Below are 57,334 nucleotides of genomic sequence, written 5' to 3'. Positions count from 1 at the left end.
GAAGGCGTGGAAACCCCTGAGCAACTTGAACTTTTGCGCTTGTTTGGGTGCGATCAGGTCCAGGGTTACCTGATCAGCAAGCCGTTGCCGTTGCCGGAGCTGGTGGAATACCTGCTGTTTGGTCAAAGCCAGCAGGCGCTGTTGGGCTAAGCCTTCAAAGTGGTTCAAATGTGGGAGCAGGCAAGCCAGCTCCCACATGGACCGCGTGCACTTGCTAGTCAGGCAGTGCCGCTTGGAAACCAACAGGAGCATCTGGCTCCTGCCGAATCATCCGCTTCATCTTCGCCTCAAACGCCCAGGTCAGGCTCACCGCCGCACACGCCAGGCCCAGTGCCAGGCCCCACCAGACGCCGGTGGGCCCCCAGCCCAGGGTGAACGCCATCAACCAGGCCGACGGTGCGCCAATCAGCCAATAGCAACCCAGCCCCACCAGGAAGGTGGTCTTGGCGTCCTTCAAACCCCGGATACAACCCATGGCGATGGTCTGCACACCGTCGAATAATTCGAACCAGGCGGCGACGGCCAGCAGGCTCACCGCCAGGACGATGACGTCATGGAACGCCGGGTCGTCATGGTCGAGGAACAGCCCGATCAGTGGGTCGGAAAACAGCCACAGCACTGCTGCGAATCCCAACATCACCATGGCCCCGAATCCTATGCCGACTCGCCCGGCCAGGCGTGCCATCAGCAACTGCCCGGCGCCGTAATGCTGGCCGATGCGCATGGTCACCGCGTAGGACATCCCCGCCGGCACCATGAAGGCCACCGAGACAATCTGCAGGGCGATCTGGTGCGCCGCCAACTGCGTGCTGCCCATGGTGCCCATGCACAACGCCGCAAAGGCAAACAACCCGACCTCTACCGCATAGGTGCCGCCAATCGGCAGGCCCAGGCGCCACAGCTCGCGCAGGTAATGGGTATTCAGGCGCAGCAGGCCGGTGCCCAGCGGGTAAGCGGCGTAGGCCCGGTTGCTGCGGATGTACCACATCAATGCCAGCGCCATGCCGTTGGCGACGATGGCAGTCACCAGGCCGATGCCCATCAGGCCCAGTTTCGGCAGGCCGAACATGCCTTCGATCAAGGCATGGTTGAGCAGGTAGTTGACCACGGTGCCGCACAGGCTGATCACCATCACCGGAGTGGCCTTGCCGATGGCGCTGGTAAAGCCGCGCAGAGCCATGAAGCTCAGGTAGCCGGGCAGGGCAAAGGGCAGGATCGTCAGAAATTGCCCGGCTGCTTGCACGTTGGTTTCGGTCTGGCCAAACATCAGCAGCACCGGCTTCAAGTTCCATAACAGCAACGCCGCCGCCAGCGCCATCAACCACGCCAGCCACAGCCCGGCCTGGGTCAGGCGGGTGGCGCCGTCGATATCGCCCGCGCCATGGCGAATGGCGACCAGGGTACCCACGGCTGCGATCACGCCGATGCAGAAGATCGCCACGAACGAATAGCTCGCCGCGCCCAGGCCGCCGCCTGCCAAGGCCTCGGGGCTCAGGCGCGCCATCATCAGGGTGTCGGTCAGCACCATCAGCATGTGCGCCAACTGTGAGGCAATCAACGGCCCCGACAGCCGCAGAATGGCCCAGAGTTCGGTACGTGCCGGATGTTGCATGATCATCACACTCGAATAATCAAGAAGGTGGGGAAGGGTTGATTCTCGGCGCATTCAGCGCATTGCACAAAAGGATAAAAGCGATCGTTGGCATGATTAAAACTCATGCTTGAGCGATTCTGGTAGGGTTTCCAGATTGCGCAGTCGGAGCTTTCAGAATGTCCCGTCGTCTTCCTCCTCTTTATGCCTTGCGGGCATTTGAAGCCGCCTCCCGGCACCACTCCTTTACCCGCGCGGCTGAGGAGTTGTCGATTACCCAAAGTGCGATCAGCCGGCATATCCGTACGCTCGAAGATTATTTCGCCTGCCGATTGTTCCAGCGCAGCGGTCGCACATTGCAGCTCACGGAAGCGGCGCGGTTGTTGCTGCCTGGCGTACGGGAAGGCTTCGCTGCCCTGGAGCGTGCTTGCCATACCTTGAATGCCGAAGATGACATCCTGCGTATGAAGGCGCCGTCCACCTTGACCATGCGCTGGCTGCTGGCGCGGTTGAGTCGCTTCCGCGCATTGCAGCCAGGCAATGAGGTACAGCTCACCAGTGCGTGGATGAGCATCGATGAAGTGGACTTTAACCAAGAGCCGTTCGACTGTGCAGTGTTGCTCAGCAACGGGCACTTTCCGGCGGACTGGGAGGCCAGTTATCTGTTTGCGGAAATGCTGATCCCGGTGGGAGCGCCGAATCTGTTGGACGACGGTCCCTGGGACGTGACGCGGCTGGCAACCGCCGAACTGCTGCACCCGACCCCAGACCGCCGCGACTGGCGTTACTGGCTGCAGCGCATGGGGTTGTCATCTCACGTTTCACTCAAGGGTGGGCAGGTGTTCGACACGCTCGAGCTGGGCATGATCGCTGCCGCCCGTGGCTATGGCGTCTCCATGGGTGACTTGCTGATGGTGGCCGAAGACGTGGCGCAGGGACGCTTGAGCCTGCCGTGGCCCACGGCGGTCGCCAGTGGGGAAAGCTACTACCTGGTGTGGCCGAAAACTCGCCCGGGCGGGGAGCGTTTGCGACGGCTGGCGGAATTTCTTCAGGGCGAAGTCAAGGCGATGGAATTGCCCCAGGTTGAACGCCTCGATTGAGTAGGGCCGGACCGGGTGTGCAATCGTTTGCGGGATACCCCTGTGATTCGCTCAAGTATTGCCAAATGCCGCCGAAGAAGGAGGTTGGAACCATCGTGCATCAACGTTTCCCACTAGATAATTTGCCGAGCAGCGCTATGAGATCAGGATGATCCTGGCCTCGGCCAGGAGCTGTCATGTCTCAACCTCGTGCCCGGATTGCCTCCCAGTTAGGCCTTGCACTCGCCGTGATTCTCGCTGTCGTCATCAGCGGCAGTACGGTCTTTGCCTTGCGTACCCTCGACTCCGCCAACCTCGCCACCCGCGAGGAACACCTGGCCAGCGAGGCGCGTCTGCTCGCCGACCAACTCAACACCTTCCACAGCACCTTGCGCGAAAGCACCCAGCGTTTGAGCGGGCTGTTTGAAAAGCGCTTCGGCGCCGGCTTGAGTGTACGTGCGGACCAGCCCGTGGCCGTGGCCGGCGTGCAGACGCCAAGCCTCTACCTGGGCAACGAGGTATTGAATAACAACTTCGAAGAGGTGGATGAGTTCAAGCAGATGTCCGGCGGCGTGGCCACGGTATTCGTGCGCAGCGGCGACGACTTTATCCGCGTCAGCACCTCCCTGACCAAGCAGGATGGCAATCGCGCCATTGGCACCGTGCTCGACCGTCAGGGCGCGGCCTACCAGCGCGTTGTGGGCGGCCAGACCTACATCGGCCGTGCCGTGTTGTTCGACCGCTCCTACATGACCCAATACAGCCCCGTGCGTGACAGCAGTGGCCAGGTCATCGCCGTGCTGTTCATCGGTTTCGATTACACCGATGCTCAGAACGCCCAGTTTGAAAACCTCAAGCGCTTCCGTATCGGTCAGACCGGCTCCCTCGCGCTGCTCGATGAGCAAAAGCACTGGCTGGTGCCGCCGGCTGGCGTGCAAGCGCCGGATCAGGCGATTGCCGTGATGCTCGACCTGGCGAAAAAGCCGGGCGCAGGCCGTTTCTGGAGCGACAAGAACGAAGATTTCTATAGCGTATCGGTGCCGTTCGAAGGCGGCCCTTGGGCGGTGGTAGCGAGCATGCCCAAGGCTGAGATTCGCGCAGTGACCTGGGAAGTCGGCATCCGCCTGGTGATCGGCAGTGTGTTGGCGATGTTGCTGGCAGTGGGCGCCACGGTGTGGCTGTTGCGCAGCAAGCTGGCGCCATTGAGCGAGCTGGTGCGCCAGGCCCAGGCGCTGGGCGCGGGCGATTTGAGTGCGCGCCTCAACGTTTCCAGCCATGACGAAATCGGCCAGTTGGCGCGCAGTTTCAACCAGATGGGTGAAGCGCTGTCGACCATGGTGTCGCATATCCGTACCGCGGCCGAACAGGTCAACAGCCGCGCACAGGCGTTGTCGGGCCTATCCGGTGGTGCCTACGAAGGCATGGAGCAGCAGTCCGGCGAGATCACCAGCATGGCCGGTGCGGTGGAAGAGTTCAGTGCTACCTCGCTGAACATTGCCGACAACATGGGCAGCACCGAGCGCCTGGCCCAAGAGAATGCCCAGCAAACCCGTATCGGCCGCACCTCGATGCAAGAAGCGTCATCGTCCCTGGAACATATCGCCACTGCGCTGAACAGCACCGCTGCAGTGATCAACACCCTGGGCCAGCGTTCCCAGGAAATCGGCGGGATCGTCGGCGTGATTACCGCCATCGCCGAACAGACCAACCTGCTGGCGCTCAACGCCGCCATCGAAGCCGCCCGCGCCGGTGAGCAAGGCCGTGGTTTTGCCGTGGTCGCCGACGAAGTGCGCAATTTGGCTTCGCGCACCCGCCAGGCCACCGATGAAATCTCCGGCATGATCCAGAGCATCCAGCAGGAAACCGGCAACGCCATCAGCACCATGGAACACGGCAATGCGCTGATGCAGGAAGGCTTGTCGCGCAACGCTGACGTGGCCTCGGCCCTGGCGCGTATCGACGAGCAAAGCCGCTCGGCCGGCCAGCAGTTCGCGGCGATCACCACCGCCACCCAGGAACAGAGCAGCACCGCGACCTTGCTCAGCAGCAACCTGCAGAGCATTGCGCTGGCCAACAGCGAGCAGCGTGAAGTGGTGTCCAACCTGGCGGTTACCGCCAAGGAGCTGGAGACCTTGGCGGCAGGCTTGCGTCATGAGGTGGATCGGTTTCGTTGAGGCACCGCCAATCAAATTGTGGGAGGCTCAACTGAGAGATGCTGGGCGGTATTGCAAGGCCTCCTTCAGATGATCACGGGTGATGGCGTCCATCTGGTCCAGGTCCGCCAGGGTGCGCGCCACCTTCAGCAGCCGATGGGCCGCCCGCAGTGACAGTGTCAGTCGCTCGCAGGCGGTCTCCAGCCAGCCCTCGTCGACCTTTGGCAGCTTGCAGTGCTGGCGCAGCCCCGGCAGGTCGAGAAAAGCATTGGCACACCCCTGGCGTTGCTGTTGACGCTCGCGTGCTTCGGCTACCCGCACCGAGGCATCGGCCGTTGTATCGCCCGCCGGTTGAGTGGGGCTCAGCGCAGTGGCCTCCCGCGCGACGGTCAGGTGCAAATCAATCCGGTCCAGCAAAGGGCCGGATAGCTTGTTGCGATAACGCTGGATCTGCTCCGGCGTACACCGGCAACGCCCGCTGGGTTCGCCCATGTAGCCGCAAGGGCAGGGATTCATCGCCGCGACCAGTTGAAAGCGAGCCGGGAAACGCACTCGGTCACGGGCGCGGGATATCACGATATGCCCCGACTCCAATGGCTCGCGCAGCACCTCCAGTACCTTGCGATCGAACTCTGGCAGCTCATCCAGGAACAGCACCCCGTGATGGGCCAGGGTGATTTCCCCCGGTTGGGGCTTCGAGCCGCCACCCACCAGCGCCGGCCCGGATGCCGAGTGGTGCGGCTGGCGAAACGGGCGGTTTGGCCAATGGCTCAGCGGTGCCAGGCTGACCACGGATTGGATCGCGGCCACTTCCAGTGCTTCCTGCTCGCTCAACGGCGGCAGCAAGCCCGGTAGCCGGCTGGCCAATAACGTCTTGCCGGTGCCCGGTGGCCCGCTGAAAAGCAGGTTATGCGCGCCCGCCGCCGCGATCAGCAATGCTCGCTTGGCCGCGAGTTGGCCCTGCACTTCACGCAGGTCTGGGTAAGGCTTGTTCACGTACAGCAAGCCGTCGGACCTGTAGGGCTCAATCGGCACGTGCCCATTCAGGTGCGCCACCACTTGCAGCAGGTGGTCCACCGCAATCACCTTCAACCCCGATGCCAGGCACGCCTCTTCGGCGTTGGCGCGCGGCACTATCACGGTGCGCCCGGCCTTGCGCGCCGCCAGCGCGGCCGGCAATACCCCCTTCACCGCGCGCACCTCGCCGGACAGCGCCAATTCCCCAAGGCACTCCACGTCATCGAGCATCAAGGCCGGCACTTGCACACTGGCCGCCAGGATGCCGAGGGCAATCGCCAGATCAAAACGCCCACGTACAGATTAGTAGACACGCATGGACATATCTCTGAAGGCCACATCTTTAAGCGGTTGCGGGGTGGCTCATCGATGTCCATAGACGTCAGTAAAAAAGTCGTGGGGAAATTGGAATTTGTCCATGGGAGCGCTGCACCTCGTTACGGAACTCGTGACAATTATGCTGATAAAGCAAGTATCCGAGCCCCCTCAAAGCACGCAGCGAAGCTGAGCATTTATGTTAAAAAACCGTTCAGTGTTTGAGCAGCTTTTAAAAACAATGCGGGCGCTTTGAGTGAGCTTTTTGAAGCCCCCTTGGAGCTGGTGACTGAAAATACGTAACGACATTTAAAGTGCGCTTGGTCATTAGGTAAGATTGGAACTGGAGACGCTAAGGTCCAGCGTGGGGGCGGGTAGTATTTGACAAATTTCTAAGGTGTGAACGGCGTTGGCCTGTGTTCAATAGCTCATTGCTTTAGCCAGTAACGGTCGACCGTGGAGCGACTGATACCTAGTTTACGAACCACCTCCGTTTTCGCCAACCCTGCGACCTGAAGAGCCTGAATTGCCGAACGATTATCGTCCGCTCTTTTCCCGCGTACCCCGCGGATTGCCCGATGATTGGCAACATTGCGAAGCAAGCCAGCTTCAATCAATCGGGCTAACTCATGTTCCTGTTGGTGACGATATGCTTTCAGGTCGATGCCAACCAGTCGTGCCTCCACAGCCATAAGCAGCAAGCTTTGAGAGATGCCGAGGCACTTGCATAAAGAATTGAACTTGAGAACAGAAATGGCCTGGCGCCCTTGCTCGACCTTGGCAAGATGATCTCGATTAAGGACATGCGCACAGCCCTCTCGACTGAGGCCGGCCGCAACTCTAACCTCCCTTATGACCTGACCCAAAGCCTCCAAATAAGCCATCTCTCTTCCGTGTACTCACAAAAGAAAGCATAAAGCCACGCTTTGACGCCTCACATCGTGGGGGTATACCATCCATTCGTGGCGTATGCCCTAGGACCCTTCGTCATTCCACGAGCATTGTTCAAATCCTTAAATACTCGCAACGCAATCAAGAAGCGTCCTGCCGACACCCGACGCTTTTCCAATGCGGGTATAGAGTGGCACCGACTGAATCGGGATGGTTTAGCAATTGATATACGTACTTGATCCAGCAGATCGGACAGTATTCACCAGGACTCATTTTGAGTTAGAAGGTATGAGCTTTCTCATCACCATTACCTCCGTCCTAACTGGGATGTGCGATCGCGCCGCAATGGTTGGCTGCGCGTATGAACTTCAGCTCTACATGAATACCGCTTCTGATGTAGAGATCAGCCGTGTGCAAGTGCTGTGTCCACCTAATCTAACGCGCTCTGGTAAATGGAGCCTGGAAGACCTGGACCAAATCATTTGCTTCCAAGGCATAGCGACTCAAGAAAGCGCTGTTGTGTATCGTACCTCCGGGGGGACCTACAAAATGGGAGAGCTGGACCTCCGCAAGAGGAAGACATCACAGGTGTGGTTCTCGAAAAAGCGTCTAGAAAACCATCGGCCGAGAGTCTCAGAGTCGATCCCCAAATCTGCCGGTCATCAGATGTACGCCCCCCTCTACCTAAGGCGCAAGTCGCCAGTAAGACCCCGATTCGCTTGACCTCTCATAGCTCATTCCGCGAGACCTTACAGATGTCGAATTTTGAACGCGCCGTCGAAGCTCTATCGAATGCTCGCGAGGCCGTCGTCTTTACGGGGGCAGGTATCTCAGTTGAAAGCGGAATTCCCACTTACAGCGATCCATTGACTGGGATCTGGGCCCGGCAGGACCCGGAGACATTGGAAACGGCAAGGGCCTTTCGCGAAAATCCTCGACTAATATGGGGATGGTACTTGTGGCGACGCTACCAAGCCTCGATAGCGAGTCCCAATGCTGCGCATCTAGCGTTGAGTCAATTAAGCGGCTCCGGGCGTAAAATCTCCGTAATCACTCAAAACGTTGACGATCTTCATGAGCGAGCCGGTTCCGTGGGCGTACTGCACCTGCACGGCAAACTATCTACGCCGAAGTGCTTTGCGTGCCATCGACCAGCAGAGATACCTCCGCCACCAGCTATTTTTCCAGCCGATGGAGCACTAATCGAACCACCTCGATGTGGCAGATGCAACGGAAAGCTTCGCCCCGGGGTGGTTTGGTATGGCGAGGACTTGCCGTTGGGTATTTGGAAATCGGCGATTGCACTAGTGAAAAACTGTGACGTGCTGATATCTGTGGGTACATCTGGAATCGTTACCCCTGCGGCTGAAATTCCCAAGCTTGCGCTGTCGTCCGGCGCAACAGTGATTCAGATCAATACGGCCGACGTCAGCACCGGCATGCAGAATGAGGTGATGCTGATCGGGAAAGCGACCGACGTCCTCCCGAAGCTTTGTGCACTAATACCTCGTAAGGTATCGAACTAGGACCTCGTCAGTCTTCAATTATAATCTTGGTCTTGGTCATCTATCGGTTGACCAAAAAAGCACAAAGAGGGATGGGCTGAAATGACTATGCCGAGTGAACGCACCCGATGTGTTATCCAAACAGAAGCATTTTTGCGAGAGTTATCAAAAAGCCTGCTCATCCCTGAGGAGTACCGTAATGAAGCGAGGCGGCTCCTGCGGCATTACCCCGAGTCGTCCTTTGTCTTATACGCGGGCAAGATGGATGACATTATTCAAGGCGCAGAACCTGGAGATCCTAGGCGGGAATTAGCCGTCAGCGGTTATCACCCTATGTTCACTGCGGACATACAGCCCTAGGCCAATTCTTTGGTCTGGTCTGCCCTTTGTAATGCAGACGCAGAATTCAATTGTCGAATCCCCATCGCTCTGACTGGGGCCGCCCGTCATAGTGCGCCCATTACCGTGCGCAATGCCGAAAGCAACCTGGCGTCAAACTCACTGGCTTTCGGCCCGTCGACTCAGAGAATCACCGAGACCGACGTTAAGTGCTTCAGACGCTGCCTTTGCCTGGGCCGGATCACCGATAATGCAAAATAGACCGATTGGTTTAGTCGCACGCGCTCCTGGTTCACTGTCTTTTGCATTAGATGCAGTGCTACCAGGTCCACCCAATGCGTTCGAGCCATGCCTTGTGGGTGACCTATAAAGTGAATCGCCCCGGGTTTCGTAGACACCTCCATGCCTTAAACTGAGGCCAATCAGGAGGTGCCATGAGCAACCCACGTTATCCCGAAGAATTCAAAATCCAAGCGGTCAATCAAGTGACCGAAAAGAAGCTTCCCGTCACTGACGTAGCGGCGCGTCTTGGCGTGTCGACGCATAGCCTCTATGCCTGGATAAAGCGCTACAGCAAACCTCAGGCAGAACGGCAGCAAGACGATGATCAGCACGCTGAACTGCGTCGTCTGCGAGCGGAACTCAAGCGGGTCACTGAAGAGCGAGACATCTTAAAAAAGGCCGCCGCGTACTTTGCCAAGGAGTGCGGCTGAAGTACGCCTTTATCAAGCAGCGCGCGGGCGACTATTCCATTCGACGGCTTTGCCTGACGCTGAAAGTCCATCCCAGTGGTTATTACGCTTGGTTGTCTGAGCCGCAATCTGCACGCGCTAAAGACGACCAGCGATTGCTGGGTTTGATCAAGCACTCGTGGCTGGAGAGCGGCGGAGTTTATGGCTATCGCAAAATCCATGACGACCTGCGCGAGGTCGGTGAAGATTGTGGTCGGCATCGTGTGGCGAGGTTGATGCGTCTTGAAGGTCTACGCTCTCAGACAGGGTATCGACGTCGCCCTGGAAAGTACGGCGGTAAGCCAGCGGTCGCCTCACCCAATTTGCTGAAGCGCCAGTTCGATGTCGGGGAACCCAACAAGGTTTGGGTCACCGACATCACCTATATTCGTACGTATGAAGGCTGGCTGTATTTGGCGGTGGTGCTGGATCTGTTTTCCCGTCAGGTCGTTGGCTGGTCAATGAAGTCGCAGATGACCAGTGATTTGGCCATTGATGAGTTATTGATGGCGGTTTGGAGGCGAAAACCGAAACAGGAGGTGATGGTTCACTCTGACCAGGGCAGCCAGTACATCAGCTCCGATTGGCGCAGCTTTTTGAAGGCAAACAATTTGGTCGCCAGCATGAGCCGCCGAGGCAATTGTCATGACAACGCCGTGGCCGAGAGCTTTTTCCAGCTTCTGAAACGGGAACGGATCAAGCGAAAAATCTACATCACGCGGGAAGATGCTCGGAGTGATGTGTTCGATTACATCGAGATGTTCTACAACGCAAAACGCCGCCATGGTTTCAACAATCAGCTGTCACCGGTAGAGTTTGAAAAACGTTACGCAATGAGTTTGCAAGGTGTCTAAAGAATCCGGGGCGATTCAATGTACATATTTTGCTATATTCAGCATCCGCAAGGAAATCTGTTTCATAGGGATCAACCGTCGTATTGCGTCAGGCGGGTATCTCACCAGATTGTAAAGCGTTTTCAGAGACAGCCTAGGATATTACTCACTTATGTCACATACGCTAAAGTTGCAGGGCGGTGCTTTCAGCGGAGAGAAGACTCGCCCTTACTTAGTAAGTCATGTGTCACGATCTATGACAAAATAATCCTGAATTCAGAAAATTCGTGTACAAAGCAAATTAAATAAGACCATTTCTTTTGGCCAGATCGGCCAGGTCTAAAATGTTGCTTACCTGAAGTTTATGCTGAAGCCTACTTCTATATGTACTGACAGTTTTTCGACTTATATGTAGGCTATTTGCTATGTCAATGTTAGATTCACCTCTGGTTAAGGCCCTTAGTACGCTTAATTCTCTAGAAGAAAGTTGGCCTATCATTTCGCGCTCAGTTGATGCGAAATCTTGCTTGCGAACAGAGTTCATGATTTCTTTCGAAAACCAAGTGTTATTGTGTTTTAGCGCCATACAGGCAGCTAACAGTTCTGTCATATCACTGTCCTTGCGAAGGTAGCCACTGGCACCTGCATGAATGCATCGAACTGCAATCTCGTTGCTCTGCACACCAGTCAGTACGAGGGAGCGATAATCTCTGGATTGCAACTTGAGTTTATTGAGTACCCCTAGCCCGTCGAGTTTGGGGAGGTCGATGTCGAGTATTATAATGTCAGGACAAAGCTCTTGAGTCATTTTGAGTGCACTTAAACCGTCACTAGCTTCTCCCACAATTTCAAAGCCGTTCTGTATCAGAAATGAACGCAGGGCGGAACGTATCACTGGGTGATCATCGACCAATAAAACTTTCATGATTTTTCCTTGTTATCTAGATTTGATATCTTCTTTCGGGCATTGAGTGTTGTGTAAAGATGCAGTTCTAATATTTGAAGCGCATCTATGATGTTAGAGACCTCTACTTTCAGAGCCGCGGTATCTTTTGTTTTCGCACTGGCTTCGAGCGTTACACAGGCCTCTACAACCTCACGCGCATGGACATATTCTGCGGCGCCTTTAATACGATGAGCGAGGCTGACCAGCCTCGGCAGATTTTGCTCTTTGAAATAATGCCGAAGTTCCTCTGCATCGACTCTGTTAGTGGTTATAATCTCCTCAAGAAAAGCATCCTCCTGGACGAAGTATTTTTCTTGAGAGTCCGCGTTAGAAGAAAGCGCTACATTCGCAGGCGGTATATTAGAGCCTGCCTTTGCATCTTCCACGACGCGGACGACGTGGTGATTTATCTCTTCGAGTGTGATCGGCTTGAATAGACAATCTGTCATACCAGCCTGCTTGCAGGCTAGGACCATTTCCGGTTGAGCATTCGCAGTAAGCCCCAGAATAGGAATGCGAGAGTCACCAAGCTCACCCTCTACTTTGCGTAGCATCCGGGTGAACGCCAGACCATCGATTTTTGGCATGTTACAGTCTGTAATAACAAGGTCGTAAGGCGTTTTAGAGTTGTGCCATAACGTGAAAGCCATCTCACCGTTCTCTGCAGTATCGACTATATGGCCTGAAAACTCTAGCTGCTTAGCGAGCAGTAAGCGGTTTGCGGAGTGATCATCAGCAATGAGAATATGTAGGGCTTTTCGCTCTTGTTCATTCTGCATCGTAGGAGCGTAAAACTCGGATGCATCGCAAAGCTGTGCTTTAAGTTGTAAACCGAATGTTGAGCCTATACCGAGCTCGCTTTCAACTTGTATGGTACTGGACATCAGTTCAGCTAAGCGTCGTGAAATACTCAGGCCGAGACCGGTACCTCTATCCGTCATGCTTTGATCACCCACTTGGATAAATGGCTCGAAAATGGCTTTCTGTTGTGCGGCGTTCATACCAGGTCCCGTATCAGTTACCTCGATGGTGTAAGACCTAAATTCGGAATCTGAAACATCTAGTTCTTCAAATAGAGCCAGCTCAATATTCCCAAACTCGGTAAATTTTATGGCATTACTAAGAAGGTTAGATGTGATCTGCTTGAGCATTAAAGAATCTATAAGGACGTGAGGATTTTGCACTTCTATAATCAATGTTGTCTCAAGGCCTTTTCGCCGCGCGCTTTGTTCAAATAAGGTAAATACGGACTCTACCAGTTCCACAATATTGGTTGCTCGAAGAGACGATGTCATTGCACCTGATTCAATCTTTGATAGGTCAAGTATATCTCCAACCAAAGCTAAAAGTGATTTCGCCGATTCATAGGCCGCGTGTAAATACACCTTCGCTTGCTCTTTGTCGTCATCGAGTTGTTGTAGTAGCTCGAGGAGGCCAATAATCGCATTCATTGGTGTCCTGATTTCATGACTCATGCTTGCTAGGAAAGTCGATTTTGATCTGTTAGCCGCGTCTGCCATCTCTCTGGCATCGATCACATCCAGAAGTAAGCGCTCTCGTTCGGTAATATCGAGCCAGCCACCGATAATCCCAATGCGTTCACCCGCAGCATTTCGAAATGGTAATGTCCAATGATAAACTCTGTAAGGTTGTCCTTGTATGAAAAGTTCAAGATTTGCAAAAATCGGGTTCCCGTCAATGAGTGTCTGCTGATAAAGAGAGTGGTAAGACTCTTTGATTTCAGATGTCATGATAGGGCTTTCACTCAATGTTTTGCCTATTACCTTCTCACGATCTGTTTTCAGGAAATCGAGATAAGCGTCATTGCACTGCATTAGACACCCATTTTTGTCACGTACATATTGGGGAACAGGAGATCCATTTACCAAGGTTCGGGCAAATTCGAGTTGATCACTTAGTGCTAGCTCCGCCATTCTTCGTTGATTGATCTGTTTGCGAAGATAGATGTTCCAAGCAATAAAAAGAAGAATAATTACAATTGCAATTCCAATTGAACTATATACGAAATTTCGATAATTACTCCAAGAGCTGGCGAGTGCCGGATTGGAGCGAGTACGCCAGCGTTCGACCATACTGGAAAGCTCTTCCGGAGGAATATCCAACATTGCTTTGTTAATAATACTCAGCAACAATGGTTCATCCTTGCGAGTAGCCATCGCGATATGAGCTGTACGAGGCCCGATATTAGAGTTTATTCGTATTCTGTCTTTAAAGAATTTATCAATGAAGTACTCGGTACTTATTTGTGTATTTACAGCTCCGTCCACGTGGCCTGAGGATAATAGTTCAAGACCGTTAGCAGCGTCATCAGTAGTAACAACTTTGATTCCAGGAAATTTCTCATTCAGCCAAGGAATGAGAGAATTTCCCTCAGCAATCGCCAAAGTTTTTCCATTTAAATCAGAGAGTGATAGGAGCGGCGCATCATCTACTTTCGATGAAATTACGAAAGGGGTTGCTAGATACGGCCTGCTAAATATTAATTTTTCCATACGACTTTCGCTTACAGTTAAAGCGCCGATCATATCCGCTTGGTGATTATTGAGCATGTCTACAGCCTGCACCACACTATCCGCCGGCACCACAGTAAACACCAGGCCTGAGCGTTTTTGGATGTGATTGAGTACATCCGAGGTTAAACCATGCAGCCTCTGCTTGTTATCAAAAAAAGTGATAGGTGCGTAAGTACCATTAACTACAACTCGCACATGCTTGTTTGCATTTAGCCAGATTCGCTCTGCATTGTTAAGCGCCAAAGGGTTTGCTTTCTCAACATATCGAGGTCCCAATCGCCACCTTGTAGCGATACGCATACGCTGTGCCAGTGGTAACGCAACTAACACTTCGTTGATACCGTCCAGCAACGCTAGGTTATCTGTGCTTACCGCAAAGCTGGCATTGAACGAAGGGTTTCGGGATAGAGAACCGACAATAGCCTTATTCAGATACGCTCGACGGATCAAATAGTCGGCAGAAGCCAGATCGCTCCACAGCACGTCAACTTGACCATATACCAATGCCGCCACCGCATTTTGTGGCGTGTTGTATTGTACTATTTGCGAATTTGGATACTGCAATTTAACTCGAGCGATAATTTGAGAGCCCGCAGCCACCCCTAGCCGTCGTCCAGCTAGGTCACCCGAGGTGTCTAAAGATTCATTTGGACGCTTTAAAATTACGCTGTGATTAAGAACGTAAGGTACGGAGTTAAGGATGTCCGGTCTTGTGTGCGCATCAACTGTATAGAGTGCAAGCATATCGACCTGACCTTGCAGCAAGGCCTGTTCAGCTTCTTCCTGGCTAGCAAAGCGATATATAGCTAGTGGGATGTGGAGGCTTTGTGAAAGTACACCTAGATAGTCAGCAGAAATTCCTTCGAATCCATCTGCCTGGTACTGGAGATCAAATGGAGGATAGGGATCTGCGCCCCATACCGCAACTCTGATGAGTCTATGATCATCAAGCCAGTCCTGGGTGGCTGGCGAAAGTTCGGCTACTACCGGTGTGACAGACGTGCGAACGATCAACTGAAGTGCGGTAGGGGCTGCGAGGACGTCAGCGTCTGGAAGCAGAGTGAGGATGAAACACAAAATTCTTAAAAAATAGATGGCCATATCTTCACTTCTATTGGTTGTCCGGTTCGCGCCAGATTGGTGTGTTGAAGATTGAGCGCGATGCCGCAGTCGATATCGGTGTTGAGAGTCAACTGATCCCGTCCCGCACAGTAGAGCTGATGGAGAGCGCTTAATCCAGCTATCTGTGCAGTGTAGTGACTGGCGTACCCAGCAAAATATCGAGCGTAAAACGCCTCTCGCGCCACCTCTCTGAGCCCTAGAGCTCCAGTTTACCTAGGTTTCCCAATTCATTGCGGCTGATAGAAGGTCAAGTGCCATCTACCAACAATCTCGGTTTGTAGTCCTCGTCCTACAAGCGCTGTGGTCGAATCTGCGCGCGAGCTGTCCAGGGGCCGACATATGAGCGGAGGAGTTAGCTTTATCTTTGTTCCACCTGCAGATCGCAGGAATATCCAGCCTCGGCTGGGCATATAAATCAGCTATTTCTTAGAAATAGTGCTGTCTACCACGCCGCCGTACAAAGGTGTGTCTTGGTTGAGTAGCCGCCCTGAGCATTTTTGTATCGGGCACTTGAATGACACTTACTTGAGTTGGAATCTGTAGATGAATACCAAAATGAAAACCGTGTTGTTGTCTATCGGCCTGTTGGCGAGCTCGATCTCCGTCGCGAATGCGGCAGATGGAACTGTTACTTTCGTTGGTTCGGTTCACTCGGGTGCTTGCTCCATTAAGCCTGAGTCCGTCGACCAAACCATTAACTTGGGGGCGATTGCGAAGCACCAACTCGAGTCTGGGGGCAAGTCCGAAGCCCGGACCGTGAGAATTGAACTGGAAGGTTGCGATCTGACCAGCCTTGCCGACAACACAGTCACCACGACCTTCACTGGCGCACCCTCGACCGATGTTCCAGGTGCTCTCGGCACTGTTGGCAGCGCGGGCGGTGTGGGTATCCATATGACACATGGCAGTGATTTGGTTGAGTTGGGTGTTCCTACTGCGCCGCAAATCATTACCGCCGGCGATAACACACTGGAATTTGGTGCTTATGTACAGGGTGCTGCCGCCAACCCAGTCGTTCCAGGTGAGTTCAGCGCTGTCACCAATTTCACTTTGGCTTATCAGTGAGTTTTCCCCCCGGCACAAAATGTGTCGGGGGAAAGCTGGCGGGAGATATATATGAAAGCATTCATACGTCTCGCTGTTGCCTCTTCAATGACCTTGCTTATCAGCCCCTGCGCATTTGCGCAGGGGTCATCGCTAGGCGATGGGCTCGTGACGCTGGCCGGACAAGTCGTTGATTCAGCCTGCGGTCTGGAGTTGGCCAGTATCGATCAAACCATCGAGATGCCTTCGGAGCCGGTTGGCCGTATTTTGCGAAACGCGAGGGGGTACGACCACCCCTTCCAGTTGCGTCTAGTCAACTGCTCGTTGAGCCGCCCGAGCCCAATGCGGCCAGATGCAAGCTTGCCTAATTGGCAGCATCTGCGGGTTACGTTTGACGGGCCTTCCGACAGAGCAGGGCGCTCCTTCGCTGTGTTTGGTGAATCACAAGGTGTTGCACTGAATATCGTTGATGCTGTCGGGCAGGAAAGTATTCCGGGGGAGCGCATGGCTCCGGTCCAGTTGGTGGAAGGTGATATGACGCTCAACTACCGGCTTTTTCTAGTTGGCAACGGTCTGCCGTTGGTGGCTGGGGCTCACAGGGCTGCAGTGCGGTTCAAGTTGGAATACTTTTGAACAGTGATGGACATGCTTTCATGTTGAATACGTCGAATATTAAAGAGTCACTTTGCCCAATTTTTTTTGGGGGGATGATGTTACTGGCAGGCGCTGCACAGGGCGCCGGGGATATCGAGTTCAATACCGACGTGCTCGATCTAAGTGATCGCACTAACATTGACCTGTCTCAATTTGCACGTAGCGGATTTATTCTGCCTGGCACGTACTCAATGGTTGTGCAAATCAATGCCCAGCCTCTTCCTGAGCAGCCGGTTGCTTTTTATTCACCCGATAATGACCCCAAAGGCAGCCAAGCGTGCGTATCGCGCAGCCTTGTTGAGCAACTGGGCTTAAAAGTTGCCGATCCCGAAAAACTTGAATGGTGGAGGGGGGGGGAGTGTCTGGACATAAAAAGCTTGCCCGGCACGGAGGTTAGTGGTGATCTGGCTACCTCTACCCTAACCATAAACCTGCCACAAGCTTACCTAGAGTATAACGCGACTAACTGGGATCCGCCCTCTCGATGGGATGAGGGGGTGCCAGGTCTACTAGTTGACTACAGCCTGACTGCGCAATCTAGCTATCAGAAAAGAAACGACAACCGCAAACACCTCAGCGGAAACGGCACCGTCGGAGCGAATGCTGGTGCATGGCGATTAAGGGCTGATTGGCAGGGGCGCGTTGAAAGCGGCCGGGAAGAGGCAGCCGGGCCTCAAAAACTAGAGTGGAGCAGGTACTATGCGTATCGCTCGCTCCCTGCGCTGAAGGCGCGCTTGGTGGTGGGTGAGAATTATCTGTACTCGGATTTGTTTGACAGTTTTCGTTACACCGGAGCCGCACTCAATTCAGATGAAAGCCAGCTGCCGCCTAACTTGCGTGGATATGCCCCGGAAGTAGTGGGAGTGGCCAAAACGAATGCAAAGGTTATTATCAGCCAACAAGGTCGCGTACTTTATGAAACTTTGGTAGCAGCTGGGCCTTTTCGCATTCAGGACCTTCAAGACGCGGTAACCGGCAAGTTGGATGTGAGGGTTGAAGAGCAAGACGGGTCGGTACATAGCTTTCAGCTTGATACGGCCGGTGTTCCCTACCTGACGCGCCCTGGGCAAGTTCGTTACAAGCTGGCCAGTGGGCGACCATCCAATCTTCAATACGGCTCAGATGGTGACTTCTTCGGTACAGGGGAGTTTTCCTGGGGCGTAAGCAATGGTTGGTCGTTGTTTGGTGGGGGTATCGCCGACAACAACTATAGGGCGCTAACCGTAGGGGCCGGGCGGGACTTGCTGGCGTTTGGTGCTGTATCCTTGGATGTAACACAGTCACACGCTAACGTATGGAATGAAACGCTCTCGGGTAAATCCTACCGTCTCCAATATTCAAAGAACTTTGAGCAATACGACAGCCAAGTTACGTTCGCTGGATACCGTTTTTCCGAGAAGAACTTCCTTAGCATGAGTGAGTACCTGGATGCGCGGCATTACGGGTTGAACGGCGAGTTAGGCGGGCGTGGCGACTATCGGGTTCTGGATGAGAGGTGGAAACCTATTGGCGGCAACAAGGCGCTTTATACGGTAACCGTCAACAAGCAGTTTCGTGACCTGGGCGCCACCGTCTATGCCAGTTATAATAAGCAAACCTATTGGGATCGGCCGGACGTTCAGCGTTGGAATCTAACGATGTCGCGCTACTTTAATGTAGGCACTGTCAAGAATATGAGCCTTTCACTTAATATGTACCGTACGCAGGAATATTCACATAAGGATAATGGGATGTCGCTGACGGTCAGTCTGCCTTTGGGCAGTACTGGCACTCTCTCTCTGGATGCCAGTCGGGCCGGTGAGAAAAACAGCTTTGCATCTCGCTACAGCGACCGTCTGAATGAGCGTAACAGCTACCAGCTCGGTTTGAGCGATACATCTGCCAGTGGTTATCTGAATCATACGGGTGACCAAGCCGACATCGATGTTAGCGTCAGCAAGCAGCAGGGCGGTTACAGCAGTCTCAGTGTATCCGCACGCGGCGGTGCCACGCTCACGCCCTATGGGGCGGCACTCCATAGAACTACTAGTACCGGTGGTACGCGCCTGATGATAGATACTGCGGGTGTGGCTGATGTACCGGTGCGCGGATATGGGACGCCGACACGCAGTAATTTCTTCGGAAAGGCTGTCATTTCTGATATCAGCAGCTACCAGCGAACGGCGGCTAGTGTTGATCTGGACAACCTTCCGAGCAATGTCGAAGCCACCCAGTCGGTCACGCAATTAACGCTCACCGAAGGCGCCATTGGTTATCGCTCGCTTGACGTAATTGCAGGTGAAAAAGCCATGGCCATTATTCAACTGCAGGATGGCAGTTTGCCGCCCTTCGGAGCGACGGTTAAGAACCATAAGCAACAGGAAACCGGTATTGTAAATGACGGCGGCAATGTCTACCTGAGCGGTATTCGTGTCGGCGAAAAGATGACTGTCAGTTGGGGTGGGAGTGAGCGATGCGTTTTCACGTTGCCTTCCAAGTTGCCCGCTGGTGGTTTGATCGACACATTGCAATTGCGCTGCCATGCAGTAGCAGCTAGTTAGACGTTGCGCTAATCAGCGGTGCTGAAAGGCAAGCCTACATATACGGAGAGTACAACCTCATGATATTTAACATACGTCTCACATCCCACGCCCTCGCGCTCTTGGCGCTTGGATTGAGCCAGAGCGGAAATGCTGCTGTTGGCCTAGATCGTACCCGAATTATTTTCGATGGCGGAAAAGATGCCACCAGCGTGAACATCACAAACAATAATACTCAGCTACCCTATTTGGCTCAGGGTTGGATTGAGGATGAGTCGGGTAAAAAAATTACTAGCCCTTTGATCGTACTTCCTCCGGTTCAACGATTGGAGCCTGGCAAACAAAGCCAAATGAAAGTCCAGGCGATGCCTGCGGCCAAGACGTTACCGCAGGACAGAGAGACGGTCTATTACTTTAATTTGAGGGAAATTCCGCCGCGCAGCGATAAGTCCAATACCCTGCAAATTGCGCTGCAAACCCGTATCAAGTTGTTCTATCGACCGAAAGCGATTGCTCCAAGCCAACAGGATTTGTCGACCCCCTGGCAGGAGAGGCTAACGCTGACTCGTGAAGGGGATCATTACCGGGTTAATAATCCTACGCCCTACTATATAACGTTGGTGGATGCGCGAAGCAGCAAGGACGGGAAGACGGTATCGGGATTTGTGCCCCTGATGGTTCCCCCCAAGGGTGCAATGACTCTCGGTTCAACTGTCAAGGAACTGGGTACAACCCCTTACCTGGCGTATGTGAATGATTACGGCGGCCGCCCGCTGTTGGCCCTTACCTGCAATGGCGACACTTGCAATGTCTACGCGAAGGCCTCGCCGGCGAGTCAGTAGTGCTGCTGGAGAACATTATGAAGTCGCAAAAAATGAGGGTTTTGGGCGGATTGTTACTAGTTTTGGCGGAGGGAGTACATGCTCAGGATGAGGAGTATATCGAAGGCATGAGCGGGACGCTCAATATCCACGGCGCGTTGCATGAGTCTGCCTGCAGCCTGGAGATGGCCTCACTGCATCAAACGATTGATTTGGAGGCCGTTTCGACCAGTCAATTGCAACGGCCCGGTGACCAGGCGAATCCCAAGGCCTTTCAACTGCGATTTACCGATTGTCATCGCACCGCGGGCCGTATGCGCAATGAGCGCACGGGTAACCTGACTTGGAGTGCTTATCAACCGGTTTTGTCGGTAGCATTTGCTGCGCCCGCCGACGCTGATGATCCTCGCCTGGTTAAAGTGCAAGGCATCACCGGGATGGGCCTGCATTTGAGCGACTCCGTCGGCCGCGACGTGCAGTTGGGCTCAAGAGGTCAGCCCTTGTTTTTGCCCGTTGGCCAAAACACACAGATTTGGAACGTTCGGCCCACACGCACCTCTGCCCCCCTGACCAGTGGCGCGTTCAGAGCCGTGGTGGAATTTAGGCTCAATTATGAGTAAAGGCAGAACAATGGCTAAGTTAAACGGCCCATTGGCCATATGTATCGGGAGCAGCCTGCTGTGGGCCATAAGCCTGGGTGTGCAGGCCGCGACCAACCTTTCGATTCGCGCGGTCATCATTGCGCCTCCGCCGTGTGTCATTAACAGCGGCAATACGCTTGATGTGCCTTTTGGCAATGACTTGCTGACATCGCGGATTGACGGGGTTAACTACCGTAGAGATGTTCCTTACACCGTCACATGTGATACCCCTTACAGCAATGCGTTGACCCTGGAACTAAAAGGTACGGGGGCTGCGTTTGACAGCCGCGTGCTATCGACTCGCAAGACGGACCTAGGGGTGAAGCTTTTCGTTAATGGCGCAGATTGGCCGCTGAATACGGCGGTGAATTTTTCGTACCCCAACTTTCCTGAAGTTCAGGCGGTTCCTGTGAAGCGCGTGGGCAGCAAGCTGACGGGTGGTGCATTTGATGCGACCGCCACCCTTGTAGTCGACTATCAATGAAAAGGAATGAGCAATGACATTTTTGCAGCAGCGAACGTTGCTCTTCTTGTGCACTATCGGCCTCTGCAGTGGTGCATCGGCAAATTTGACATTTAGTGGCACGCTAAATGAGCCGCCCCCTTGCACGATTGATGCTGGAGACACGATTGAAGTCGATTTTGGCGATGTAGGGGTAAAACGTGTCGACGGTGAGAAATACCGCAGAGGGGTCGGTTACATCATCAGTTGTGGCACCGACACTCTCCCGTGGTTGCTGAAGCTGAGTGTTAACGGCACATCCACTGGATTTGACGGCGCAGCGTTACAAACCAGTGCGCCGGACTTGGGCATTCGGATTTTTCAGAACAACCTGCCGTTTCTACTCAATACACCTATGGACATAACTCTGTCGTCACCGCCGATATTGGAAGTTGTGCCCGTCAAACGGCCAGGTGCAATTCTGGCTCCAGCAAGATTTACGGCGGTCGCAACGCTGCTGGCCGAGTACGAGTAGGAGTTGAAACCATGCACCATCAAAGTATCTCTAAGGATTGGTACTATCGCGTGTTCGCACTGGTACTAATCCTGGGATTTATCGCCGAGGGAAAAGCGGCGGATAACTTGAGCTTCAAGGGTAACCTGGTTGAACAGGCCTGCACTATCCGGCCAGGTGACGAGGCAATCGTGCTGGAACTCTGGGACGTAACCAGCAAGCACCTCTATATCAACACGCGCACACAGGGCAAGGGTTTCAAACTGCACTTGGAGGACTGTGACACCACGATCGGCAAGACCGTGACCATTACGCTCAGCGGCCGGGAAAACCTGGCTCTGCCCGGACTGTTCGCACTGGACGGTGGCAGTACTGCTTCGGGGGTTGGGATCGGCATTGAGACCCCAGGCAACAAGCAATTGCCTGTGAATGCGGTAAGCGATGAGCACGTGCTGAGCATTGGCAACAATGTTATTGAACTTAAAGCCTATCTGCAGGGTGAGCCAGATGCGTTACAGGATCAAACCATTGGCCACGGCCTATACACGGTGACCTCCACTTTTACGCTGGACTACCCGTAAAAGCCTAAAAACCTTACATCTCCCCTGGACGGTTCGCTGGGCAATGTCCGGAAGATGAGTCATTAGAGATCAACATGAAACGACTATATGTAGCCGTTGTGCTTCTTTCCTTGACAGGCGTTGCTACCACCGCACGGGCTGTCGACTGTCGGATTAATGGAGGGCCTTGGGAGAATGGCAATCCTAACCTGGTAGTTCCCGTTAGCGTCACCCTGAACGCAGACCGCAGCCGTATCATGCTGGAAGGGGCAAGGCTGGAATGCCGATTCACTCCCGACGCTGGCCCCTCTTGGCGGGAAGATTATTGGACAACTTCCAACCTCGCAGGATCCCCTTGGACTCCCGGCCCAAATTTCGGCAGTGAGAGAACGGGTCTGCGTATTAACGGATCCTTCTACGACACCCCTGTCCCAATTGAGCTACGGGTAGCCACTATTCCTAACAATGCGGTATTTTATCCGATCAACATCACTCCCTATATTGTAATGCGTAACAACCCGTCTAATCCGATTGATATTCGAATAGGCGATACCCTTGGAGCTTTGCGTCTCATCGCCACGAACAACTACGATCCATCAGCGGCGAGGCTCTCAGTCACATACACTGCCGCCAATAACTTTACGGTCTCACCTTCTACATGCACGATCAACAATAACAACCCGATCAACATAGACTTCGGTACTGTACACCAGCGGGCAATAGGCACGGACCCGCTGACCACGGCCATCCGCAGCGACCGCAGACTCACTTACTCCTGTCCGGATGGCGGAATTACTACACCAATTACCATCAGTTACAAAGGCACCTCATCGTCATTCGACACACGCCTGCTGATGATGACCAATGCAGATGTGGGTACGGCCCTCGTTCGCGGCGGGCGCGTAGTTCCGGTAAACGGTTCGTTTCTTACCTCCATTACAAATAGTGTGGGGGCGGACGATGTGACATTTTCCCTGGTGAGTAAAGCGGGAGCTATGCCGGCAGCCGGTCCTATCAGCGGGAGCGGAGTACTGGTTATGGGGGTGCCATGAGTGCGTTGTAGAAGCGCTCTCAACCAAAGTGCAGCCCATGCCATCTAGATTGATGGTCGATATTCTCTACGTCGTTTGTTCTCTCCGCAGGGTCTACTACTTTCTCTTAGGCCTGCTGACCGCGATGCTTTTGGGCCTAACTTAATTGCTGAGTTACTAGGGCTTCTACACTGCCAGGCTTTCACGATTTTCTGGCGGCTATAGTCGGCAGTCCGTTACAGTTAGGAAGTCGCTGCAGATGACGTTTATGATATCTTCCGATATGGCCGCTATATTACTGGCGTTGCAACATCTTAATGTTCTAAGTCGACTCGCGCCCCGGATCGATGCCTATAAGTCCATGAATGACCTTGTCGTCTGAGAAGATGTCTTTGGCGGCTAATCGTAGAGACTACATCGCTGCGCCATGTATATGCGCAACAAGAAAGTACCGCGGTTGCCCGGCGCGGCCACCTGCACTCCAGTTGTATATAAGCGTAATCGCTCAATGGCAGTCGATAAGCAATCCGCTGTGATTAGCTGTAGAATAGTGATGGACATAAAAACCACTCACTCTTTGGCGGGCTACAGTTATCCAGCAGGGTGGTGCCGGATTTTTCCTAAATATGTGGGCAGCAACAGACGAGACACAGGTGATCGTCCGAGAATTTATACACGCACAAAATTCAATTCGACGTTTAATCAGCGTCTTGTCTTCTTTTATATGAGTAGAGTTGATGGCAGCCAGGAATTTTCGGGTAATTATCGTTGATGCTGATCCCTTGCAGCGGTTGTTTATCGAAAAAACACTCAACGGTTTGGGGTATTTTGCCATTCTAGGATTGAGCTCCATGAAAGAGGCAGCAGCAATATTATCATGTGTTACTCCGCGCTTTGATTTGTTGATAGTTAATAGCCTAGCAATTTTAGAGCGCGGGCTGAATGCCGCGGAATTCTGCAGGGTTCATCGGTTTGTTACGAACGCAGTCTGCTATGGGAACTTTGTACCTCCTTTCATCGTACCATCAACATATAGGGAGTTATTTTCGAGCAAGGTGATTTCGCCTTGCTCAATAGATACGAATACACTGCGTTCTTTAATGCAACAGTTTGATGGCGTGACCGGTCAAGATGGGCCTAATGATAAGTGTTGATGCCGATTAGGGTAAGTGATTGCGGTACACCCAATGTCTTTTGGTCTTTGGGTGGTGAAGATGTATAAAATGATCCAACTGCAACGGTATTAAATATTCATTTTCCGGGCATGTCCATCCAATAGGTCCCCATAAGCGCCGCACGGGTCTACTAGATTGGTGAAACACCCATGAACGTTCTTTTCAGTCACGATCCAGATGAAGGCCAGCATTTGGCTGGTATCTACCGGCAAGAATCGCCCAGTTCACATTGCAAGCGCGATAGAAATTTCTAGCTCGATTGGGGCGACCACCCTGCGGTCTGTGAGTCTCGGCGCCGATGCCGAGGTGACCCAGTTGCCGAAATTTCACTGCCCCAGTCTGACTCCTCGTGAATCATTGTCTGTGTCGGATTTCTGCAGGTTTGGAGATGGTGCAGTCTTGCGCCGGCAACTGGGTCAATCCAGGGGCAGCGCCAACAGGAAGACGATCCCCGGCGCGCGTTGAGTTACAACGCCGCTGTTGAGGCTGGGCTGGAGCCTCGTTCGTACGAGTACAAGAATGTTCCCGAGGGTGTCTGGGCAGCGCGGCTCGACTTTAAAGTTTGGTCAGATCGAACAGCCGCTGCCCACCTCCGGTGCTACTTCACATCGCTTGCTGACAATTGCCGTTATCTACTATCGGCGTTCCGACCAAAGCAGCCGGGCAGTCGACGCCACTCACCTGATGATGACGGGATTGATTTCTCACAGCAGGGATTAAATGGGCAGATATTTCTATTGGAGGTGGGTAGAAATACCAAAGGCAATGTTTCATGGATCGGTGCGGAGTTCGATGAAGATGATTAATGCACTACAGCTGGCCGCTGAGGGGCTTGCCTAGCATCTGCTTGGACGCCTTTTGGAAGGCCGGTCGAACGCTGAAGAAACATGTCCCCTTTCTTTCGCCAGCTGCAATAACCAAAAGCCCGCCACTCTGTGGAGGGCTTTTTTTTTCTCGGCAGAGTATCTGCTCGACTGAGCGGTCCGCGCGGTCGGCACCAGGAGCGCTGCGTCATCAAGCACTCTGATTATCCTGGATCTGTCGGGATTGGTGACGCAGGGACAGGAGAGGGCGAGCCGGTTTCGAAAATGTGATGCTGCTTCAGAATTGAAATCATGACCTACCATTCTTCGGGTTGGGATTTATACCAGTCTCCTTCGTCTGGAGCGGATGGCAAATGTCATGTTCCACACTGGCAACCGCACTTAATGATAGGAGTAACGCATGAGCAACCTAGGCGACATCACCCGGCAGTTCTCCATGGAAGGAGCTGCTCATCTCTACTCCAGCTTCCCTGCCATGCTTACGCCAGCGGACCTTTATCGCGTCAAAGACAACCCGGCGAATAAAGAAGCACTCTCAGGATGCAATATCTATCTTATCGCTCGCCGTCTCCGGATTTATTTGAAGCCCGAAGGATTTGTCTTGAACGGCCGGACAATCTCCGGTGAGTTTTTGGCACTGCGCGAACACGGTATGACCGCAGTCCCTTTCGTTTACGATATCTGCGGTTCGTCGATCCCTGAAGAGATACCGATCGAAAACGTCGCGGTGGCTCTCAACGGTACGTCACTGATCATCATGACGCCTGCGAGAAAACAGTTAATTGCCGTTAACGCGATTATTGCCGCCGCAAAAAGTTTGCTGACGCCGCACGACACCGATCTAGAGGTGCTGTATGTGGGGCAGGCAATTGGCCGAACCTCGTCTCGCAATGCTTTGGATCGCCTGCTGTCGCACAACAAGTTGCAGCAGATCCTTGCCGAAACCTCAACGCATTTCCCCGAGCGCGAAGTTCTGCTGCTGCTGTACCGATTCGAGCACGGCAAAACGATCATCAGCAATGGCGGCGACTTCAATGTGGCGGCCCAGGCTTCTGATGAGCAGGATCCGGCCCACATGGATCTTTTGCGGAACGTTCGGTTGGATAGAAAGGAGGTCGTGTCCTTGGCTGAGGCAGGGTTGATCAACTACTTCAAGCCGCACTACAACACTCTGATCAAGATGAACAATTTCTCGTCGAAGGACAAGCTCAAGGTCCTGAAGCTGTTATTAAATAAAGGGATTGCCGGCCTGGTGCTGGAGCTTTGCTCGGTCAACTTACGGTCGCGGATCGGTACAGTTCACGCGGTGCCTATCGATCTAACCGAGATAATGCCAGATGAGGTTCTGGACGGGCGCAATCTTGAGGACGACGGCATGAAGGAGCAGTTGAAGGAGCAGTTGAAGCAAATGGCGCACACGCACTACGCTAGGTTTTTCTCTCCACCACTGAAGAAAGGAACACGTTCCTGCATGGCACTACCTTCGTCGGCCAGACCGAGGAGCCGTTGAACTGGTAGGTCTATGGCATGCCGAGGCTAGTTCATTTCGTTAGCGCCACCAAAAACTCCTCATGACCGTTCGCACATCGGGCGTTTGCCGTACACAATTCCAAACTGCCTGTTCTTTGTCCGTGAAGAGCAGGTATGTGCCCCTTAGAACGCGATTTTCTGGGTCGTCTGACCAGCTATTAAAATGCCTGTTTAGTCAAAGTTCTGAGAAATCAGTTGTTATGACTTTCGTGCCGTCAGTTTCATCTATTTCCGATTAGTTGCATCTATTTTCCAAATGTGACATAAAGCGTAAACCAGAGCAGGGGTTGGCCCTCTCTCAGTAATGGCTTTTCGCTGACGCGTTGATACTTCAATATCCAATATCTATGTTGAGATCTAGCACTTGCGCGGTACCGCTAAAGTGACTGACTAAGCGAAAGTGCCAGCTTGCCAGCCTTTCTCCAAAATATGGAACAGTAATAGCTTAAATGGTCTCAGTACTTAACACATAAATTATGTTTAAGAGCGAATTGATGAGATACCGCCGGAAATCGATATGACCGTAGTCTTGGGCAATTGGGATTTAAGCTCTGTGATCTCCCTGTAGAGTTCGAGTATTAGCAAGTCTGCACTTAAAAGAGCACTGGCAGCTATGTCGCGCTGGAGTTTAAGCGTGCTGATAATCTGTTTATCAGTGCGGCGCTTGGCCTTAGATTGCGAGAGATTTTTCCTGCTAGATGTACTGGGTTTTGAATTCTCCCTAATCCATTCTTTTATCTCGGCAACCAACAGTGGAAATCTACTCTTTTTTAGGGCGCTAGGATCAAGCCCGGCTTCTCTTGCTATGTTATTTTGGGATACTTGACTATCCCGTGATATTATAACTGGCTTTAGTTCTTTTAGTCGCTGAAAGGCTTCGCGAAATCTCTGTTCAGTAGCCATATCAATTTGCCTCAATTATAGAGATTGCATTCTGTGCAGCTTTTATCTGTGCACTGAGTGCAGTGTGATAAGGGGTGTCGTTCGGGGCAGTTTCGAGTAGAAGTTCTGTCTCTGCCTTTAACTGTTTGACTTGGATCAGCTTGGTTTTGTCTATAAGCAGATCGGTGCAGGCGCCTCTTCCATGGCCGCCGCCGCAATATACAATATTATCAATCCCGCCTTTGGTACAGTGTTCTTTATTTAGGCAGACCCCTAACAGCACTTCCCTGAATCCAATCTTCCCGGTTTTCGCTGCCTCTAATAGCTTTTTGAAATTGCCCTGATTGATTGGTGCTAACAACATGTCTTGTCGCTTCTGTCCGTATGGGGATGCGAACCGCTTGCCAAACAACTGCGCCAATTTAACTGCACGAGTTTCGTACGCAGCTTTGATATACTCACTTCTTCCGTCTTCGTTGAAAATAAGTTTTGAGAAGCCTTGTGCGTAATACAGTGATTGGATTCTGGATTGATGTTTTAATGCATATTGTAGAGATGAATCTGAAACCAGTCCCGAAGCTTGCATATTCACTGCTCCGGTTCTTCTGAGTTGATGCCAAGCAAACGGCCATCGCTTTCCAATTTGATATTTTTTGCCGTCTAAGGAAGGAGTGATCAATCTCGCAATCGAGATATCCTGAGCCGTGAGCGAGACTTGATTGCTATCGAAAAGTAGATCGTTGAGATCTATGACAGATGCGTAACTATTATAATGAGATATATGTGGAAGGCCTCTACCTAGGCTGATGCCCCATGGTTCATATGAACGCGCGATTAAATATAGAGTATCCGCAGCATTATGCTTCGCATCTAAATACGGGCAAACCTTGGCAGCGGTTTCGCGAAGCTCGGCGACATGAACCATCATTCGGATCGATGGCTCTACCGAAGGAGAAGTGATCCATCGAGCATCAGAATCGAGGTGAAGCTTTGTGGTTACTCCGGTAATCGTCCAAAAATCCCCGAAGTCTGGGTCGTTCTCTTTGGTCAAGCAGTCGCTACGCAGATTCCAAGCCTCATCAATCCTCATTGCTGTAAAATTTAATATGTAAGCAATGCCAACGCGGCTTGCCATCCCGAGATACCGATTAAGCGAATTTAGGCCTTTGCCAGGTCCCATGAGGCTGAGGCCAGGCCCATACAACCATTTTTGTAACGTTTTCTCAACGCCGTGCTTACGCGCCAAGTCTTCAAACCTGACTCCGTCCCGACTGTAATCGAAAGGTGTGGAGCGGCGTCCACGCTCACTTATTGGGGCATATGCACGCTCCCAGCTCCCAAAATAATTGAGGTAAAGATTAAGGCACTCTTGATAAAGGTCTCTTATTCCTGTCCTGACCTCATGATAGTCCAGTACGAACTCATTCAACCTTGATACTTGATATTTCCATATGCGAGGTGGAATATAAGGCGTCTGCTTCGCTTCTGGTATCACTATGGACGCATAAAGTTTTTCGATGTTCACTGGATTTAATATGTAAAAGCCGATACTTGCGCGGTTTTCGTAAATCATGTGCAGGAGGGGCAGTAATTTCTTTAAATATGATCCTGGTTTGAATTTTAGTTTTTTAATCATGTGGGGATGTTTATAGAGTTCCTTCGCGTCAATATTGGCGTCACTACAGTCTTTGAATACCTGAAATAAGAAGCTGGCTTTCGTCTTGATGCTGTCGACGGATATGGGTGTGATTGATCGCCATAACCACCAAGCAAGAATTGTTTTTAGGTTCATAGTATTAACTTCATCAATGAGTGTAGGATGTGTATCGTTACTTCGGAAATATATGTTGACGATCCTTCCGCGGACGCTAGTGAATTTCCATTTGCTATCGCCGAAATAGGAAACGGTTTTTCCCATTTGATCTATAGTTATCGGAAAATTATCCAGTGGTGGCCATTGGTTTATGTTTTCCTCTACCGGCAAATGAATGCTGCCCAGTATTAAATTATATTTCAATGAGATATTCATTCTGCGGTCATTTCCTGCAATCTTATAAAGCCGCTCCATTTCGGGTGGTAGTCCCCGTCAGATATTTTGCAGCAGGCGGTTTCATTCCATTCTTGTGCTTGGGTAGAAAGACTTTGTATATATACTAGCTTTTGATTGATTCGTTTTATGGTGAGCAATGCTGGATTAGGAGTAGTATTTTTTTGAATGTTGGCCTTACTTAGTTCAATGGATTTTAGATATTTAAAAGTGACTAGTGACCAGATGTGGTCCTCAGTGTCAATATCGCGGTGCTGTTCACAAAAAAGACACCCACTTGGGGTGAGACAGTCGGCTTCAGGAATATGAGGCGCGCCGATATCTTCAGGCACTGGGCGTGCGGAGACGCAACCGCCAGGACCCGTTGCAGCCAAGATGTGATCATGTGCCGCATGAAATCGACTTATTTCAATTTGGGCTATTTGATGATTAGGACGGTGATAGTTTTTGTAAAACGTAGCAACGGAATGCTGTGATAGCTTAGCCGTGAGGTCTGGATTTTGGGTCTCGCGTAACAAAAAGTTGCTTCTTGCATTGCGTAGCTCCCTTGGAGGGATAAATTTTAGGTCTAGCTGACTACAACGTTTACGTAGGGCGCCAAAGGACGGAACCATATGGTCCGCTCTTCCGCGTACGTTAAGGAATGGGAATAAAAAGCGGGATGGCCGATCCGAAAAAATCGCGTCACGCCATGTTAAATAGTCCGAAAAATGAGTTTTATACTCACTATATACCGTTGCTGTAAACAACGATTGTGAACGCTCTTTATAACCCTGAAGTTCATAGCCATCAATTAAGCTGATAAATTTATATTTTGTGCGTTCGAGATTATACATCTGCGCGACGTTCATGCCTGTTTGGGCTGCGAAGATAAATAGCTCTGCTTCTATTCTCAAATTGATCAGTGCGTGTCTAGTGCGAAATGATTTATCTGCTACATACGCTGCTCTCGCGGCCTCGGTCGCGCGTTTACGATAAAGTGGCTGCGTTGGATCATTAAGTCTTTTGACGGTTTCTGCAGGTCTTAATCTAGACCATTCAATAAGCTGTTTTCCATCAGCTAGTTGTATGATAACTGGTAAATTACCCCATATGGCTTGTTCGGAAAGTCCTTCAGTTATGTCACATAAAAATGCTCCAAATCTGTAAGTTTCTTCAAAGTTCCGCTTGTCGCCATTTTTTGATCCGGAAGGTTTTCGCTCATGCCGAGGTCGCTGAATGCCTATTTTATAACTTAAGCCTGAGTTTAAACCCAATACTGAATCGAATATCGAACAGAGTGACGAGGCAATACCTCCGATATTAGACTTTCTGTGAGGGGAGGATAGAATTATATTTCGCTGCAATGTAGCCCATTTAAGAAAACAATGCTCCAATGACTCTAGACTGAGTGTCATGTTTAAGCTATCGCACCATGACACGAAGTTTCTGATGTTTAGTATTGTTCTTTTAAGTGAGTATAGACTCCTTCCTGATATTACATTGGTATTGAGGGTCTCGTGAATAAGTTCCAATAGACTTAAACGCTCGTCGCGAATTTCACCGAAGTTTCCTTTTTGGATCTCTTCGAGAACCTCACGGACATTGTGCTTTGCTGCACCTTTATAAAGTATAGGCAAGAGGTTCAACGGAGTTTCTCTATGCCCATACGTTATCGACGGGAAGGTAAATGTATTTGTTAGCGTCTCATGCATGGTCGGCATGGTAGCGCCCTAGGAAGCGTTTGGTAAACTTGTTGTTGATTTCGGAGATTAACGGATGTTGCTTGATGAATTTTATGTATTTCATCGTCGTTGCTTCGTCTTTGTGAAGAAGGTTTCGTCTAACCATTTCTATTGCACTAACTGGATCGATCGAGAGGGCAAACGTGGCATACTCGGTGGCGTAGGTTGCACGAGATTGATGGAACTTAAAATCGATGAGTGCGTTTATCCCTAGTCGTTTACCAATCTTTCTTAATTCACACATCGCCGTGTTTATTGCGCCGGATGTATTTCTGTCCGCCCTTGTGTACCTGTTCCCCGCTTTGGTTATGAAAAGGATATCTTGGTCTTGATGTTGAGCGCGAGTAGATCGCAATAGCCGCTCTTCGCTCAAAGAGTATACCCTTAGCTGCTGGACCAGTGATGTTGGTATTTCAATTCGCCCAGTCTTCCCATATTTGGTAGCAACAGAAGGGTCGGCTCCTGGGCCAATAGCGATAGTGCTAATTCCGTCTTGCAGCGGGTGAACTATAGCTCGTGCTATTGTCTGAGCTTTAATGTCACCAATACTTTGGATACGCATGCCAGTGTGAAATCCCAGAAGCAGCATGTAGTAGATTTCTAATGGAGCATTGTCTCGGGCGCAGTTAAGAATTTTTTCTCTGTCTTCTGTCGAAACAGGCCACAATCCATCCTCAAGATCAATATTTTTCCTGCTTCTTAGGGGTATTGCTAGGTCAGTAGTAATTACATCTTTAGACTTGGCGAAACCATAGCGGTCAGTGAATTGAATACTGATCCGGCGCTCTCGCCATAGAGGGGTACTTAAAGTTACGAGATTGTTTTTGACGATCCAGGAGTAAAATTGTCTAATGACTCTGATCCGAGATGAGACTGTCGAGGCGGAATAGGAACCCTCCTGTCGAGCAAGAATCAGCGCACCTCTAAATTTGTTGATGCAACGCTCATCTTTTCGTCCATGGACTTGCATCCATGAATTCTTGGAAACTTCAAGCCATTTGGCATAGTTGAGTAATGCTGCAGCCTTCGAATGTACAGTTTTTATATCATTTGCTTTATTGGCCGCTAGTTCGCCAAGCCATGCATTCGCTTCGCGCCATGAGCTTCCGTCACTCCAGAATATTTGTGGAAGTTGAGCGATCCTGCCGTAGTCAGATCGGACCCACACCGCAGATTCGGCGTTCTCCAATCGCGATGGCGTGTAAATCAGTGTTTCTAGCAAGGCCACGGTAGTTTGCTCTAAAAAAGGCGCATACCAACACAAGCTGGCTTAAAAGTACATGGTAGTACAATGCCCTCATTGCCTTTCGCCGATCACGGCTTGTCGGAGTTAGACTAGTTCATCGGACGTGTATTCCGACCCGCAAACGTACGTAATGGTCCTAGCTATGAATAATGACTGTTGGTAGAGATTTTTAGATTGATATCCTGCTCCATATGGCTCAGCGAGGGTGACGCCTGGCTTAACATTCTAAACATCAGGTGCTTTATTAGTGACATCGGTTTGATCTGGAAATTTTAGTTAATGTATTTACATGTACGCGGCCTGTCGCTACGTGTCGTTATTCTTTCTATGTCAACAGAGGTGTTCCTGAGGTGACGGCTTCGGATTTGCCAGTTCTTATTTGCAACACTACCCGACGATCAAAACAAGTCATTGAGCCATCTCAACGTCCATAGGTGCTACTTATATGTGCGTTGGCCATAGCTTTAACTAATCTGTACCCGCCGTCCTTGGGCAGGTCGGCGGGCGCGAGGTTGAGCGTGATGCGCCGGGCCGGATATTGCAGCGCCGAGTTGAGGATGGCACTGCGCACGCGGTCCTTGCTTTCCTTCACTGCGGTTTCGGGCAAACCCACCAAGGTGAGAGACGGCAGGCCATTGGCCATATGCACTTCGACAGTGACGGCTGGGGCTTCCACACCGACCTGGGCGCGGCTGTGGACAATGGCGAGGGACATGCTCGTTCCTTGAATGGGAGGGCCGCTTCCTGCGGTTTTTTCAAGGGTAGACGAGGTGGGATGGAGCGGGGCGGGGGAGGTTTTACAGAACGTATCCGGGCGGCAACGCAAAACAAGTGTGGGAGCAGGCAAGCCAGCTCCCACAACAATCGCGTTCACTCAGCAGAAGGTGGCGTCAACCGGGCTTCAAGTTCAGCCACCTTCGCCTCCAGGCTCTCCAGCCGCGCACGTGTGCGGGCCAGCACCACCATCTGGCTGTCAAACTCTTCTCGGCTGACCAGGTCGAGCTTGCTGAAACCACTCTGTAGCAAAGCCTTGAACTGGCTTTCGATTTCATTGCGGGGCAGTGGGGTGTCGCCGCTGAACAGGCGAGAGGCGTGGCCGCTCAGGGCGTCGAGGAAGTCTTTGGGCGCGAGCATTGGACATTATTCCGGAAAACAGTTGGCCGGCAGTGTATCACGCAGCGTCTATAGTCATTTTCACGCTCTGTTGCGCACGGTTTTCGCGCATTGGGGCGGGCGGCCGCGCACTGTTTTGATGCGCAATGCTGTCGCGCAGGCGCCCCGTAGGTGGGCACAAGCGGGCAATGGATTGATTTCAGTGGTTTTTACGGAGCTGGCAAGGTTTCTGCTTAGACGATCATGACCCATGCACTGATGCAGTCGCTGTGACGAATGCAGTGCGCCGACGGATCCGGGGTACAGGGCTCGTCACCAGTGGTTCGCTGGCGTCGCGACGGCAAATGCCGAGGCGACGATGCGTTACAAAGCCAGGCACTGCGCTTAGACTTGAGACGGGTTTGTTTTCCTGGGGCAAGTCCACCAAATTCGGGAGAGAGTTTTCATGAAGCTAGTCACTGCCATCATCAAGCCGTTCAAGTTGGACGATGTTCGCGAGTCACTGTCCGAGATCGGCGTGCAGGGCATTACCGTTACTGAGGTCAAGGGCTTCGGTCGGCAGAAGGGTCATACCGAGCTGTATCGCGGCGCGGAATACGTGGTCGATTTCCTGCCGAAGGTGAAGATCGATGTCGCCATTGACGACAAGGATCTTGATCGGGTTATCGAGGCGATAACCAAGGCGGCCAACACCGGCAAGATCGGTGACGGCAAGATCTTCGTGGTCAATCTGGAACAGGCTATTCGCATCCGTACCGGCGAAACCGATACCGACGCAATCTAAGCCGCCAAACCCCAACGCCCCAGGAGAAAACAATATGACTCTGCGTAAATCCGCAGGGCTCGGAGCCCTGCTGTCCATCGTAATGCCAAGCCTGGCCATGGCGGCAGATGAAGTGGCTGCTCCAGTCCTCAATTCCGGCGACACCGCCTGGATGCTCACTGCCACCGCGCTGGTGCTGTTCATGACCATCCCTGGCCTGGCGCTGTTCTACGGCGGCATGGTCCGCTCCAAGAATATTCTGTCGGTGATGATGCAGTGCTTCGCCATCACTGGCCTGATCAGCATCCTCTGGGTCGTCTACGGCTACAGCATCGCGTTCGATACCACCGGTATGGAACAAGGCGTGGTCAACTTCAATTCCTTCTTCGGCGGCATGGGCAAGGCGTTCCTGGCGGGTGTTACCCCGGCCAGCATCACCGGGCCGGCGGCGCTGTTTCCGGAGGCCGTGTTCATTACCTTCCAGATGACCTTTGCCATCATTACCCCGGCGCTGATCGTCGGTGCTTTCGCTGAGCGTATGAAGTTCTCCGCAATGCTGATCTTCATGGCTATCTGGTTCACCCTGGTCTACGCGCCGATTGCGCACATGGTCTGGAGCGGCAACGGCGGCCTGATGTGGGACTGGGGCGTGCTGGACTTCGCTGGCGGCACCGTTGTGCACATCAACGCGGGTGTGGCTGGCCTGGTGGCGTGCATCGTGCTCGGCAAGCGCAAAGGCTTCCCGACCACCCCGATGGCACCGCATAACCTGGGCTATACCCTGGTGGGCGCGGCCATGCTGTGGATCGGCTGGTTTGGCTTCAACGCCGGTTCCGCCGCGGCGGCCAACGGCACCGCGGGCATGGCGATGCTGGTAACTCAAATCGCTACAGCAGCTGCGGCCCTGGGCTGGATGTTTGCCGAGTGGATCACCCACGGCAAGCCCAGCGCACTGGGTATCGCCTCGGGCGTGGTCGCCGGCCTCGTCGCCGTGACGCCTGCGGCGGGCACCGTGGGCCCGATGGGCGCCCTGGTGATTGGCCTGGTCGCCGGTGTGGTGTGCTTCTTCTGTGCTACCAGCCTCAAGCGCAAGCTGGGTTATGACGACTCCCTGGACGCTTTCGGCGTGCACGGTATCGGCGGCATCGTCGGTGCGATCCTTACCGGTGTGTTCGCTGCCCCGGCGCTGGGCGGCTTCGGCACCGTGACCGACATCGCAGCCCAAGTCTGGATCCAGTGCAAAGGCGTGGGCTTCACCGTGATCTACACGGCGATCGTGACCTACGTCATCCTCAAGGTGCTCGACATGGTCATGGGCCTGCGTGTCACCGAAGAAGAAGAGGCGGTTGGCCTCGACCTGGCGCAACATAACGAGCGCGGCTACAACTTGTAACCAGGCGAAAAAAACATGCCCGGCTTGCCGGGCATTTTTTTGCCTGGCGTTTGTCTGTGGCTAAAGGCGCATGGGTTTTTTATCGACTTTGTGATGGGATCCACACAGCACTTTTAAGGGTGCAAATGTCTTACAGGCATGAAGGCGTATTCGGCACTTTGTTTTTTCCCAGAGCGCGCTAGAATGCGCGCCGATGGGCGGAGAACTGTATGTGGCAACAGACCCTGATTACCCTGCGGGCCAAGCCCCGGGGCTTTCACTTGGTAACGGACGAGTTGCTTGCCGGCTTGCCTGAATTGAAGGCGTGCCGTGTGGGCCTGTTGCATTTGTGGCTGCAGCACACCTCGGCCTCGTTGACCGTCAACGAGAATGCCGACCCGGCGGTTCGCCGTGACTTCGAGCGTTTTTTCAACCTGCTGGTGCCACAAGGTCGCGCAGGGTTTGAACATAACGACGAAGGTCCGGATGATCTGCCGGCGCACTTCAAGGCCAGTCTGCTGGGCTGCCAGCTGAGTTTGCCGGTCAAGGCCGGCCGCTTGGCGATAGGGACCTGGCAAGGTGTTTATCTGGGCGAGCACCGTGATCATGGCGGTGCTCGTAAAGTCCTCGCCACCTTGCACGGTGAAGGGGCATAAGCCACTGGTGATTCAGTGGATGTTGATTTTTTTCCGGCAACCTCGACAGAGGGTGAAGCTGGGCTATAACTAATCTGCTTTTCGCAAGTCATGAGGTAGAACATGAGCGACGATGATCTGGAACAAGACGACCTCGAAGTAGGTGATGAAGACGACACCGAAGACGGTCTTGAAGTTGCGGCCGAAGACGTTGCTGAGGACGTCGATGACAGTGTTGGCGATGACGCGGCTCCCAAAGCCAAAGGCAAAGCCAAGGCGGCTGTGTCGGTAGACGAGTTGCCGAGCGTTGAAGCCAAGAACAAAGAGCGCGATGCCCTGGCCCGTGCGATGGAAGAATTCCTCGCTAAAGGCGGCAAAGTGCAGGAAGTCGAGGCCAACGTGGTGGCTGATCCACCGAAGAAGCCGGATAACAAGTACGGAAGCCGACCTATCTGAGGTCTGCCTCCTGCTTGTAAGAAAAAGCCCGCCGTCGCTGCGGGCTTTTTCATGCCTGGAGCAATTTACCGGTTTGCTGCAATACCCTGTGGAAGCAGGCAAGCCAGCTCCCACATTGGGGCCAGTGTTAGCTCCAGCGACTCAGCAGTGGCGGCAACTCCGTCAGGCTGCGAATCTGCGCATCCGGGCGCTTGTCACCCTCCCAGGCCTTGCCCGTGGGGTTGAACCACACTGCCCGCAGTCCCGCCTGCTGCGCGCCGGCGATGTCATCCCCAGGATGATCGCCCACATGCACTGCCGCGCTGGCGTCCACACCGCCACGTTGCAGTGCTTCATGAAACAGCCGTGCGTCCGGCTTGGCGATGCCGATATCTTCAGCGCGCAGGGCAAAGTGAAAGTAGTCCGCCAGGCCCACACGCTGCACATCGGCATTGCCATTGGTGATCACGCCGAGCAGGAAGTGCTGGCGCAGCGCCTTGAGCATCGGCTCGGCTTCCGGAAACACGGTGAGTTGGTGGCGTGCGTGGATGAATGCCTCGAAGCAGACATCCGCCATCTCTGTGGCCTCAGGCTGGGGGTAACCGGCCTCCTCGAACGCATGCATCAACACGCGGTGGCGCAGCAGGCTGATACGGTGTTTGAGTTCGGGATGACGCTGCAGCACCTGCTGGCGCAGGCTGGCAAAATGCTCAAGGGGCAGGTCGCCGACCTTGGACGCGTGGGTCGCCAGCCATTCACGCATCGACGCTTCGGCGCTGATGATGACAGGTACGTTGTCCCAGAGGGTGTCGTCCAGGTCGAAGGTGATCAGCTTGATACTCATGAGTCGCCGCCCTTGATGCGTTTGGCCCGTGGATGGGCGCTGTCGTACACCGTTGCCAGGTGCTGGAAGTCGAGGTGGGTGTAGATTTGCGTGGTCTTGATATCCGAGTGCCCGAGCAGCTCCTGTACGGCGCGCAGGTCCTGGGAAGATTCGAGCAGGTGGCTGGCAAAGGAATGACGCAACATGTGCGGGTGCAGATTCTGCCCCAGCTCGCGCTCGCCGGCAGCCTTGACCCGCAGCTGAATCGCCCGCGGCCCCAGGCGCCGGCCTTGCTGGCTGACAAACACGGCATCGTCTGCCGGGTTGGTCAGAAGGCGTAGCGGCAGCCATAGCTGCAAGGCTTCGCGGGCTTTCCTGCCCACGGGCAGTACGCGCGTCTTGCTGCCTTTGCCGAGCACTTGCACCAGGCCATCGGCGAGGTCCAGTTGATCCAGGTTCAGGCCCGTCAACTCCGACAGGCGCAGGCCCGAGGAATAGAACAGCTCGAGGATTGCCTGGTCGCGATGGGCCAGGAAGTCATCCTCGACGGCACCGTCGAGCAATTGCAGGGCTCGGTCTGTGTCCAGGGTCTTGGGCAGGCGCCGTTCGCCTTTGGGCGGTGACAGGCCATTGGCCGGGTCGTGGTCGCACAGCCCTTCGCGATTGAGGTAGTGATAGAGGCCGCGCACCGCCGACAGCAGGCGAGACAGGCTGCGGGAGGATTGGCCCTGTTGGTGCAACCGGGCGATCAGGCTGCGCAGGGCCTGGATATCCAGGGCCTTCCAGCTGCTGACGTGCTGCTTTTCGCAATAGGCCAGGACCTTGTTCAAGTCCCGCCGATAAGCTTCCAGCGTGTGGGACGACACCTGGCGCTCATTGCGCAGGTGAGCGCAGTAAGCGTCCAGTTGCCGCTCCATGATCAGCGCACCGCGCGCAGGGTGGTGGTGTGGCGTGGCAGGACGCGGCCCAGCACTTCGGCGATATAGGTCAGGAACAACGTGCCCACCGAGCTTTTGTAGTGCGCCGGGTCGCGGCTGGCGATGGCCAGTACCCCGTGCAAGCCTTGATGGCTGAGGGCGATGACAGCCGTAGAGCCGATCTGCTTGCGCTGTTCGGCGCCAAACAGGAAGTCCAGCTCATGCTCGCGCAAGGTGCCGCTGACGGTCTTGCCTTCGGACAGCAGGCCGCCGATGGCCGTCTGCGCTTCGCCACCTGTGACCCAGCGGCCCACCGGCATCGGGTTGTCGCTGAACAGGATCAGGCTGACGAAGGGCACCTGGAAATCCTCACGCAGGCTGTCTTCCACGGCGATCACCGTTTCTTCCAGGCTGGTGGCATCCATCAGGGTCAGAATCAGGCGGCGGGTCTTGTCGAACAAGCGGTCGTTGTCGCGGGCCACGTCCATCAGATGCGAGAGCCGGTGGCGCATTTCAATATTACGCTCGCGCAGGATCTTCATCTGCCGCTCCACCAGCGACACGGTATCGCCGCGCTGGTGAGGGATGCGCAGGGCCGGCAGCAGTTCTTCGTGCTCGACGAAGAAGTCCGGATTAGCCTCAAGGTACGCCGCAACAGCAGCGGCCTCCAGGCTTTCACTCGGGGTAGCGTGTGCGGGTACTTGAGGCTTATCGGTCATTAGCTTGGCTCACTCATAGACGGACCTGTCCTTCGTATACGCGCGAGGCCGGCCCGGTCATCATCACCGGGTGGCCAGGGCCTGCCCATTCGATGGACAAACGTCCGCCGGGCAGGTCGATCAACAGTGGCGAATCCATCCACCCCTGGCTGATCGCGGCCACGGCAGCGGCGCAAGCACCGGTGCCGCAAGCCTGGGTTTCGCCGGCGCCGCGTTCCCATACGCGCAATTGCGCACGGTTACGGTCGATCACCTGCAGGAAGCCCACATTGACCCGTGCCGGAAAGCGCGGGTGATGTTCGATCTTCGGCCCCAGTTCATGCACAGGGGCGTTATTGATGTCGGTGACCCGCAGCACCGCATGGGGGTTGCCCATGGACACGGCGGCGACCTCCACGGTTTTGCCATCCACATCCAGCGGGTAACTGAGGGCCTGCTCGGTGGCCTGGAACGGAATATCCGCCGGCACCAGGCGTGGGGCGCCCATGTTGACGCTGATCTGGCCATCGTTGCGGATGTCCAGTTCGATCACGCCGCCTTTGGTTTCGACGCGAATCTGGCGTTTGGCAGTCAGGCGTTTGTCGAGCACAAAGCGCGCAAAGCAGCGCGCGCCGTTGCCGCACTGTTCCACTTCGGAACCGTCGGAGTTGAAGATCCGGTAGCGGAAATCCACCTCCGGGTTGCTCGGCGCCTCGACCAGCAGCAACTGGTCGAAACCGATCCCGGTGTGGCGATCACCCCACTGTTTGGCGTGCTTGGGCAGGATGTGCGCGTGCTGGCTGACCAGGTCGAGGACCATGAAATCATTACCCAGCCCGTGCATCTTGGTAAAACGCAGCAGCATGGCTTACTCCGGCAGCAGGCTTTCGCCAGCATACAACTCGGCTACCGTCTCGCGGCGACGCACTTCAAATGCTTGATCACCGTCCACCAGCACCTCGGCGGTACGCCCGCGGGTGTTGTAGTTGGAACTCATGACAAACCCGTAGGCACCGGCCGAATGCACGGCCAGCAGATCACCTTCCTCAAGCGCCAACTCACGATCCTTGGCGAGGAAGTCGCCGGTCTCGCAGATGGGCCCGACGATGTCATAGGCGCGGGCTTCGCTTGTGCGCGGCGTCACGGCGGTGACATCCATCCAGGCCTGGTACAGCGCCGGGCGGATCAGGTCGTTCATCGCCGCATCGACGATGGCGAAATCCTTGTGTTCGGTATGCTTGAGGTACTCGACCTGGGTCAGCAACACGCCAGCGTTGGCGACGATGTAGCGGCCCGGCTCGAACATCAGCGTCAGGTCGCGGCCTTCGATGCGTTCGCGCACGGCCTGGATATAGTCGGCAATCAGTGGCGGCTCTTCATCGCGATAACGCACGCCCACGCCACCACCGAGGTCGATGTGGTGCAGGTAGATGCCGCACTCGCCGAGGCGGTCGATCAAGGCCAGCAGGCGGTCGAGGGCATCCAGGAACGGTGGCAGGGTGGTCAGTTGCGAGCCGATATGGCAGTCGACGCCCAGCACTTCCAGGTTCGGCAGTTGGGCTGCGCGGATGTACACGTCCTCGGCGTCGGCGATGGCAATGCCGAACTTGTTCTCTTTGAGACCGGTGGAGATGTACGGGTGGGTGCCGGCGTCGACATCCGGGTTGACGCGCAGGGAGATCGGCGCGCGAACGCCCATTTCGGCGGCAACGACTTGCAGGCGCTCCAGTTCGTCGGTGGATTCGACGTTGAAGCAATGCACGCCGACTTCCAGGGCGCGGCGCATGTCTTCGCGGCTCTTGCCGACGCCGGAGAAGACGATTTTGTCCGCCTGGCCACCGGCGGCCAGTACGCGTTCCAGCTCGCCACGGGACACGATGTCAAAACCAGCGCCAAGACGCGCCAGGACATTGAGTACACCCAGGTTGGAGTTGGCCTTGACTGCGTAGCACACCAGGTGCGGCACGCCGTCGAGGGCGTCGGTGAACGAGCGGTATTGGGCTTCGATATGCGCACGCGAGTACACATAGGTCGGGGTGCCGAAGCGCTGGGCAATCGCGGACAAGGCCACGCCTTCCGCGAACAGCTCGCCGTCCCGGTAGTTAAAAGCGTCCATAAGTTTCCCTTAACTTAGTAGGTGTCGTGCTTATGGGCTTTTGACGGCTTTTGCGACGATTGCGCCTGTTCGTTTGGATCTTTGCTGTCATCCGGCAGGTACAACGGGCCTTTCTGGCCACAGGCACTAACGAGGCAAGCGACCGCGACGAGCGCAGCAAGGGAAGAGATCAGGCGCTTCATGGCGAAATCCTTGAATATGCATTAATTGCGCCCGAGTATACCGACCACCCGCCAGCTTGCCTATGCGCCGCAACACCCGTCCGGCGGGGGTTTGCCGAGACAGTAGGGAAGCAGGCTACGATGCCTGGGGATATTTCGTACCGTCATCCGTGATGAAATCAGTATCCTTTGCAATCGGCGAGGCTCGCCCGTATCGTGCGGCGCTTGAGCAAAACCAGACACTTTTGAGGTTGCCACAATGAGTTTGACCGAAGCCCGTTTTCACGACCTGGTGGATGCCACCCAGGAGAAGCTGGAAGATATTTTCGACGACAGCGACCTGGATGTGGATCTGGAAAACTCGGCCGGTGTGCTGACCGTCAAGTTCGAGACTGGCCCGCAATTGATCTTCAGTCGCCAGGAGCCTCTGCGTCAGCTGTGGCTGGCGGCGCGCTCCGGTGGCGTTCACTTCGACTACGATGAAGAAAGCGGCAAATGGCAGTGCGACAAGAGTGAAGAGTTGCTGGGTGAGATGCTCACCCGACTGGTCCAGGAATACACCGGCGTCGAGCTGGATTTCGACGAGGTCTGATGGTGAGTGAGCCTGCAACCGTACGCCCGCCCAAGCCGCTGTTCAGCAATGTCAGCCCGGCAGTGCCGTCACCTTGTATCAGTTTGTGTCGCCTGGACGAGCAGAAAGTCTGCCTGGGCTGCTTCCGCCACGTGGAAGACATCCGGGAATGGCGCTCTGCCGACGATGCGCGGCGCCGGGTGATCTGCGCCGAGGCTGAACAGCGCAAGGCGAGCGCCTGACGGCGTCTTGTTTATTTGTGTCGCTGTGGTAGTGTCCGGATACACCTCCATTCATCGAGGTCCGTGAGAACCCCGCCTTTTCCTGGCGGGGTTTTGCTTTTTTGTGCAGAAAAAAGGAGTCTGCCTGAATCATGACCACCGCACCGTCCATCATTCTTACCCGTCTTGACGTGCAGCGTCTGGAGCAACTGATCGACCGCTTGGGCGACGAGTTTCCCGGCGCCCGAGCGTTGCAAGCCGAACTCGACCGCGCCGAAGACGTGGTTGGTCACGATGAAGTGCCTGCGGGTGTCGTGACCATGAACTCCAGCGTGCATTGCCGTGAGCAAAGCAGCGGCAAGGACTATCACCTGACGCTGGTCTACCCCAAGCACGCGAACGCCGACGAAGGCAAGATTTCGATCATGGCACCCGTGGGCAGCGCATTGCTCGGCCTGCAAGTGGGCCAGCACATCGACTGGCCGGCGCCAGGCGGCAAGACCTTGAAGCTGGAATTGCTCAGCGTCGAAGGCCAGCCCAAAGATGGCGGCGCCTTCCCGCTCTAAACCTGATTCAAGGCCGCATTGAGTGACTGTTCCAGTTCGGCTTTATAGCGCAGGTACAGATTGCTTGGGCTTTGCACATCACCGAGCAGTCCCGACAGATCCAGATCAGTGATATAGCAGCGGTAACGCTCGGTTTCCCGACGTTGCCCGACGATCTCCCGGGCGACCACCGTAAACAGCTGGTCGCCAAATTCCAGTTCGGAAAACTCCCGCTGATTGCAGTACAGGGTGATCCCTACGTGGCCTGGCGTGCCTTTGCCGATAATGGCCTGCACGTCATAAAACGCCTTGTTGGCCGGGTCTTGCGGGGCCGGCCTTGGCTCAACGCCCCGCGCACGGCCGCTGCCCGATGGCAACAGTTGGTAATACAGGATCTGTATCTCGCCCGCGGGTTGCTGGGTGTCCAGGGACGATAGTGCTTCGCGGCGATACAGGATCGATTGCAAAAAGCGCTGCAACGGCGCCAACAGGCTTTGCTCATCATGAAATGGCAAGCGCTGTTGCCAGAGCGCGTTGAATTCGTCGAGCACGTAGACGTCGGCGAAGCCTTCATTAACGCGGTAGAACACCTGCACACACTCGGCTTGGCCCATGGGCAGCAGCAGCGCCAGGTCGTGGTCTTCCAAGGCCATGGCGTCCAGGTGCCACGGGCTATAGCTGACCAGCTCCTCGCTGAGGTAGGCGATCAGCGCGTCCTGGGTCGGCAGTGACACATGGGTGGCCTGGCCCGGTACCAGTTCCATGACGTGATAATGCTGCTGCACCTGGAGCAGGTAGCGATGATTGCCCTGGCCGAGCAGCAGATGCTGCGCGGTGTCGAATACCTCTTCCACCCGCTGGGCAATGAACTGTGCCCGGTTGTGGCAAAAACAACGCACTCGCAGGCGTGGCAGATGGTTCGAGGGCAGTTGGTTGAGGTAGTCGCGCAGGCAGTCGAGCAGGGCGTGGGGGCCGTCATAGCGGCTGACCATCACTTCGTTCCAGCTGTTGAGCGTGACCTGGTCCAGGGTCAGCACCAGATTGTCGCGCACGCCGGCATAGCTCAGGGAGTCGGTGCGCTCTGTGGTCATCAGGATATTCAGGTCGCGATGATGTTTGAGCGGGTCAACCCCAACGTTGATCAACAGCAGCACCTCTTCCGGCACTGCCGGGCGCAGCAAGCGGCTCTCATCGACACTGGACAGGGGCAGGGCGATGGTCTGTTGCAGGCTGCCCAATAGGTTGAACAGCTCGAACTCGGTCATGTCGCTGGTGCCGGGGTGCAGCGCCAGGCGGGTGCTGCTGTCGATCACGCCGTTGCGATGGCACCAGGTGAGCATTTCCAGCAGGTCGCGGCTGCGTTTGATCGGGGCGAAGTGTTCCCACTCCAGAGCGGTAAGGTTGCCGTTATACAGGCCCCAATGGTGCTGGCCCGGCTCCTTGCGGTTGGGCGACTGCACCAGGGTCAAAGTGTCTTCGGCCAGGTCCGGGGCGATGCCGGGGTTGATGAACTCGACCTTGCCGGCCTTGCGCTCGAACGCCGCATACAAGCGGCGGCCCAGTACATTGAGTTCGCGTTTATTGACCGCGCTGGCGGTGTGTTCGCTGCGGGTGAACTGGGTGAGGAAGCGGTAGCTGTAGTTCAACTCATTGACCAGAGCACGGCGCTCGGAGGCGACCTGGCGCACTTTCCATTGGCTGCGGCTGTCCAGCAGGGCCAGTTGGCGCGTGTCCCAGCCCCACTCATGCGCCAGGCGTTCCAGCAGCTGCCGTTGCCAACCGGCGGTGCGCTGGCCGGCGCTGAGCTTGCGGTTGACCTTCAGGTACAGGCTGCGGCGCACCAGTTCCAGGCGCTCCAGCTCGTTGCGGGCCTTGAGGTATTCCTCGATGCGGCGGTAGACCATGATGTACGGGTCCAGCTCATCCAGGTCTACCTGATGGCTGAACACCGCCTGTTTGAAGCGCAGGCTCAGGCATTGCACCTTCGGGTGTTCGCTGGCGTAGACCTCGGTCAGCAGCAGCTTGAGCACCGATTTATAGGGCGACTCGATGCCCTTGAACAGTTGCCACAGCCCGGCGCCAATAAACTCCCCCGGAGGAATATGAGCCAGATGGCCGAGGTCGAGGGTTTCATCGACGCGGATAAAACGCTTGGACACCAGGGCGTGAGTAAATTCGGCGTAGCGGTTTTCTTCGTAGACCGGCACCAGCCACCAGATGGGCGTGCGCCCGGCCAGCCAGATCGCGGTGCGATAGAACTCATCCAGCAGCAGGTAGTGCTGGGTGGTGCCGCAGTCGTCGGAACTCAGTGGCGTATCGCGATCACCCAACACAAAGCGCGTCGGGTCGATCAGGAAGAAATGCGCCTCGGCACCCATGCTCAAGGCCCAGGTTTCCAGCAGTTGGCACTTTTTGCGCAGCTCGGCCAGCTCGGTCTCGCTCAGGTTGGGAGCGTGGCATACCCACACGTCCATATCGCTTTGATCGGCCTGCGCCAGCGTGCCAAGGCTGCCCATCAGGAACAAACCGTGGATCGGCGTAGGCGGGTTGCCATGGCGCGGTTTATAGGAGAACGAGCGTGTCAGGCGTTGGGCATCGGCCAAGGCCTGGGCGTCCGGTTCGAAATTCGACAGGCCAGCCGGTGTGTTACTGGAGACATAGCCCGGCAACAGCGGATGATTGACGTGGAAAAACAGCGGCAACAAAGCCAGCACGCTTTGCTGGCGTGGCGTCAGCCCCTCGACGGCCCGGGCCATGCGGCCTTGATTGAGGGTCATGAAACGCGCGCGCAGTTGGGTCAGCACCTTACGGTCGATGCCTTCGTCCAGATCGGGGCGGATTTCATGGGTGCGGGTCATGTCGAACTCGGTGGCTCGCAGCCCGACGCGGGCGGCCATGCAGGAGTTTACAGACAGTAGCGTAGGAGTTTTAGAGGGAAGTGGCTTTTTGGCGTCAGAATTTCGTATGCCGCGCAGCAACACCCGCGGAATCCGCAGGCGGCGGACTCCATGGGCGGTATCAAGTATCAGGCGGCTTCTTTGGTGTTGGCAGTGGTCAGGATGGTCAGCAGGGTTTGGGCTTGCTCGGCAGCGTCCCGGCCAAGGCTCGTCAGGTAGCCCCCGTCCGGTTGGTCAATCAGCCCTTTGGCATGGAGGCGCTTGGCAGCGGCGATGGCAGTAGGGGCGGCAGTCTGATGGACTTTCAAGCCTTCCTTGGTGCTGTCCAAGGGGAAGAGTACAAGGATTTCCAGTTCGGCAACCAACTCAGGGGTATACGACATAAGGACTCCAGACTTTCTAAAATTTATTAGAGGCTAGCAGGCCATAAGGTGAACGCACTTTGCCGAACTGTCCAGCGTGTTGCTGCGTGCCGGGGTTATTCCTTTTCCGGCGGCAGCTCGGGCAGTGCCCGCAGTGCCGTTTCATACCACTCGGTATTGAAGGCGCGGTCATCTTCGAGCATGGCGTCGATCTCGAACGCCAGCACGTGAGCCATCAGATTCAGGATATCTTCGCGCTCGTAACCCACCAGGGTCAGTTTGTTGAACGTAGCCTTGGCCGCTGGCGGGTTATCGCTCTCGATCTGGTTCTCGATGGCTTCGATCAGCGTGGTCTCGGTGAATTCTTCTTCGTCGTTGTCGATATCGGTCGGCTCGCTCATGGCAGGCTCCTCAAGGAAAGGGCGTCAGTCTACCCCCATTCAGGTGGGTGATGCTGCTGGTCAGGGTGCCCTCGAGGATCTATAACTCTTGCAGCCAACCCCACACCCGGCCTGGAGGCTTTGCGATGCTCAAGCTTTACGGATTTTCGGTCAGCAACTACTACAACATGGTCAAGCTGGCGCTATTGGAGAAAGGACTGCCCTTCGAAGAGGTGCCTTTTTATGCTGGGCAAACTCCCGAAGCCTTGGCGGTAAGCCCCCGCGGCAAAGTGCCGGTGCTGGGTGTGAAGCAGGGGTTCATCAACGAAACCAGCGTCATTCTCGAATACCTCGAACAGACCCAGGAAGGTCCGGCGCTGTTGCCCGCCGACCCGTTTGCGCGGGCTCAGGTGCTGGCGCTGTGCCGTGAGATCGAGCTGTACATCGAACTGCCTGCGCGGGCGTGTTTCGCCGAGGCTTTTTTCGGCATGGCGGTGCCGGAGGCGATCAAGGAGAAGTCCAGGGCCGAGCTGCTGCTTGGAGTAGGTACCTTAGGCCGGCACGGGAAGTTCGCGCCTTATGTGGCGGGGGAGAGCTTCACCCTTGCGGACCTGTATTTCATGTACAGCCTGAACCTGGCCTGCGGTGTGGGCGAGAAGCTGTTTGGGCTGGATCTGCTGGAGCCGTTGCCGAAGGCGAAAGCCTTGTTGGCGCGCCTGAATGGGATGCCCAATGCGCAGAAGGTAGAGGCGGACAGGCAGGCGGCGATGCCGGCATTCATGGCGATGATTGCGGCCAAGAAATAACCAATGTGGGAGGGGGCTTGCTCCCGAAGGCGGTGGGTCAGCTAAGATTTTCTTGTCTGATACACCGTCTTCGGGAGCAAGCCCCCTCCCACAATTTTAGCGGCTGGCGAGCAATTGCTGGCCGCGCACGACCGCCGCCTTGACCTGTGCCGGCGCAGTGCCGCCCACATGATTACGGGCATTCACCGAGCCTTCCAGGGTCAGCACGGCAAACACATCCTGCTCGATCTGGTCGCTGAACTGGCGCAGTTCTTCCAGGCTCATTTCCGCCAAGTCCTTGCCGGTGTCCACACCGTACTTCACGGCGTGGCCGACAATTTCGTGGCAGTCACGGAACGGCAGGCCACGGCGCACCAGGTAGTCCGCCAGGTCGGTCGCGGTAGAGAACCCGCGCAGGGCCGCTTCACGCATGATCGCGTGCTTGGGCTTGATCGCCGGAATCATGTCGGCAAAGGCGCGCAACGAGTCGCGCAGGGTGTCGGCGGCGTCGAAGAGCGGTTCCTTGTCTTCCTGGTTGTCCTTGTTGTAGGCCAATGGTTGGCCTTTCATCAGGGTCAGCAGGCCCATCAGTGCACCAAATACACGGCCGCTCTTGCCACGCACCAACTCTGGCACGTCGGGGTTTTTCTTTTGCGGCATGATCGAGCTGCCGGTGCAGAAGCGGTCCGGCAGGTCTATGAACTGGAATTGCGCGCTGGTCCATAGCACCAGCTCTTCGGAGAAGCGCGACAGATGCATCATCGCGATGCTGGCGGCGGCGCAGAATTCGATGGCGAAGTCCCGGTCCGACACGCCGTCCAGGGAGTTGCCGCCCACGGCGTCAAAGCCCAGCAACTGTGCGGTGTACTCACGGTCAATCGGGTAAGTGGTGCCGGCCAGTGCAGCGCTGCCCAGCGGCATGCGGTTGGCACGCTTGCGGCAATCGACCAGGCGCTCGTAGTCGCGGCTGAGCATTTCGAACCAGGCCAGCAGGTGGTGGCCGAAGGTCACAGGCTGTGCGGTCTGCAGGTGAGTGAAGCCGGGCATGATGGTGTCCGATTCACGCTCGGCCTGCTCCAGCAAACCTTTTTGCAGGCGGGTGATTTCGCCCAGGATCAGGTCGATCTCATCGCGCAGCCACAGGCGGATATCGGTGGCGACCTGATCGTTACGGCTGCGACCGGTGTGCAATTTTTTGCCGGTCACGCCGATGCGATCGGTCAGGCGTGCCTCGATGTTCATGTGCACGTCTTCCAGGTCGACGCGCCAGTCGAACGTCCCTGCCTCGATCTCACCGCGGATGGTGGTCAGGCCGTCGATGATGCTGTCACGCTCGGCGTCGGTCAGCACGCCGACCTTGGCCAGCATCGTGGCGTGGGCGATGGAGCCCATGATGTCGTGGCGGTACAGGCGTTGATCGAAGGTGACGGAGGCGGTGAAGCGCGCGACGAAGGCGTCGACGGGTTCACTGAAGCGGCCGCCCCAGGACTGGTTGGTCTTGTCGGTGCTCATGGATTCGCTCGTGATCTGCTTAAAAGAGGCATGAAGGTGTGCCGGCGATCATAACAGGGTTGCCCGTGGAGGCGGTGCTGCGGGTGATCGGCAATTTTATTTGTGTAAGAGATGGCTAAGTGCCTTGCCGCCGACCGCATCCGGGACGAGACTGGGGGCAGGTACTTATTGAAACGATATTTGACGATTGAGCAATGTCGCCTCAGTGAGCGTCTACAGTTGGACTGATAGTGTGTGAATGCACCAAAGTCGGGTGATGCGGTCATAACCAGACTATCCATTAAACAGGGGGGTATTCGGATTGTTTATCAGTGAACCCTACGACGATGCCCGAAGGCAGCGGGTCTTGGGCGCTATTGAACAGGTCCGGGTAAATTTGGGTGCCATTCTCAGGGCACTTTTTGCCGCTCGCGCTAGTCTTAGCGTGGATCGCTGTGACGTCAGTCACCGCACCTGTCTACGCTATCCTTGTGCGAGACTCACGCAGGAATCCAGCGCAATATGAATGTCCTGATCGTTGATGACGAACCCCAAGCCCGCGAGCGACTGAGCCGTCTGGTCAGTGAACTCGAGGGTTATACAGTCCTTGAACCGAGCGCCACCAGCGGCGAAGAGGCGTTGACGCTGATCGACAGCCACAAGCCGGATGTAGTGCTGCTCGATATCCGCATGCCGGGCTTTGATGGCCTGCAGGTCGCCGCCCGCTTGAGCGAACGCGAATCGCCGCCCGCCGTGGTGTTGTGTGCGGCGCAGGATGAGTTTTCTGCACAAGCGCTGGAAGACAGCGGTGTCAGTTTTCTCGTCAAGCCGGCCACTGCCGAAGCCTTGCTCAAAGCCTTGAAAAAAGCCGAGCGTCCCAGCCGCGCCCAACTGGCTGCCTTGACGCAACCGGCTGCGCAAAGTGGTAACGGGCCACGCAGCCATATCAGCGCACGTACCCGCAAGGGCATCGAGCTGATCCCACTCGGCCAGGTGGTTTACTTTATTGCCGATCACAAATACGTGACCTTGCGCCACGAGACCGGTGAAGTGTTGCTTGATGAACCGCTCAAGGCGCTTGAAGACGAGTTTGGCGAGCGTTTCGTGCGCATTCATCGCAACGCGCTGGTCGCCCGTGAACGCATCGAGCGCCTGCAGCGCACGCCCCTGGGGCACTTTCAGCTATTCCTGAAGGGGCTCAATGGCGATGCGTTGATCGTCAGCCGACGCCATGTCGCTGGCGTGCGCAAGATGATGCAGCAGCTTTAGCCCAAGGGTTGCGGCGCGGTCTGCATTCCTTATCCCGGTGCGACGTGGCCAGGGAGGCCCCGCACTTGCTGATTCAAATCAAAGCGTATTTGCCTGAGCTGTTATTATCCGCCGTATCTATTCAGTACGGATTGATCCATGTCCTCTCGCGAAATCCGCATCGCCACCCGTAAAAGCGCCTTGGCCTTGTGGCAGGCCGAATACGTCAAAGCACGCCTTGAACAGGCCCATCCCGGCCTCAAGGTCTCCCTGGTGCCCATGGTCAGTCGCGGCGACAAGCTGCTGGACTCGCCATTGTCGAAAATCGGCGGCAAGGGCCTGTTCGTCAAGGAGTTGGAAACTGCGCTGCTGGACAACGAAGCCGACATCGCCGTGCATTCGATGAAAGACGTGCCCATGGACTTCCCTGAAGGCCTGGGCCTTTTTTGTATCTGCGAGCGCGAAGACCCGCGCGACGCCTTCGTTTCCAACACCTTCGCGTCCCTGGACGAATTGCCGCTGGGCAGTATCGTTGGCACCTCCAGCCTGCGTCGCCAGGCCCAGTTGCTGACGCGGCGTCCCGACCTGCAGATCCGCTTTTTGCGTGGAAACGTCAACACGCGCCTGGCCAAGCTCGACGCCGGCGAATACGACGCGATCATCCTCGCCGCTGCCGGCCTGATCCGCCTGGGCTTTGAAGACCGCATCACCTCGGCCATCAGCGTCGAAGACAGCCTGCCCGCTGGCGGGCAGGGTGCAGTCGGAATCGAATGCCGCACCGCCGACAGCGAAATTCATGCGCTGCTAAAACCTCTCGATCACGCAGACACCGAAGTGCGCGTCACCGCCGAGCGTGCCTTGAACAAACACCTCAACGGTGGCTGCCAGGTGCCCATCGCCTGCTATGCCGTACTCGAGGGTGAGAACCTGTGGCTGCGTGGCCTGGTTGGTGATCCGGACGGCGGTAACCTGCTGACCGCCGAGGTACGTGGGCCGCAACGTGATGCCACGGCCTTGGGGATTCAGGTCGCCGAAGCGTTGCTGGAAAAAGGCGCGGGTACCATTTTGCAAAAAGTCTATGGCGAGGCCGGCCCGCAGTGACCGACTGGCGAGTGCTGCTGACGCGGCCTGCCGAGGAGTCGACGGCCCTGGCGGCGTTATTAGCCCAGAGCGGTATTCACAGCAACTGCCTGCCTTTGCTGGAGACTGAAGCCTTGCCGGTGACCGCAGAGCAACACGCGGTGTTCGGCGCGCTGCCGCGCTATCGCGCCGTCATCGTGGTGAGCAAGCCGGCTGCGCGCCTGGCGTTGCTGCGGTTGGGGGGCAGTGTGCCGCCAATGCCCTGGTTCAGTGTCGGCGCGGCCACGGCCCAGATATTGGCCGATCATGGCCTCAACGTTCACTTTCCCGCCACGGGCGATGACAGCGAGGCCTTGCTTGAACTGCCCGCCTTGCGCGAGGCTATTGCAGCGCCGGGTGCCCGGGTGTTGATCCTGCGCGGCGAGGGCGGGCGTGAGTTGCTGGCAGAGCGTTTACGCGAGCAAGGTGCTAGTGTCGATTACCTGGAATTGTATCGGCGTTTTCTTCCGGTGTATGAGAAGGGCGCGTTGATGCAACGCATCCAGTTGGAACGCTTGAACGGCCTGGTGGTCAGCAGTGGGCAGGGTTTTTTACACCTGCACGCGTTAGCCGGCCCCGATTGGCCAGAGGTGGCACAGCTGCCGTTGTTCGTGCCCAGCCCGCGTGTATATGAAATGGCGCGGGCCGCGGGTGCAGAAAAAGTTGTGGATTGTCGCGGCGCGAGTGCCGCGGCTTTGTTAGTGGCGTTAGGGAGCTATCCCGTTCCCACTCTCTGATACGCAAAGGACGGATACGTGAGCGAAACAGCCTTGCCTAAAGATGAAGCTCAGCCCGCGCTTGATGCGCCGGTCGAGACACCGGTCAGCGCGCCACGCCGTGGCAATGGCCTGGCAGTCGTCGCCTTGCTGTTGGGCGCTGCGGGCGTAGCCGCCGGCGGCTGGGGGATCTGGCAGGTCCGTGCCCTGCAAGCCAGCAGCCAGCACCAACTGGGCCAGGTGCAGACCCTGGATGACCAGTCCCAGAGCCTCAAGCAAGGCCAACAACAGCTGGCCGCCCGCCTGGCGCAGTTGCCGGGTGCGGATGAGCTGGAAGAGCGTCGCCGCCTGGTCACTCAGTTGCAGGGTGATCAGCAGCGTCTCAACCAGCGTCTGGAAACCGTGTTGGGTGCCAGCCGCAAGGACTGGCGCCTGGCCGAGGCCGAGCATCTGATCCGTCTGGCCAGCTTGCGTTTGTCCGCCTTGCAAGACATCAACAGCGCCCAGTCGCTGGTGCAGGGGGCCGACGAAATTCTTCGCGAGCAGAGCGACCCAGGGGCTTTCGCTGCACGGGAGCAATTGGCCAAGAGCCTGGCCGCGCTGCGCAGCACCGAGCAACCGGACCGTACCGGCCTGTACCTGCAATTGGCTGCCTTGCGTGACCAGGTGGTGCAACTGGCGGCGATTGCCCCGGAGTATCAGCTCACGGAGCCTGCTTCCAAGGGGCGTCCCACCAGCGATACGCAGAACCAGTTGAGCCAGTGGTGGGAGCAGATCTCCCGTTATTTCCGCATCGACTTCAACCCGGATGACAACATCCGTCCCTTGTTGGCAGGCCAAGGCCTGAACCAAGTGCGGCTGGCCTTGAGCCTGGCGCTGGAGCAAGCCCAATGGGCTGCGCTTAACGGCGAGGCGGCGGTGTACAGCCGCTCGTTGGGAGAAGCGCGCAGCGTATTGCAGGACAACTTCAACCAGGACAACCCGCAGAGCAAGGCGATGCTGGCGCGTATTGCCGAGCTTGAGCCCAAGGCGGTGTCGGTGGTCACGCCTGACCTGGCTGCGAGCCTGGCTGCTGTGCAGGCGTACCTTGAACGCCGTCATCAGTCTGCCGACGAAGCCAAGGCTTCGGCTGGCAAACCGGCGACCCAGGAGTAGAGCTGATGAAGCGTTTCTATGTGATCCTGGTGCTCGCGATTGCGCTCGCGCTGGCCCTGGGTGTGGGCATTTCGAAACACACCGGCTACGTGTTGATTACTTATCCTCACCTGCTGCATTACGAATCAAGCCTGTGGGCGACATTGGTGGCGGTGTTCGCCATTGGCCTGGCGATTTACCTGATCCGCGTGTTATGGAGCCTGGTCACCACATCCGGTGGCGTGGTCAACCCCTGGTCACGACGCAACCGCAGCCGTCGTGTGCAGATCGCTATCGAGCAAGGCCAGATGGACCTCGCCGAGGGCCGCTGGGCCAGCGCCGAACGCCACCTGCACCGCGCCGCCGAAGCAGAGCGCCAACCCCTGCTGTATTACATCGGTGCCGCCCGTGCGGCTAATGAACAGGGCCGTTATGAGGAATCCGACGGCTTGCTGGAGCGTGCGTTGGAACGCCAGCCCCAGGCCGAACTGGCCATTGCACTGAGCCATGCGCAGTTGCAGATGGACCGTGGCGATACGGAAGGCGCACTGGTCACTCTTCAGGCGATGCATGAGCGTCATCCGCATAACGCGCAAGTACTGCGACAGTTGCAACGTCTGCATCAGCAGCGTGGCGATTGGTCGTCTGTGATTCGCCTGCTGCCTGAGCTGCGCAAGGACAAAGTCTTGCCCGCCAATGAGCTGGCCGAGCTGGAGCGTCGCGCCTGGGGCGAGAACCTGAGCCTGGCGGCCCAGCGTGAAGAGCAAGGCGAAGCCGGGTTGCAGTCCTTGGAACGCGCATGGGAGCAACTGACCGCTGCCCAGCGCCAACAGCCACAACTGGTGTTGGCGTATGCCGACCAACTGCGTCGATTGGGCGCGGATGCCAAGGCCGAAGAAGTGCTGCGTGGCGCCCTTAAACGCGGTTATGACAGTCACCTGATCCGGTTGTATGGCCTGCTGCGCGGCAGTGATCCTGCGCGGCAACTGAAGTTTGCCGAAGGCTGGCTCAAGGACCATCCAGGCGATGCCAGCCTGCTGCTGACGCTGGGTCGTCTGTGCCTGCAAAACAGTCTGTGGGGCAAGGCGCGGGATTATCTGGAAAGCAGCCTGCAAGTACAGCGCAATCCCGAAGCCTGCGCCGAATTGGCTCGCCTGCTGGCCCAATTGGGCGATACCGAGCGCAGCAACCAGCTGTTTCAGGAGGGCTTGGGGTTGCTCGACGATCGCCTGCTGTCCTCGCCGCTGCCAGTGCCTGCGCGAGTTTGAAGTAGGAAAGGGTGGATGGGTTGGCTAGGACCGATCTGACACCCAACCCTTCAAACCCTGCAACCCCTCGGCTTAACTGGCTTTGTTACTAATTCCTACTTGTCTTGGCTGATTTTCCTCGGGCCCGTGGCGGGATGTCCTTATGTTTTCGAGGAAAAGTCCGCTCTAGGGCGTATTGAAAGGGGTCGGGCCTTTCCTCTACCGTAGCGACCTATCTCTTGCAGTGCGGATAAACAATGTCTCTGGCCCCTTTACGCTCTTTGTTTTTCCTGGCGTTCATGGCGGGTGCGCTGACGTTGGGCGCGTCTTACTACCTTCAATACGGTGCGCTGCTACGACCTTGTTTTCTATGCCAGGTACAACGCCTGTTCCTCGCCTCTTTTGCCTTGATCAACCTGATTGCCGCGCTTCACAAACCTGGGCGTTCCGGCCTTTGTCTTTATGGGTTGGCGAGCATGGGCTGTGCGTTGCTGGGCGCCATCACCGCAGGCCGGCAAGTCCTGTTGCAGAACAGGCCGGCAAGCCAGGTGGGGGATTGCTGGCCCAGCCTGCAGGACATGCTTGAAAACCTGTCTGTCTGGCAGGCAATGCGCTCGGTGTTCAATGGCACGGTCGATTGCGTTGAAATCAACTGGACGCTGTTTGACTTGAGCCTGCCTGAGTGGAGCCTGCTGTTTTTTGTGGCGATGCTGATCCTGGGGTTCATGCAGGTGTCACGGCTGTTGTTCGGCAGGCATTTGCGCCTCGCAACACATTGAAAACGAGACTCAGGTTGTAGGAGCGGATTAAACACTTGTATGAACATTCTCTCCTGCGTACCTTGAAGCCATAGTCATGCGGGCATAATCTGGCCCGCACGCGTTATCCAAACCGCTTGTCAGACGCGGCCTTGTCCGTCTGCTGCTTCATCCTTGAAGTGTTGCGCAGGTACAGAGCTGCGGCGCCCCAATAGGGAAGAGAGATCATCATGTTGGAAAGTTGTCAGAATGCTCAGGAACGCTGGGGTGGGGTGCACAAGCTGATCGACAGCTGGTTGAAGGCACGTCACGAACTGGTTCGGGCCTTTGATGCTCTCGGCGCCAAGCCCGAAGCGTTGGGCGAGAATCGCAAGCCGTTGCAGGAGTTCTGTGAGGTGTTGGTGGACTACGTGTCTGCCGGCCATTTCGGCGTCTACGAGCAACTGACCAAGGAGGCCGAAGCCTTCGATGATCAGCGTGGCCTGGAGTTGGCTGAGACGCTTTATCCGCGCATTGATGTGATCACTGAAAAGCTGCTGGCGTTCACCGACCTGTGTGATGCCGGGAAATGTGTCGCGGAAAAATTCAAAGAGTTGGGGGCGCTGTTGCATGAGCGTTTCGAGCTGGAAGATTGCTTGATCGAAGTGCTGCACAACGCTCATAAGGAAGAACCCGCCACCCAGGCTTGAAGCTGGTGGCGAGGTAAGAAAAACGGTGCGCATGTCGCACCGTTTTTTTATGGGTCAGTGGCGAGTGCCGAGTAGTTCGATCTCGAACACCAGCGGCGTATAGGGGGGGATCAACTCACCTGCGCCGTCTGCGCCATAGGCCTGGGCTGAAGGAATCACCAGACGCCATTTCGCACCCACCGGCATCTGTTGTAATGCACTGCTCCAACCGCTGATCACGCTGTTGAGGCGAAACCATTGCGGTTGCGTACTTTTGTCGAAGACAGTTCCATCGGGCAGTCGGCCCACGTATTTAACCTGCACTTCATCGCTGGCCAACGGCTTGTTGCCAGTGCCGGGTGTCAGCTCGGTGAGCAGGATCCCATCGGCCAACTGACGAACGCCGGCTGCGGCTTTTTCCCTTGAGAGAAATTGCTGCTCGGCAGCGAGTGCTTTTTCGCTTTGAGGTCGTTGGGCGTCGGCGGCGTTCTGCGTTTCGTGCTGCGCGAGGATCTGTTCGATGCGCGCGTTATCCAGCGCCAGTGGCTTGCCTTGGTAGGCTTGCTTGAGTCCGTCGAGCAGGGCCTGTATCTGCAGGTCGGGGACTTCCTGGCGCAACCGTTCGCCAAGGCTTGCGCCCAGGCTATAGGCAAGATCGTGCGGGGTTGCGGCGGTGGTGTTTGACGAGGGTTGCTCGCTTGCATCGGCCACGCAGATCGCCAAGCCGAACACTAGAAAAAGGTAACGCGACATGGGCATTCTCCCGGCGAAAGTGCGACGGATTATGCCAGTGCGAGTGCGTAAAAAGTGGCACGGTTTTCCGTTATATCGATAAGAATTTTCGCACGTTGCAACGCAACGCAAAGGATACTGTCAACATGCCCTAGCGGCGGTAAGAGCAGAGGGCTAGTATGAGCCGCACCCACGTCAGCCAGGAGGTAAACCATGTCGGCCAAACAGAAGCCTGTAAATACCCCGTTGCACTTGCTCCAACAACTTTCGGGCAGCCTGCTCGAACATCTGGAAAGCGCGTGCTCCCAAGCCTTGGCTGATGCAGAAAAGCTGCTCGCCAAACTGGAAAAGCAACGCGGTAAAGCGCAAGAAAAGCTGCACAAATCCCGCACCAAACTGCAAGACGCCGCCACTGCCGGCAAGTCCAAGGCACAAGCCAAAGCCAAAGGCGCGGTCAAAGAACTTGAAGAGCTGCTGGATGCTCTCAAGGATCGCCAAGCCGAAACCCGCAGCTACATTTCCCAACTCAAAAAAGACGCTCAAGAAAGCCTGAAACTGGCCCAAGGTGTTGGCCGTGTGAAGGAAGCCGTAGCTAAAGCACTGGGTGCTCGTACGCCTGCAAAAGTAGCCGCCAAGCCAACTGCTAAAACTGCTGCTGCCAAACCAGCTGCCAAGCCAGTCGCTAAAACCGCTGCTGCCAAACCAGCCGCGAAGCCA

Annotated in this window: 53 protein-coding genes and 3 pseudogenes (1 of these 56 cut by a window edge); 34 read left to right on the top strand and 22 right to left on the bottom strand. The window is 55.5% G+C overall.

The genetic code is table 11. From position 1 onward, the window contains the following. Positions 1-150, top strand: partial view of a putative bifunctional diguanylate cyclase/phosphodiesterase gene (locus BT199_RS18365; RefSeq protein WP_014720467.1) — the final stretch only. 1,515 nt of this gene lie to the left of the window's left edge; only the last 150 of its 1,665 coding nucleotides appear in the window; its start codon lies beyond the left edge, outside the window; the stop codon is at positions 148-150. A 64-nt stretch (positions 151-214) separates the two neighbouring features. Here BT199_RS18365 and BT199_RS18360 read toward each other — a convergent pair whose 3' ends face one another. Continuing rightward, entirely contained in the window at positions 215-1,618 is a 1,404-nt protein-coding gene (locus BT199_RS18360) for a NorM family multidrug efflux MATE transporter (protein ID WP_019819813.1), read from the bottom strand. A gap of 152 nt (positions 1,619-1,770) precedes the next feature. On the opposite strand from BT199_RS18360, the gene BT199_RS18355 reads away from it, so the two are divergent. Next, positions 1,771-2,691: a LysR substrate-binding domain-containing protein gene (locus tag BT199_RS18355; protein ID WP_014720465.1), complete on the top strand. Its 921-nt coding sequence runs from the start codon at positions 1,771-1,773 to the stop codon at positions 2,689-2,691. Between the two features lie 176 nt (positions 2,692-2,867). Beyond that, positions 2,868-4,844 carry a methyl-accepting chemotaxis protein gene (locus tag BT199_RS18350; RefSeq protein ID WP_072435237.1) on the top strand — a complete coding sequence of 659 codons (1,977 nt, stop codon included), beginning with the start codon at positions 2,868-2,870 and terminating at the stop codon, positions 4,842-4,844. Positions 4,845-4,871: 27 nt separating this feature from the next. Here BT199_RS18350 and BT199_RS18345 read toward each other — a convergent pair. Continuing rightward, positions 4,872-6,134: pseudogene (locus tag BT199_RS18345) on the bottom strand (YifB family Mg chelatase-like AAA ATPase); the annotation flags it as partial. Between the two features lie 449 nt (positions 6,135-6,583). Then, positions 6,584-7,039: a helix-turn-helix domain-containing protein gene (locus tag BT199_RS18340; protein WP_072435236.1), complete on the bottom strand. Its 456-nt coding sequence runs from the start codon at positions 7,037-7,039 to the stop codon at positions 6,584-6,586. A 295-nt stretch (positions 7,040-7,334) separates the two neighbouring features. Here BT199_RS18340 and BT199_RS27750 point away from each other — a divergent pair, with 295 nt between their 5' ends. From BT199_RS27750 to BT199_RS18315, 4 genes are all read left to right on the top strand, one after another. Further along, positions 7,335-7,769 (top strand): hypothetical protein, encoded by a 435-nt coding sequence (locus tag BT199_RS27750; protein ID WP_072435235.1) that lies wholly within the window; start codon positions 7,335-7,337, stop codon positions 7,767-7,769. A gap of 32 nt (positions 7,770-7,801) precedes the next feature. Then, entirely contained in the window at positions 7,802-8,572 is a 771-nt protein-coding gene (locus BT199_RS18330) for an SIR2 family NAD-dependent protein deacylase (RefSeq protein WP_072435234.1), read from the top strand. An 81-nt stretch (positions 8,573-8,653) separates the two neighbouring features. Then, entirely contained in the window at positions 8,654-8,911 is a 258-nt protein-coding gene (locus tag BT199_RS27620) for a BPSL0761 family protein (RefSeq protein ID WP_072435233.1), read from the top strand. Between the two features lie 413 nt (positions 8,912-9,324). Then, a protein-coding gene (locus tag BT199_RS18315) for an IS3 family transposase (protein ID WP_139271619.1) occupies positions 9,325-10,475 on the top strand; the annotation gives its coding sequence in 2 pieces (ribosomal slippage) (positions 9,325-9,559 and positions 9,559-10,475; 1,152 coding nt in all). Between the two features lie 280 nt (positions 10,476-10,755). Here the strand turns inward: BT199_RS18315 and BT199_RS18310 are convergent. Together BT199_RS18310 and BT199_RS18305 are read right to left on the bottom strand one after the other, a co-directional pair. Next, entirely contained in the window at positions 10,756-11,379 is a 624-nt protein-coding gene (locus tag BT199_RS18310; RefSeq protein ID WP_083535083.1) for a response regulator transcription factor, read from the bottom strand. Beyond that, positions 11,376-15,035, bottom strand: a complete 3,660-nt coding sequence (locus BT199_RS18305) for a transporter substrate-binding domain-containing protein (protein ID WP_072435230.1) — start codon at positions 15,033-15,035, stop codon at positions 11,376-11,378. The genes BT199_RS18310 and BT199_RS18305 overlap by 4 nt, the downstream gene beginning before the upstream one ends. A gap of 564 nt (positions 15,036-15,599) precedes the next feature. Here BT199_RS18305 and BT199_RS18300 point away from each other — a divergent pair. The 11 genes and pseudogenes from BT199_RS18300 to BT199_RS18250 all read left to right on the top strand — a co-directional run bounded on the left by BT199_RS18300 (position 15,600) and on the right by BT199_RS18250 (position 26,791). Further along, on the top strand, positions 15,600-16,121 hold the full coding sequence (locus BT199_RS18300) for a fimbrial protein (protein ID WP_072435229.1): 522 nt from the start codon (positions 15,600-15,602) through the stop codon (positions 16,119-16,121). 51 nt (positions 16,122-16,172) lie between these two features. Then, positions 16,173-16,733, top strand: coding sequence for a fimbrial protein (locus tag BT199_RS18295; RefSeq protein ID WP_072435228.1), 561 nt, complete (start codon positions 16,173-16,175; stop codon positions 16,731-16,733). 20 nt (positions 16,734-16,753) lie between these two features. Next, a pseudogene (locus BT199_RS18290) lies at positions 16,754-19,291 on the top strand (outer membrane usher protein); the annotation flags it as partial. 62 nt (positions 19,292-19,353) lie between these two features. Beyond that, entirely contained in the window at positions 19,354-20,115 is a 762-nt protein-coding gene (locus tag BT199_RS18285; protein ID WP_072435227.1) for a fimbria/pilus periplasmic chaperone, read from the top strand. Positions 20,116-20,132: 17 nt separating this feature from the next. Further along, a complete protein-coding gene (locus tag BT199_RS18280; RefSeq protein ID WP_072435226.1) occupies positions 20,133-20,714 on the top strand; it encodes a fimbrial protein in 582 nt (193 codons plus the stop codon). 10 nt (positions 20,715-20,724) lie between these two features. Next, complete coding sequence (locus tag BT199_RS18275; protein ID WP_072435225.1) at positions 20,725-21,219, top strand: fimbrial protein; 495 nt, start codon at positions 20,725-20,727, stop codon at positions 21,217-21,219. 13 nt (positions 21,220-21,232) lie between these two features. Then, positions 21,233-21,712 carry a fimbrial protein gene (locus BT199_RS18270; RefSeq protein WP_072435224.1) on the top strand — a complete coding sequence of 160 codons (480 nt, stop codon included), beginning with the start codon at positions 21,233-21,235 and terminating at the stop codon, positions 21,710-21,712. A gap of 11 nt (positions 21,713-21,723) precedes the next feature. Next, positions 21,724-22,272: a fimbrial protein gene (locus tag BT199_RS18265; protein WP_072435223.1), complete on the top strand. Its 549-nt coding sequence runs from the start codon at positions 21,724-21,726 to the stop codon at positions 22,270-22,272. A gap of 74 nt (positions 22,273-22,346) precedes the next feature. Beyond that, positions 22,347-23,303: a fimbrial protein gene (locus BT199_RS18260; protein ID WP_072435222.1), complete on the top strand. Its 957-nt coding sequence runs from the start codon at positions 22,347-22,349 to the stop codon at positions 23,301-23,303. 716 nt (positions 23,304-24,019) lie between these two features. Then, positions 24,020-24,436: a response regulator gene (locus BT199_RS26980; RefSeq protein ID WP_139271618.1), complete on the top strand. Its 417-nt coding sequence runs from the start codon at positions 24,020-24,022 to the stop codon at positions 24,434-24,436. A gap of 1,245 nt (positions 24,437-25,681) precedes the next feature. After that, positions 25,682-26,791, top strand: a complete 1,110-nt coding sequence (locus BT199_RS18250) for a hypothetical protein (RefSeq protein WP_256575993.1) — start codon at positions 25,682-25,684, stop codon at positions 26,789-26,791. A gap of 500 nt (positions 26,792-27,291) precedes the next feature. On the opposite strand, the gene BT199_RS18245 is transcribed toward BT199_RS18250, so the two are convergent. The 6 genes and pseudogenes from BT199_RS18245 to BT199_RS18220 all read right to left on the bottom strand — a co-directional run bounded on the left by BT199_RS18245 (position 27,292) and on the right by BT199_RS18220 (position 33,844). Continuing rightward, positions 27,292-27,714 (bottom strand): hypothetical protein, encoded by a 423-nt coding sequence (locus BT199_RS18245; protein WP_072435220.1) that lies wholly within the window; start codon positions 27,712-27,714, stop codon positions 27,292-27,294. A 1-nt stretch (position 27,715) separates the two neighbouring features. Then, a complete protein-coding gene (locus tag BT199_RS26580; RefSeq protein ID WP_083535081.1) occupies positions 27,716-29,722 on the bottom strand; it encodes a hypothetical protein in 2,007 nt (668 codons plus the stop codon). Continuing rightward, positions 29,719-31,443, bottom strand: a complete 1,725-nt coding sequence (locus BT199_RS26975) for a hypothetical protein (protein WP_139271617.1) — start codon at positions 31,441-31,443, stop codon at positions 29,719-29,721. Before BT199_RS26975 ends, BT199_RS26580 begins: the two co-directional genes overlap by 4 nt. Next, complete coding sequence (locus BT199_RS18230; RefSeq protein WP_072435218.1) at positions 31,427-32,692, bottom strand: tyrosine-type recombinase/integrase; 1,266 nt, start codon at positions 32,690-32,692, stop codon at positions 31,427-31,429. Before BT199_RS18230 ends, BT199_RS26975 begins: the two co-directional genes overlap by 17 nt. Before the next feature lie 496 nt (positions 32,693-33,188). Then, positions 33,189-33,425, bottom strand: a pseudogene (locus BT199_RS18225) (magnesium chelatase domain-containing protein); the annotation flags it as partial. Positions 33,426-33,580: 155 nt separating this feature from the next. After that, positions 33,581-33,844, bottom strand: coding sequence for an accessory factor UbiK family protein (locus tag BT199_RS18220; RefSeq protein ID WP_003195432.1), 264 nt, complete (start codon positions 33,842-33,844; stop codon positions 33,581-33,583). Between the two features lie 424 nt (positions 33,845-34,268). On the opposite strand from BT199_RS18220, the gene glnK reads away from it, so the two are divergent. From glnK to sutA, 4 genes are all read left to right on the top strand, one after another. Beyond that, positions 34,269-34,607 carry a P-II family nitrogen regulator gene (gene glnK, locus BT199_RS18215; RefSeq protein WP_002555808.1) on the top strand — a complete coding sequence of 113 codons (339 nt, stop codon included), beginning with the start codon at positions 34,269-34,271 and terminating at the stop codon, positions 34,605-34,607. A gap of 34 nt (positions 34,608-34,641) precedes the next feature. After that, positions 34,642-35,979: an ammonium transporter gene (locus tag BT199_RS18210; RefSeq protein WP_072435217.1), complete on the top strand. Its 1,338-nt coding sequence runs from the start codon at positions 34,642-34,644 to the stop codon at positions 35,977-35,979. Between the two features lie 209 nt (positions 35,980-36,188). Then, positions 36,189-36,614, top strand: a complete 426-nt coding sequence (locus BT199_RS18205; RefSeq protein ID WP_003195429.1) for a secondary thiamine-phosphate synthase enzyme YjbQ — start codon at positions 36,189-36,191, stop codon at positions 36,612-36,614. A gap of 102 nt (positions 36,615-36,716) precedes the next feature. After that, a complete protein-coding gene (sutA, locus tag BT199_RS18200) occupies positions 36,717-37,049 on the top strand; it encodes a transcriptional regulator SutA (RefSeq protein WP_014720461.1) in 333 nt (110 codons plus the stop codon). A 127-nt stretch (positions 37,050-37,176) separates the two neighbouring features. Here the strand turns inward: sutA and BT199_RS18195 are convergent, their stop codons facing one another. From BT199_RS18195 to BT199_RS18170, 6 genes are read right to left on the bottom strand one after another with little or no spacing between them, the layout of a single operon-like run. Continuing rightward, entirely contained in the window at positions 37,177-37,872 is a 696-nt protein-coding gene (locus BT199_RS18195) for an HAD family hydrolase (protein ID WP_014720460.1), read from the bottom strand. After that, on the bottom strand, positions 37,869-38,768 hold the full coding sequence (gene xerC, locus BT199_RS18190) for a tyrosine recombinase XerC (RefSeq protein ID WP_014720459.1): 900 nt from the start codon (positions 38,766-38,768) through the stop codon (positions 37,869-37,871). Before xerC ends, BT199_RS18195 begins: the two co-directional genes overlap by 4 nt. A gap of 2 nt (positions 38,769-38,770) precedes the next feature. After that, on the bottom strand, positions 38,771-39,487 hold the full coding sequence (locus BT199_RS18185; protein ID WP_014720458.1) for a DUF484 family protein: 717 nt from the start codon (positions 39,485-39,487) through the stop codon (positions 38,771-38,773). 13 nt (positions 39,488-39,500) lie between these two features. Continuing rightward, entirely contained in the window at positions 39,501-40,331 is an 831-nt protein-coding gene (gene dapF / locus BT199_RS18180; RefSeq protein WP_020302864.1) for a diaminopimelate epimerase, read from the bottom strand. A 3-nt stretch (positions 40,332-40,334) separates the two neighbouring features. Beyond that, positions 40,335-41,582 (bottom strand): diaminopimelate decarboxylase, encoded by a 1,248-nt coding sequence (gene lysA, locus BT199_RS18175; protein ID WP_003195418.1) that lies wholly within the window; start codon positions 41,580-41,582, stop codon positions 40,335-40,337. Positions 41,583-41,596: 14 nt separating this feature from the next. Then, the gene (locus BT199_RS18170) at positions 41,597-41,764 is read right to left on the bottom strand and encodes an LPS translocon maturation chaperone LptM (RefSeq protein ID WP_003195417.1); all 168 of its coding nucleotides are present in this window, start codon (positions 41,762-41,764) and stop codon (positions 41,597-41,599) included. 238 nt (positions 41,765-42,002) lie between these two features. Here BT199_RS18170 and cyaY point away from each other — a divergent pair, with 238 nt between their 5' ends. The 3 genes from cyaY (at position 42,003) to rnk (ending at position 43,101) form a co-directional block, all read left to right on the top strand. After that, positions 42,003-42,335 (top strand): iron donor protein CyaY, encoded by a 333-nt coding sequence (cyaY, locus tag BT199_RS18160; protein WP_014720455.1) that lies wholly within the window; start codon positions 42,003-42,005, stop codon positions 42,333-42,335. 2 nt (positions 42,336-42,337) lie between these two features. Further along, positions 42,338-42,556, top strand: a complete 219-nt coding sequence (locus BT199_RS18155) for a DUF1289 domain-containing protein (RefSeq protein WP_032873896.1) — start codon at positions 42,338-42,340, stop codon at positions 42,554-42,556. Positions 42,557-42,687: 131 nt separating this feature from the next. Then, positions 42,688-43,101: a nucleoside diphosphate kinase regulator gene (gene rnk / locus BT199_RS18150; RefSeq protein WP_014720453.1), complete on the top strand. Its 414-nt coding sequence runs from the start codon at positions 42,688-42,690 to the stop codon at positions 43,099-43,101. Here rnk and BT199_RS18145 read toward each other — a convergent pair. The 3 genes from BT199_RS18145 to BT199_RS18135 form a co-directional block, all read right to left on the bottom strand. Beyond that, entirely contained in the window at positions 43,098-45,938 is a 2,841-nt protein-coding gene (locus BT199_RS18145; RefSeq protein WP_072435332.1) for a class I adenylate cyclase, read from the bottom strand. The genes rnk and BT199_RS18145 overlap by 4 nt on opposite strands. A 167-nt stretch (positions 45,939-46,105) precedes the next feature. After that, the gene (locus tag BT199_RS18140) at positions 46,106-46,360 is read right to left on the bottom strand and encodes a TIGR02647 family protein (protein WP_014720451.1); all 255 of its coding nucleotides are present in this window, start codon (positions 46,358-46,360) and stop codon (positions 46,106-46,108) included. Between the two features lie 95 nt (positions 46,361-46,455). Continuing rightward, positions 46,456-46,740 (bottom strand): hypothetical protein, encoded by a 285-nt coding sequence (locus BT199_RS18135; RefSeq protein ID WP_014720450.1) that lies wholly within the window; start codon positions 46,738-46,740, stop codon positions 46,456-46,458. A gap of 125 nt (positions 46,741-46,865) precedes the next feature. Between BT199_RS18135 and BT199_RS18130 the strand changes: the two genes are divergently transcribed. Further along, positions 46,866-47,525, top strand: coding sequence for a glutathione S-transferase family protein (locus BT199_RS18130; RefSeq protein ID WP_014720449.1), 660 nt, complete (start codon positions 46,866-46,868; stop codon positions 47,523-47,525). Positions 47,526-47,621: 96 nt separating this feature from the next. On the opposite strand, the gene argH is transcribed toward BT199_RS18130, so the two are convergent. After that, positions 47,622-49,016 (bottom strand): argininosuccinate lyase, encoded by a 1,395-nt coding sequence (gene argH / locus BT199_RS18125; RefSeq protein ID WP_020302866.1) that lies wholly within the window; start codon positions 49,014-49,016, stop codon positions 47,622-47,624. Positions 49,017-49,517: 501 nt separating this feature from the next. On the opposite strand from argH, the gene BT199_RS18120 reads away from it, so the two are divergent. From BT199_RS18120 to BT199_RS18095, 7 genes are all read left to right on the top strand, one after another. Continuing rightward, positions 49,518-50,264 carry a LytR/AlgR family response regulator transcription factor gene (locus tag BT199_RS18120; RefSeq protein WP_003195394.1) on the top strand — a complete coding sequence of 249 codons (747 nt, stop codon included), beginning with the start codon at positions 49,518-49,520 and terminating at the stop codon, positions 50,262-50,264. 138 nt (positions 50,265-50,402) lie between these two features. Continuing rightward, positions 50,403-51,344: a hydroxymethylbilane synthase gene (hemC, locus tag BT199_RS18115; RefSeq protein ID WP_019819816.1), complete on the top strand. Its 942-nt coding sequence runs from the start codon at positions 50,403-50,405 to the stop codon at positions 51,342-51,344. After that, positions 51,341-52,099, top strand: a complete 759-nt coding sequence (locus tag BT199_RS27535; protein ID WP_014720446.1) for a uroporphyrinogen-III synthase — start codon at positions 51,341-51,343, stop codon at positions 52,097-52,099. Before hemC ends, BT199_RS27535 begins: the two co-directional genes overlap by 4 nt. An 18-nt stretch (positions 52,100-52,117) precedes the next feature. Continuing rightward, positions 52,118-53,233, top strand: coding sequence for a uroporphyrinogen-III C-methyltransferase (locus BT199_RS27530; RefSeq protein ID WP_256575989.1), 1,116 nt, complete (start codon positions 52,118-52,120; stop codon positions 53,231-53,233). Positions 53,234-53,238: 5 nt separating this feature from the next. Next, positions 53,239-54,480 (top strand): heme biosynthesis protein HemY, encoded by a 1,242-nt coding sequence (locus BT199_RS18105; protein ID WP_072435216.1) that lies wholly within the window; start codon positions 53,239-53,241, stop codon positions 54,478-54,480. A 236-nt stretch (positions 54,481-54,716) separates the two neighbouring features. Continuing rightward, positions 54,717-55,238, top strand: coding sequence for a disulfide bond formation protein B (locus tag BT199_RS18100; RefSeq protein WP_032901899.1), 522 nt, complete (start codon positions 54,717-54,719; stop codon positions 55,236-55,238). A gap of 209 nt (positions 55,239-55,447) precedes the next feature. Beyond that, the gene (locus tag BT199_RS18095) at positions 55,448-55,906 is read left to right on the top strand and encodes an Rsd/AlgQ family anti-sigma factor (protein ID WP_014720442.1); all 459 of its coding nucleotides are present in this window, start codon (positions 55,448-55,450) and stop codon (positions 55,904-55,906) included. Positions 55,907-55,960: 54 nt separating this feature from the next. On the opposite strand, the gene BT199_RS18090 is transcribed toward BT199_RS18095, so the two are convergent. After that, positions 55,961-56,638 (bottom strand): FKBP-type peptidyl-prolyl cis-trans isomerase, encoded by a 678-nt coding sequence (locus tag BT199_RS18090; protein WP_032901900.1) that lies wholly within the window; start codon positions 56,636-56,638, stop codon positions 55,961-55,963. A gap of 192 nt (positions 56,639-56,830) precedes the next feature. Between BT199_RS18090 and BT199_RS18085 the strand changes: the two genes are divergently transcribed. Beyond that, a partial coding sequence (locus tag BT199_RS18085) for an AlgP family protein (RefSeq protein ID WP_218189593.1) occupies positions 56,831-57,334 on the top strand: 504 nt, incomplete at its 3' end.

Origin of the sequence: Pseudomonas sp. NFR02, from assembly GCF_900119375.1 — a bacterium.
In the GTDB taxonomy this organism is placed as follows: Bacteria; Pseudomonadota; Gammaproteobacteria; order Pseudomonadales; family Pseudomonadaceae; genus Aquipseudomonas; species Aquipseudomonas paracarnis.
This window is presented reverse-complemented; position numbering and strand designations above follow the sequence as displayed.

Coding starts and splice junctions, on each gene's coding strand:
- BT199_RS18360 (WP_019819813.1), bottom strand. CDS start 1,618: ATGATCATGCAACATCCGGCACGTACCGAACTCTGGGCCATTCTGCGG.
- BT199_RS18355 (WP_014720465.1), top strand. CDS start 1,771: ATGTCCCGTCGTCTTCCTCCTCTTTATGCCTTGCGGGCATTTGAAGCC.
- BT199_RS18350 (WP_072435237.1), top strand. CDS start 2,868: ATGTCTCAACCTCGTGCCCGGATTGCCTCCCAGTTAGGCCTTGCACTC.
- BT199_RS18340 (WP_072435236.1), bottom strand. CDS start 7,039: ATGGCTTATTTGGAGGCTTTGGGTCAGGTCATAAGGGAGGTTAGAGTT.
- BT199_RS27750 (WP_072435235.1), top strand. CDS start 7,335: ATGAGCTTTCTCATCACCATTACCTCCGTCCTAACTGGGATGTGCGAT.
- BT199_RS18330 (WP_072435234.1), top strand. CDS start 7,802: ATGTCGAATTTTGAACGCGCCGTCGAAGCTCTATCGAATGCTCGCGAG.
- BT199_RS27620 (WP_072435233.1), top strand. CDS start 8,654: ATGACTATGCCGAGTGAACGCACCCGATGTGTTATCCAAACAGAAGCA.
- BT199_RS18310 (WP_083535083.1), bottom strand. CDS start 11,379: ATGAAAGTTTTATTGGTCGATGATCACCCAGTGATACGTTCCGCCCTG.
- BT199_RS18305 (WP_072435230.1), bottom strand. CDS start 15,035: ATGGCCATCTATTTTTTAAGAATTTTGTGTTTCATCCTCACTCTGCTT.
- BT199_RS18300 (WP_072435229.1), top strand. CDS start 15,600: ATGAATACCAAAATGAAAACCGTGTTGTTGTCTATCGGCCTGTTGGCG.
- BT199_RS18295 (WP_072435228.1), top strand. CDS start 16,173: ATGAAAGCATTCATACGTCTCGCTGTTGCCTCTTCAATGACCTTGCTT.
- BT199_RS18285 (WP_072435227.1), top strand. CDS start 19,354: ATGATATTTAACATACGTCTCACATCCCACGCCCTCGCGCTCTTGGCG.
- BT199_RS18280 (WP_072435226.1), top strand. CDS start 20,133: ATGAAGTCGCAAAAAATGAGGGTTTTGGGCGGATTGTTACTAGTTTTG.
- BT199_RS18275 (WP_072435225.1), top strand. CDS start 20,725: ATGGCTAAGTTAAACGGCCCATTGGCCATATGTATCGGGAGCAGCCTG.
- BT199_RS18270 (WP_072435224.1), top strand. CDS start 21,233: ATGACATTTTTGCAGCAGCGAACGTTGCTCTTCTTGTGCACTATCGGC.
- BT199_RS18265 (WP_072435223.1), top strand. CDS start 21,724: ATGCACCATCAAAGTATCTCTAAGGATTGGTACTATCGCGTGTTCGCA.
- BT199_RS18260 (WP_072435222.1), top strand. CDS start 22,347: ATGAAACGACTATATGTAGCCGTTGTGCTTCTTTCCTTGACAGGCGTT.
- BT199_RS26980 (WP_139271618.1), top strand. CDS start 24,020: ATGGCAGCCAGGAATTTTCGGGTAATTATCGTTGATGCTGATCCCTTG.
- BT199_RS18250 (WP_256575993.1), top strand. CDS start 25,682: ATGAGCAACCTAGGCGACATCACCCGGCAGTTCTCCATGGAAGGAGCT.
- BT199_RS18245 (WP_072435220.1), bottom strand. CDS start 27,714: ATGGCTACTGAACAGAGATTTCGCGAAGCCTTTCAGCGACTAAAAGAA.
- BT199_RS26580 (WP_083535081.1), bottom strand. CDS start 29,722: ATGAATATCTCATTGAAATATAATTTAATACTGGGCAGCATTCATTTG.
- BT199_RS26975 (WP_139271617.1), bottom strand. CDS start 31,443: ATGCCGACCATGCATGAGACGCTAACAAATACATTTACCTTCCCGTCG.
- BT199_RS18220 (WP_003195432.1), bottom strand. CDS start 33,844: ATGCTCGCGCCCAAAGACTTCCTCGACGCCCTGAGCGGCCACGCCTCT.
- glnK (WP_002555808.1), top strand. CDS start 34,269: ATGAAGCTAGTCACTGCCATCATCAAGCCGTTCAAGTTGGACGATGTT.
- BT199_RS18210 (WP_072435217.1), top strand. CDS start 34,642: ATGACTCTGCGTAAATCCGCAGGGCTCGGAGCCCTGCTGTCCATCGTA.
- BT199_RS18205 (WP_003195429.1), top strand. CDS start 36,189: ATGTGGCAACAGACCCTGATTACCCTGCGGGCCAAGCCCCGGGGCTTT.
- sutA (WP_014720461.1), top strand. CDS start 36,717: ATGAGCGACGATGATCTGGAACAAGACGACCTCGAAGTAGGTGATGAA.
- BT199_RS18195 (WP_014720460.1), bottom strand. CDS start 37,872: ATGAGTATCAAGCTGATCACCTTCGACCTGGACGACACCCTCTGGGAC.
- xerC (WP_014720459.1), bottom strand. CDS start 38,768: ATGGAGCGGCAACTGGACGCTTACTGCGCTCACCTGCGCAATGAGCGC.
- BT199_RS18185 (WP_014720458.1), bottom strand. CDS start 39,487: ATGACCGATAAGCCTCAAGTACCCGCACACGCTACCCCGAGTGAAAGC.
- dapF (WP_020302864.1), bottom strand. CDS start 40,331: ATGCTGCTGCGTTTTACCAAGATGCACGGGCTGGGTAATGATTTCATG.
- lysA (WP_003195418.1), bottom strand. CDS start 41,582: ATGGACGCTTTTAACTACCGGGACGGCGAGCTGTTCGCGGAAGGCGTG.
- BT199_RS18170 (WP_003195417.1), bottom strand. CDS start 41,764: ATGAAGCGCCTGATCTCTTCCCTTGCTGCGCTCGTCGCGGTCGCTTGC.
- cyaY (WP_014720455.1), top strand. CDS start 42,003: ATGAGTTTGACCGAAGCCCGTTTTCACGACCTGGTGGATGCCACCCAG.
- rnk (WP_014720453.1), top strand. CDS start 42,688: ATGACCACCGCACCGTCCATCATTCTTACCCGTCTTGACGTGCAGCGT.
- BT199_RS18145 (WP_072435332.1), bottom strand. CDS start 45,938: ATGACCCGCACCCATGAAATCCGCCCCGATCTGGACGAAGGCATCGAC.
- BT199_RS18140 (WP_014720451.1), bottom strand. CDS start 46,360: ATGTCGTATACCCCTGAGTTGGTTGCCGAACTGGAAATCCTTGTACTC.
- BT199_RS18135 (WP_014720450.1), bottom strand. CDS start 46,740: ATGAGCGAGCCGACCGATATCGACAACGACGAAGAAGAATTCACCGAG.
- BT199_RS18130 (WP_014720449.1), top strand. CDS start 46,866: ATGCTCAAGCTTTACGGATTTTCGGTCAGCAACTACTACAACATGGTC.
- argH (WP_020302866.1), bottom strand. CDS start 49,016: ATGAGCACCGACAAGACCAACCAGTCCTGGGGCGGCCGCTTCAGTGAA.
- BT199_RS18120 (WP_003195394.1), top strand. CDS start 49,518: ATGAATGTCCTGATCGTTGATGACGAACCCCAAGCCCGCGAGCGACTG.
- hemC (WP_019819816.1), top strand. CDS start 50,403: ATGTCCTCTCGCGAAATCCGCATCGCCACCCGTAAAAGCGCCTTGGCC.
- BT199_RS18105 (WP_072435216.1), top strand. CDS start 53,239: ATGAAGCGTTTCTATGTGATCCTGGTGCTCGCGATTGCGCTCGCGCTG.
- BT199_RS18100 (WP_032901899.1), top strand. CDS start 54,717: ATGTCTCTGGCCCCTTTACGCTCTTTGTTTTTCCTGGCGTTCATGGCG.
- BT199_RS18095 (WP_014720442.1), top strand. CDS start 55,448: ATGTTGGAAAGTTGTCAGAATGCTCAGGAACGCTGGGGTGGGGTGCAC.
- BT199_RS18090 (WP_032901900.1), bottom strand. CDS start 56,638: ATGTCGCGTTACCTTTTTCTAGTGTTCGGCTTGGCGATCTGCGTGGCC.